This is a genomic window from Salinisphaera sp. Q1T1-3, from assembly GCF_003602005.1.
In the GTDB taxonomy this organism is placed as follows: Bacteria; Pseudomonadota; Gammaproteobacteria; order Nevskiales; family Salinisphaeraceae; genus Salinisphaera.
The window spans coordinates 1-57,671 of the sequence record NZ_QZWD01000013.1 but is presented as its reverse complement, the minus strand read 5'-3'; the positions used below and the strand labels follow the sequence as shown (position 1 = coordinate 57,671).

General features: G+C 65.6%; 48 protein-coding genes and 1 tRNA gene (1 of these 49 running past the window's edge). 38 read left to right on the top strand and 11 right to left on the bottom strand.

Annotated elements, in window-relative coordinates; all coding sequences use genetic code 11:
* The 7 genes from D3260_RS12545 to D3260_RS12515 all read left to right on the top strand — a co-directional run.
* Positions 1-413 carry the 3' portion of an SDR family oxidoreductase gene (locus D3260_RS12545; protein WP_120098945.1) on the top strand. The gene continues 346 nt to the left of window position 1, outside the view, so only the last 413 of its 759 coding nucleotides appear in the window; the start codon falls outside the window, past its left edge; its stop codon occupies positions 411-413.
* A 47-nt stretch (positions 414-460) separates the two neighbouring features.
* Entirely contained in the window at positions 461-1,222 is a 762-nt protein-coding gene (locus tag D3260_RS12540) for an aspartyl/asparaginyl beta-hydroxylase domain-containing protein (protein ID WP_120098944.1), read from the top strand.
* 97 nt (positions 1,223-1,319) lie between these two features.
* On the top strand, positions 1,320-2,258 hold the full coding sequence (locus D3260_RS12535; RefSeq protein ID WP_120098943.1) for a lysophospholipid acyltransferase family protein: 939 nt from the start codon (positions 1,320-1,322) through the stop codon (positions 2,256-2,258).
* A gap of 77 nt (positions 2,259-2,335) precedes the next feature.
* Complete coding sequence (locus D3260_RS12530) at positions 2,336-4,777, top strand: ELM1/GtrOC1 family putative glycosyltransferase (RefSeq protein ID WP_120098942.1); 2,442 nt, start codon at positions 2,336-2,338, stop codon at positions 4,775-4,777.
* Entirely contained in the window at positions 4,767-5,864 is a 1,098-nt protein-coding gene (locus D3260_RS12525) for a mitochondrial fission ELM1 family protein (RefSeq protein WP_233544062.1), read from the top strand. Before D3260_RS12530 ends, D3260_RS12525 begins: the two co-directional genes overlap by 11 nt.
* Positions 5,861-6,583: a hypothetical protein gene (locus D3260_RS12520; RefSeq protein WP_120098941.1), complete on the top strand. Its 723-nt coding sequence runs from the start codon at positions 5,861-5,863 to the stop codon at positions 6,581-6,583. The genes D3260_RS12525 and D3260_RS12520 overlap by 4 nt, the downstream gene beginning before the upstream one ends.
* On the top strand, positions 6,576-7,577 hold the full coding sequence (locus D3260_RS12515) for a sulfotransferase family protein (protein ID WP_120098940.1): 1,002 nt from the start codon (positions 6,576-6,578) through the stop codon (positions 7,575-7,577). Before D3260_RS12520 ends, D3260_RS12515 begins: the two co-directional genes overlap by 8 nt.
* 829 nt (positions 7,578-8,406) lie before the next feature.
* Here D3260_RS12515 and D3260_RS17990 read toward each other — a convergent pair.
* Positions 8,407-9,660, bottom strand: a complete 1,254-nt coding sequence (locus D3260_RS17990; RefSeq protein ID WP_305000222.1) for a glycosyltransferase — start codon at positions 9,658-9,660, stop codon at positions 8,407-8,409.
* A gap of 225 nt (positions 9,661-9,885) precedes the next feature.
* Between D3260_RS17990 and D3260_RS12505 the strand changes: the two genes are divergently transcribed.
* On the top strand, positions 9,886-11,598 hold the full coding sequence (locus tag D3260_RS12505) for an ABC transporter ATP-binding protein (protein WP_147418192.1): 1,713 nt from the start codon (positions 9,886-9,888) through the stop codon (positions 11,596-11,598).
* 319 nt (positions 11,599-11,917) lie between these two features.
* On the opposite strand, the gene D3260_RS12500 is transcribed toward D3260_RS12505, so the two are convergent.
* Positions 11,918-12,370 (bottom strand): DUF721 domain-containing protein, encoded by a 453-nt coding sequence (locus D3260_RS12500; protein WP_158583528.1) that lies wholly within the window; start codon positions 12,368-12,370, stop codon positions 11,918-11,920.
* A 160-nt stretch (positions 12,371-12,530) separates the two neighbouring features.
* Here D3260_RS12500 and secA point away from each other — a divergent pair, with 160 nt between their 5' ends.
* The 3 genes from secA to D3260_RS12485 are packed head-to-tail and all read left to right on the top strand — an operon-like array spanning position 12,531 to position 17,575.
* Positions 12,531-15,359 carry a preprotein translocase subunit SecA gene (gene secA / locus D3260_RS12495; protein ID WP_120098936.1) on the top strand — a complete coding sequence of 943 codons (2,829 nt, stop codon included), beginning with the start codon at positions 12,531-12,533 and terminating at the stop codon, positions 15,357-15,359.
* A gap of 33 nt (positions 15,360-15,392) precedes the next feature.
* Entirely contained in the window at positions 15,393-16,607 is a 1,215-nt protein-coding gene (gene argJ, locus D3260_RS12490; protein WP_120098935.1) for a bifunctional glutamate N-acetyltransferase/amino-acid acetyltransferase ArgJ, read from the top strand.
* A complete protein-coding gene (locus tag D3260_RS12485; RefSeq protein ID WP_120098934.1) occupies positions 16,607-17,575 on the top strand; it encodes a Nudix family hydrolase in 969 nt (322 codons plus the stop codon). Before argJ ends, D3260_RS12485 begins: the two co-directional genes overlap by 1 nt.
* A 16-nt stretch (positions 17,576-17,591) precedes the next feature.
* On the opposite strand, the gene D3260_RS12480 is transcribed toward D3260_RS12485, so the two are convergent.
* The 6 genes from D3260_RS12480 to D3260_RS12455 all read right to left on the bottom strand — a co-directional run bounded on the left by D3260_RS12480 (position 17,592) and on the right by D3260_RS12455 (position 21,819).
* A complete protein-coding gene (locus tag D3260_RS12480) occupies positions 17,592-17,798 on the bottom strand; it encodes a DNA gyrase inhibitor YacG (protein WP_120099005.1) in 207 nt (68 codons plus the stop codon).
* A 77-nt stretch (positions 17,799-17,875) separates the two neighbouring features.
* The gene (gene zapD / locus D3260_RS12475; RefSeq protein WP_158583527.1) at positions 17,876-18,646 is read right to left on the bottom strand and encodes a cell division protein ZapD; all 771 of its coding nucleotides are present in this window, start codon (positions 18,644-18,646) and stop codon (positions 17,876-17,878) included.
* Positions 18,647-18,723: 77 nt separating this feature from the next.
* On the bottom strand, positions 18,724-19,365 hold the full coding sequence (coaE, locus tag D3260_RS12470; protein WP_120099004.1) for a dephospho-CoA kinase: 642 nt from the start codon (positions 19,363-19,365) through the stop codon (positions 18,724-18,726).
* 58 nt (positions 19,366-19,423) lie between these two features.
* Complete coding sequence (locus tag D3260_RS12465) at positions 19,424-20,299, bottom strand: A24 family peptidase (RefSeq protein ID WP_120098932.1); 876 nt, start codon at positions 20,297-20,299, stop codon at positions 19,424-19,426.
* A complete protein-coding gene (locus tag D3260_RS12460; RefSeq protein WP_120098931.1) occupies positions 20,299-21,525 on the bottom strand; it encodes a type II secretion system F family protein in 1,227 nt (408 codons plus the stop codon). The genes D3260_RS12465 and D3260_RS12460 overlap by 1 nt, the downstream gene beginning before the upstream one ends.
* A gap of 75 nt (positions 21,526-21,600) precedes the next feature.
* Positions 21,601-21,819, bottom strand: coding sequence for a hypothetical protein (locus D3260_RS12455; RefSeq protein WP_147418190.1), 219 nt, complete (start codon positions 21,817-21,819; stop codon positions 21,601-21,603).
* A 123-nt stretch (positions 21,820-21,942) separates the two neighbouring features.
* Here D3260_RS12455 and sucC point away from each other — a divergent pair, with 123 nt between their 5' ends.
* The 5 genes from sucC to D3260_RS12430 all read left to right on the top strand — a co-directional run bounded on the left by sucC (position 21,943) and on the right by D3260_RS12430 (position 27,125).
* The gene (sucC, locus tag D3260_RS12450; protein ID WP_120098929.1) at positions 21,943-23,106 is read left to right on the top strand and encodes an ADP-forming succinate--CoA ligase subunit beta; all 1,164 of its coding nucleotides are present in this window, start codon (positions 21,943-21,945) and stop codon (positions 23,104-23,106) included.
* Between the two features lie 49 nt (positions 23,107-23,155).
* On the top strand, positions 23,156-24,025 hold the full coding sequence (gene sucD / locus D3260_RS12445) for a succinate--CoA ligase subunit alpha (RefSeq protein WP_120098928.1): 870 nt from the start codon (positions 23,156-23,158) through the stop codon (positions 24,023-24,025).
* 345 nt (positions 24,026-24,370) lie between these two features.
* Entirely contained in the window at positions 24,371-24,793 is a 423-nt protein-coding gene (locus tag D3260_RS12440) for a GFA family protein (RefSeq protein WP_158583526.1), read from the top strand.
* A 257-nt stretch (positions 24,794-25,050) separates the two neighbouring features.
* Entirely contained in the window at positions 25,051-25,497 is a 447-nt protein-coding gene (locus tag D3260_RS12435; protein ID WP_199671496.1) for a GFA family protein, read from the top strand.
* Positions 25,498-25,508: 11 nt separating this feature from the next.
* On the top strand, positions 25,509-27,125 hold the full coding sequence (locus D3260_RS12430) for an NAD+ synthase (RefSeq protein WP_120098926.1): 1,617 nt from the start codon (positions 25,509-25,511) through the stop codon (positions 27,123-27,125).
* 696 nt (positions 27,126-27,821) lie between these two features.
* Here the strand turns inward: D3260_RS12430 and D3260_RS12425 are convergent.
* Entirely contained in the window at positions 27,822-28,892 is a 1,071-nt protein-coding gene (locus tag D3260_RS12425) for an outer membrane protein assembly factor BamD (protein ID WP_158583525.1), read from the bottom strand.
* A gap of 125 nt (positions 28,893-29,017) precedes the next feature.
* On the opposite strand from D3260_RS12425, the gene rluD reads away from it, so the two are divergent.
* A complete protein-coding gene (gene rluD / locus D3260_RS12420) occupies positions 29,018-29,992 on the top strand; it encodes a 23S rRNA pseudouridine(1911/1915/1917) synthase RluD (RefSeq protein WP_120099002.1) in 975 nt (324 codons plus the stop codon).
* Complete coding sequence (gene pgeF, locus D3260_RS12415; RefSeq protein WP_120098924.1) at positions 29,989-30,738, top strand: peptidoglycan editing factor PgeF; 750 nt, start codon at positions 29,989-29,991, stop codon at positions 30,736-30,738. The genes rluD and pgeF overlap by 4 nt, the downstream gene beginning before the upstream one ends.
* 96 nt (positions 30,739-30,834) lie before the next feature.
* Here pgeF and uvrA read toward each other — a convergent pair whose 3' ends face one another.
* Entirely contained in the window at positions 30,835-33,789 is a 2,955-nt protein-coding gene (gene uvrA / locus D3260_RS12410; RefSeq protein ID WP_120098923.1) for an excinuclease ABC subunit UvrA, read from the bottom strand.
* Between the two features lie 197 nt (positions 33,790-33,986).
* Between uvrA and D3260_RS12405 the strand changes: the two genes are divergently transcribed.
* The 8 genes from D3260_RS12405 to cydC all read left to right on the top strand — a co-directional run bounded on the left by D3260_RS12405 (position 33,987) and on the right by cydC (position 44,364).
* On the top strand, positions 33,987-35,366 hold the full coding sequence (locus D3260_RS12405; protein WP_120098922.1) for an MFS transporter: 1,380 nt from the start codon (positions 33,987-33,989) through the stop codon (positions 35,364-35,366).
* Positions 35,367-35,398: 32 nt separating this feature from the next.
* Entirely contained in the window at positions 35,399-35,923 is a 525-nt protein-coding gene (gene ssb, locus D3260_RS12400; protein ID WP_120098921.1) for a single-stranded DNA-binding protein, read from the top strand.
* 199 nt (positions 35,924-36,122) lie between these two features.
* On the top strand, positions 36,123-36,989 hold the full coding sequence (locus D3260_RS12390) for an MBL fold metallo-hydrolase (protein ID WP_120098919.1): 867 nt from the start codon (positions 36,123-36,125) through the stop codon (positions 36,987-36,989).
* A gap of 970 nt (positions 36,990-37,959) precedes the next feature.
* A complete protein-coding gene (locus D3260_RS12385; protein ID WP_120098918.1) occupies positions 37,960-39,396 on the top strand; it encodes a cytochrome ubiquinol oxidase subunit I in 1,437 nt (478 codons plus the stop codon).
* Between the two features lie 11 nt (positions 39,397-39,407).
* The gene (locus D3260_RS12380; RefSeq protein WP_199671495.1) at positions 39,408-40,457 is read left to right on the top strand and encodes a cytochrome d ubiquinol oxidase subunit II; all 1,050 of its coding nucleotides are present in this window, start codon (positions 39,408-39,410) and stop codon (positions 40,455-40,457) included.
* A 149-nt stretch (positions 40,458-40,606) separates the two neighbouring features.
* Positions 40,607-40,855, top strand: coding sequence for a hypothetical protein (locus tag D3260_RS12375; protein ID WP_120098917.1), 249 nt, complete (start codon positions 40,607-40,609; stop codon positions 40,853-40,855).
* An 18-nt stretch (positions 40,856-40,873) separates the two neighbouring features.
* Positions 40,874-42,643: a thiol reductant ABC exporter subunit CydD gene (gene cydD, locus D3260_RS12370; RefSeq protein WP_120098916.1), complete on the top strand. Its 1,770-nt coding sequence runs from the start codon at positions 40,874-40,876 to the stop codon at positions 42,641-42,643.
* The gene (gene cydC, locus D3260_RS12365) at positions 42,640-44,364 is read left to right on the top strand and encodes a thiol reductant ABC exporter subunit CydC (RefSeq protein ID WP_120098915.1); all 1,725 of its coding nucleotides are present in this window, start codon (positions 42,640-42,642) and stop codon (positions 44,362-44,364) included. Before cydD ends, cydC begins: the two co-directional genes overlap by 4 nt.
* Positions 44,365-44,431: 67 nt before the next feature.
* On the opposite strand, the gene D3260_RS12360 is transcribed toward cydC, so the two are convergent.
* Positions 44,432-44,881, bottom strand: coding sequence for a beta-lactamase hydrolase domain-containing protein (locus tag D3260_RS12360; protein WP_158583524.1), 450 nt, complete (start codon positions 44,879-44,881; stop codon positions 44,432-44,434).
* A gap of 319 nt (positions 44,882-45,200) precedes the next feature.
* Here D3260_RS12360 and D3260_RS12355 point away from each other — a divergent pair, with 319 nt between their 5' ends.
* From D3260_RS12355 to D3260_RS12300, 12 genes are all read left to right on the top strand, one after another.
* Entirely contained in the window at positions 45,201-46,436 is a 1,236-nt protein-coding gene (locus D3260_RS12355) for an acyltransferase (protein ID WP_120098913.1), read from the top strand.
* Between the two features lie 43 nt (positions 46,437-46,479).
* Positions 46,480-47,871, top strand: a complete 1,392-nt coding sequence (miaB, locus tag D3260_RS12350; RefSeq protein ID WP_233544061.1) for a tRNA (N6-isopentenyl adenosine(37)-C2)-methylthiotransferase MiaB — start codon at positions 46,480-46,482, stop codon at positions 47,869-47,871.
* A gap of 85 nt (positions 47,872-47,956) precedes the next feature.
* The gene (locus D3260_RS12345) at positions 47,957-48,925 is read left to right on the top strand and encodes a PhoH family protein (RefSeq protein ID WP_120098999.1); all 969 of its coding nucleotides are present in this window, start codon (positions 47,957-47,959) and stop codon (positions 48,923-48,925) included.
* Complete coding sequence (ybeY, locus tag D3260_RS12340) at positions 48,922-49,410, top strand: rRNA maturation RNase YbeY (protein ID WP_120098912.1); 489 nt, start codon at positions 48,922-48,924, stop codon at positions 49,408-49,410. The genes D3260_RS12345 and ybeY overlap by 4 nt, the downstream gene beginning before the upstream one ends.
* A gap of 59 nt (positions 49,411-49,469) precedes the next feature.
* Entirely contained in the window at positions 49,470-50,321 is an 852-nt protein-coding gene (locus D3260_RS12335; protein WP_120098911.1) for an HlyC/CorC family transporter, read from the top strand.
* 14 nt (positions 50,322-50,335) lie between these two features.
* Positions 50,336-51,889, top strand: a complete 1,554-nt coding sequence (gene lnt / locus D3260_RS12330; RefSeq protein WP_120098910.1) for an apolipoprotein N-acyltransferase — start codon at positions 50,336-50,338, stop codon at positions 51,887-51,889.
* Between the two features lie 89 nt (positions 51,890-51,978).
* Positions 51,979-54,423: a leucine--tRNA ligase gene (gene leuS, locus D3260_RS12325; protein ID WP_120098909.1), complete on the top strand. Its 2,445-nt coding sequence runs from the start codon at positions 51,979-51,981 to the stop codon at positions 54,421-54,423.
* Between the two features lie 5 nt (positions 54,424-54,428).
* Positions 54,429-55,016, top strand: coding sequence for an LPS assembly lipoprotein LptE (gene lptE / locus D3260_RS12320; protein WP_147418188.1), 588 nt, complete (start codon positions 54,429-54,431; stop codon positions 55,014-55,016).
* Between the two features lie 333 nt (positions 55,017-55,349).
* Positions 55,350-55,922, top strand: a complete 573-nt coding sequence (locus D3260_RS12315; RefSeq protein WP_233544059.1) for a nitroreductase — start codon at positions 55,350-55,352, stop codon at positions 55,920-55,922.
* 121 nt (positions 55,923-56,043) lie between these two features.
* A complete protein-coding gene (rplM, locus tag D3260_RS12310) occupies positions 56,044-56,472 on the top strand; it encodes a 50S ribosomal protein L13 (protein ID WP_120098907.1) in 429 nt (142 codons plus the stop codon).
* A gap of 3 nt (positions 56,473-56,475) precedes the next feature.
* The gene (rpsI, locus tag D3260_RS12305) at positions 56,476-56,868 is read left to right on the top strand and encodes a 30S ribosomal protein S9 (RefSeq protein WP_120098906.1); all 393 of its coding nucleotides are present in this window, start codon (positions 56,476-56,478) and stop codon (positions 56,866-56,868) included.
* 56 nt (positions 56,869-56,924) lie between these two features.
* Positions 56,925-56,998: transfer RNA gene (locus D3260_RS12300), tRNA-Gln, on the top strand.
* Positions 56,999-57,671: the final 673 nt, after the last annotated feature.

Here is a 57,671-nt window from a genome sequence, read left to right as displayed (position 1 = left end):
TCGAAGGGGTCGTGAACAGCGTCGGCTGTGTGCTGGCCCCGATGCAGGCGGCCGGTCGCGGTCATATCGTGGTGATGGGCAGCCTGGCCGCCACGCGGGGGTTGCCGAACGCGGCGGCCTATTCGGCGGCCAAGGCCGGCGTCGCCCGTTTCACCGAGAGCCTGGCGATCGATCTGGCGGAGACCGGCATCGATGTCACGCTGCTCGAGCCGGGCTTCGTCACCAAGCCCGGCAAGCGCGTGAAATGGCCGCGCATGGCCATGACGCAGGCGGTCGAGCGGATGAGCCGCGCGATCGTCCGTCGAATCCCGTATTGGCGCGGGCCGTCAAGTCTGGTATTTGCCGCGGGTATCCTGCGGTTGCTACCGTCTCGCGCCTATATCCGCATCATGGCCGGTCGCGGGCGTCGCTGACCGGTCGCGCTCGTCCGTGCCTTCGGACGTCTTAATCGAGGTTGATCATGAGTGCAGACGGCAAGGGTTTTTCCGATCTCCGGCGCAAGAAGATCAAGAAGGTCGGCAAGCGACTGTTCCGCGGATCGTTGATGGACTTCCTGTCGTCGCAATCCAAGATTCCGGACACGCCGGTGCTCGATAACGCCCTGTTCCCGTGGGCCGAGAACCTGCGTGCCCAGTGGCCGGTCATGCGTGACGAACTCGATGCGCTGCTCGAGCGGCGGGCGGCCCTGCCGAGCTTTCAGGAGATCAGCCCGGACCAGGCGCGCATCTCGACCGACGATCAGTGGAAGACCTTCATGCTCTGGGGGTTCGGCACGCGCATGGACTTCGGCTGCGAGCTGTGCCCGCAGACCGCGGCCGCGCTCGAACAGGTGCCAGGGCTTTCCAATGCGTTCTTTTCCATCCTGGGCCCGGGCAAGCATATTCCGCGACACCGCGGCGTGACCAAGGGACTGGTGCGCTGTCATATCGGTCTGCGCGTGCCCGACTCGCCCGAGCGTTGCCTGATTCAGGTCGACGACGTGGACTGTGCCTGGGAGGAAGGCGGCATGTTCTTCTTCGACGACACGTATCCGCATGAAGTCTGGAACGAAACCGACGGCTATCGCGCCGTGCTGCTGTTCGATATCGAACGGCCGATGGGCATGCCCGGCAAGGCTGTTTCACGGGCGATGATCGCTGCGCTCCGCCGTACCGGCTACTTCCGTGACGCGCTGGCCAATCAGCGTGCCTGGGAGGAACGTTATCGGGCGGCGATGGCCTAAGTTCCACATTACGGCCTGCGGCTGACGTCGACTCGGGGGAGAGCGTCACGCCGCGGGCCATCCTGCAGCGCACGGAACTCGGAGGAGCACGAGGGCTATGCCGCGGTTCTATTTTTCCACGCGCCGGAGCCATCAGGTGCCGGCGTGGTTGCGCCAGCCGATCTGGCTGGCCGAGGCGGCCGGCGTGGCCGCGGTGGTCGGGCTTTTCCGTATCCTGCCGTTGCGGCTGGCGCTGGCGCTCGGCGCGCGTCTGGGCGAGGTGTTCGGCCGTTTTTCGCCGCGCCTCGACAAGGTCCGACGCAATCTCAACGTGGTTTTCGCCAACGCCGATGCCGGCTGGCTCACCCACCTGACGCGAGCCTCGTTCGCCAATGTCGGCGTGGCCATGGCCGAGCTGGCCAATCTCGGCCGTATCTGGCGGGCCCGGTCACGCCGGATCGAATTTCGCGAGCTGCCCGGCGCGGTCACGCCGAGCCCCGAGCGGCCAACCGTTTTCGTCACCGCCCATATCGGCCCCTGGCAGCTCGCGCCGCTGGTCGGGCGCCAGTACGGACTGGTCATCCCGGTGATCTATGCGCCCGAGCAGAATCCTTACGTCGATCGTCTGCTCAATCGATTGCGGGGTGTCTTCGCGGCACCGCTGGTCTCGCGCGACGGGGCGATGCGGGCCTTCATGCGCTCGCTGGGCAGGGGCCAGTCCATCGGGCTGACGGTGGATACGCGACTGGACAGCGGGGAATCCGTGCCGTTCTTCGGCGAGCCGGCCATGACCAACACCGCACCGGCCCGTCTGGCACTGCGCTTCGACTGTGATCTGGTGCCGGTGATCGCCGAGCGTCTCCCGGGCGCGCAGTTCCGCGTGAACATCCATCCGCCGATTGCCGCGGGCGCGACCTGCGCAAATCGCGATGAGGCCGTTCTAGACATGTCGCGTCAGATCAACGCGCTGTTCGAGGCCGAGATCACGCGGAATCCGGACCAGTGGCTCTGCCTGAAACGGCGCTGGCCCAAACAGGTGCATCGACGTTACGCATGATCGCGTGCATCAATGGGTGCATGCGGTCGTATAATGGCGCGGCATCAATCGCTGTGAGTGCAACGGGCAGGTAAGTCGTGGCCATTCGTATCAAACGTGTCGCTGAAACGCTGATCGAGGGCGATTTGCGCCATGCCGACTCCGGCCAGCGTGCGCCGTTGTGCATCACGCTGGCGCCGCACGCCGATGTGACGCCGTCGGAGGCGCCGCCGGTGCGTATCTTTCTCGGTACGGAGGCCGTGCAGTTCCGTGCGGAGCGGGCGTTCGTCTATTCGATCGAGCGTGTGCGCGATCCGGCCCGGACCTATGAAATCTACCTCATGAAGGATTTCGAGGGGTTCGAGCGACGGCTGTGGCTGACCGGTTTCACGAACTATCGCTTCATGATCCCCGAGCTGGCCGGCGGCACGGGCCGTGCGATCTACAACGACACCGATCAGATCTATCTGCGTGACCCGGCCGAGCTGTTCGATGCCGACATGGGGGAGGCCGGCGTGCTGTCGATCAACGATCACGACACGTCGGTCATGCTCATCGACTGTGCCCGGATGGTTCGTCTGTGGAACGGCCGCAGCGCACGGCGCATCGGCAACCGCGAGCTCGAGCGGCGCATGCGCGAGGCCGATCTCTGGGGTGATCTGGACAACGCCTGGAACGCGCGCGATGCCGAATATGTCGCGGACGCGTCGAAAGTGGTGCACTACACCACCATTCACACACAGCCCTGGCGGCCGACGCCGCAGGATTTCGTCTACGGTGCCAATCCCGCGGCCGATATCTGGCACCGGATCGAGGCCGAGGCCGATGCGGCTGGCTTTCAGGTATGGAACAGCGCGCAGCCATCGCCCCTGCTCAAGCGCCGTTTCGACATCGGCGATTTTGCGGCCCCCGCGCGGGCGCGGCTGGCGGATTTCGTGGCCGCGGCCACCGACGTTGGGGCGCGCCGCGCGGCCTACTACGGCTATGATCGCGGCGCGCGCCTGCGCCGGGCGATGGCGGACATCGAAATCACCATGTGCGATTTCGCCGATCTCGTTGCCCCGCGCGCCGAGCCGGCACCGGTCGACATGGTGTTCGCCGACGGTCTGGCCGAAATCCCCGACACCGATACGCCCTGGATTCTCGATGCGCTGTTCGCGCGCGCCCGGCGTGCGGTCGTGGTCGCGGTCACTCTGGATACCAGCGAGGAACGAGACACCCCGGCGGATGCGATCTGGTGGTACCAGCAGCTGGTCTCGGCGGGCTCGCGGGCCCCGGATCGTCACTGGCGTCTGGTCGTGCGCAAGCCGCGACGTATCCGCAAGCCGCGCGTCTGGTACTGGTCGGGGGGGGCACTAGCGCGGCGCGATCCCCAGGTCTGGGCGCTCACGCATTACAAGACCGGCCATCGCAGCCAGACACTCGGCGTGGCACAGGCGCTTGGCTGGCCCGTCAGCGAGCACGCGATCCGTCGGTCGCCGCTGACCTATGCCGGGGCGATCGTGCGCGATGCGCTGGGCATCGGCGCAGCCGAATGGCCGCACGGACTTGCCGCACCCTGGCCGGACGTGATCGTGGCCTCGGGCTGGCTGCCGGCCGTGGCCGCGCGGGCTGTGGCACGTCGCAGCCGGGCCCGGACCCGACTCGTGCTCATGGGGCGTCGTGGTGGGCGGATTGGCGAGACCCAGAACATCGCCATCGTCTGCAAGCACTTCGATCTGCCGCCGAATCCCCGTCAGATCGAGACATTGCTGCCGCCGAGCAAGGTAGCCACCGCGCAGCTGCGTGAGGCCGAGGCCGAATGGCCGGATCTGTTCGCCGGCGCAGAAGGCCCGCGGGTCGCCTGGTTGGTCGGCGGCGATACCGTCCAGCATGCCCTGGACGATGACACCGCGCTGGCGTTGACCCAGCGCATCCGCGATCAGGTCCATGCGGCCGCGGGGCAGCTTGCCGTGCTGACCAGTCGGCGGACCTCGCAGTCGGCCACGGATGCCATACGCGCCGGGTTGTACAAGCGCGATGCGCTGGTTGGCTGGGGCGAACACTCGGCCGACCGCAACCCGTATCTGGGCTATCTTGCACACGCCGACGTCCTGGTCGTGACCGGTGAAAGCGAGTCGATGCTGGCCGAGGCGGTGGCGACCGGAAAGCCGGTCTATATTGCCCCGCTGCCGACGGCCCGGCCCAATCTGCGACGTCGCCTGGCGGACCGGGTCATCGCGCAGGCCGGGCAGGACCGGTTCAACAAGCGCGGTTCGGCGCGCCCGCAGGAAGGGTTGCAATATATCTGCGCGCGCCTGGTCGAACGCCGGATCTTCGTGCCGCGTCGCAACATGCCGGAATTGCACGATGCCCTGGTGGACCAGGGCGTCGCCCGCATGCTCGGCGATTCGCTGACGGGCTGGCGGCCGCCGGCATGGCACGAAACGGAATGGCTGGCGCGCCGTATCCGGGCGCTGCTGCCGCTGCCCGGTGAGCGGGCGGCCGAGGCCGAGAGCGAGACGCCACGGACCGGGGACAGCCGCGTTCGTGTCGGCTGAGGCGAGCGAAGCCGGCGCGGAGACGCCGCACGTCTGGGTGCTGCTCGGCGAGGGCGCCGGGGGAAACGCGCAGATGATCGCGCTGGCCGAGGCACTCGGCTGGCCGTACGAGACACGCCAGTTGTCCTGGAATGTGTTGAATCATCTGCCGAATCCAGTGATCGGCGCGCATGCGTTCACGCTCGATCGTGACGCCGCGACGCTGCAACCGCCGTGGCCGGATCTGGTGATCGCGGCCTCGCGTCGCGCTGCGCCCGTGGCGCGCTGGATCAAGGCTCGCTCAGGCAACCGCACGCGACTGGTACATCTGCTCCATACGCAGATGAACCCGCGGTATTTCGATCTCGTGGTGACGAGTGCTCAGTTCCGGGTACCGACGGCGCCCAACGTGTTGCGAACCACGCTGCCACTCAACGTTGTCGAGCCGGCAACCCGCGAGGCCGCAGCTTGTGCCTGGCGGCCCCGGCTTTCGCATCTGCCCGGCCCCTGGATCGGCGTGCTGGTGGGTGGCACGAGTTCGAGCCATCGCTTCGATGCCACCACGGCCCGAGCCCTGGCCGAGCGCGCGAACGCCATGGCACAGGCGACCGGCGGTTCGCTGCTGGTCACCACGAGCCGACGCACGCCGTGCGAGGCGGCCGATGTGCTGGCCGCCGGTCTGACCGTGCCCCATTACTTTCATGCCTGGCGCGCCGACGATCCGGACAACCCGTATCCGGCATTTCTGGCCTTGTGCGCACGCTTCCTCGTGACCGGCGATTCGGCCTCTCTGCCGGCCGAAGCGGCGGCCACGGGCGCGCCTGTCACACTGTTCGAATGGCCGTCCATACGGCCGCCACGATCGTTACCGGCTATGGTCAAGCCGATTCATCGTGCTTTAGTCTATAACGGCTGGTACAAGCCGCGCCGCGATTTCGCAGCTTTCCACGCCGGGCTGCGCGATGCGGGGCTCGTCGACACCGAGTCGCCGGCAACGCCGCCCGACGATATGGCCCGGGTCGTGTCGGCCGTGCGCGCGCTCTTCGAACGCGATCGGCCGATGGACTCGGCTGCCGCGATCTGTCAATCGACTGGACACTCGTCATGACGTATCTGGACTTCGACAAGCTTGCCGCCATGGATGGCAAGGCCTTCCGCGCGACCGACCCGTATCCCTGGATCAATCCGGCCGGCCTGCTCACCGACGAAGGCTATGCGCGGCTGCTGGCCAGCATGCCGAGCACCGAGATCATGACGCCGCAATTCGGCCAGGCACGCTCGCACGGGCAGAAACCGCACGACCGCTACTCGCTGGAATATCGACCGCGGGTGGGCATTTCCGATGACTGGCAGGCCTTTATCGACGAACTGCAGTCGGATGCCTACTACGACTTCGTCAAGAAGATGTTCGGGCGCGGCCTGTTCAAGCTCAATTTCCACTGGCACTACGCGCCCCGAGGCGCTTCGGTCTCGCCGCATTGCGATGCCCAGCGCAAGCTCGGTTCGCATATCTTCTACTTCAGCTCGCCGGAGACCTGGTCGCCGGATTGGGGCGGCGATACCGTGATTCTGGACGACCACGGCGCCTTCGATCGCAAGTCGGCGCCGGAATTCGAGGATTTTCCGGACGCCTACGAAGGCGAGAGCGTGGGCAACTACAGCCTGCTGTTCCAGCGGCAGTCGAAATCCTGGCACGGCGTGCGCGAGATCACCTGTCCCGAGGGCATGCATCGCAAGGTCTTCATCGTGGTCATCAACGACCGGGTGCGTGCCGCGGTCCGGCGCGTCAAGGGCCGGCTCAAGGGCGAGGAGATCCGCGATGTCTGAAGCCGATGCCGCGGCCGTGGTGCCGCCGCCGGATCCCGAGCGCTCGACGGTGGTCGCCGTGCTTGGTGCCGGCCGCAGCGGGACAAGTGCGATCACGCGCGGTCTGTCGGCGCTCGGCGTTGATCTCGGCGCCAATCTGCGTCGTGCCGGCGGCAAGAATCCCACCGGGTTCTTCGAGGACAACGACGTGCTGGCGATCAGCAAGCGCCTGAAGTCGGCGCTGGGGATTCGTGGGCATAGCGTGCGCCTGCTCGATGATGCCGAGTTCGAGACGCCGCGCATGAAGGCCATCCAGGCGGATGCCGTGGCCACGCTGGGCGCACGGTTCGGCAACACACCGCTGTGGGGCTACAAGTATTCGCGGACCCTGCGCACGATGCCGTTCTGGGAAGGCATTCACGCCGCCCTGGGTCTGGATACGCGCTACTTGATCGCCTTGCGCAATCCCATGTCGGTCGCGCGCTCGCGCGGCAAGATCAACCCGCAGCGTGGCCGACAGGTCTGGTCCGACATGGAATGGCTGGTCAACGTGGTGCCTTATTTCGCGCGCACGGCAGGTCGGCCGCGTGCGGTGGTGGATTTCGATCGACTGATGGCCGATCCGCGTGGCCAATTGATGCGTGTCGCCCGGGACCTCGGGTTGCCCGTCGGCCCCGATCAGGCTGCGGGCATCGAGGAGTACGCGACGAAATTCCTGCAACAGGACAAACCGGCGTCGCGATTCTCGCGCGAGGATCTGCTGGCCGATCCGGCGGTCAATCGCTGGACCGCCGAGGGATATCAGTTGCTGGATGCCGTGGCGGCGGACGAGCTCTCGCAGGCCTCCGATGAGTTCGGGCGGCGCTGGCAGGCGTTGGCTCGTGACGTCGAGGCGTTGGGGCCGTTTCTGGCCGAGTTCGATCATCGCCGCGCCGAGACCGAGCGCGTCCGTTGGAATCCGGCCAGCCCGATCCAGGCGTTGCGTCAGGTGATTCGCGATCTCGAGGCCAAGTGAGGCGACGGCATTCGGCTCGGGCCTGTTCAACACGAATGAATCGGCGTACCGCAGGCCATTGGGTGCAAGACAAAACGCACGTGCCCGCGGTGTCGCCGGGCCAATGCGTGAACGGCAAGGCTGAATGGCGGGACCATGAGCAGCTCCCAACCGAGTCGTGACGAATCCGCTGTCCGGCGTTTTGCATCGCCCCATCGGCCCAGCCCGCCGTTGTGGCCCATGCCTGGCCGCTGATGCGACTGCCTGTGTCCTGACGACACTAAGGCCTGTTGAGGTTTCGTTCGAGCGCCTTTTCGTCGAGAGACCGTCGTGTGTCCGGCAAGGCGCGAGTCGCCGTATCGTGGCGTGCCGCGATCAAGGCTCGCAACGTCGCCGGACGCCCATCGTCGATTTTTCATGGGCGGCCCAACCCGAAGGGACAAGCGCCCCAAAATCAAAGACACGACGGCAATACAGGGTTCCAGCACGCTGGCGCAGAATGACACGCTATGCGTGCGACGCCTCGTCTTGCGCAGAACAGCGCTTGGCGCGGACTCGCACGAAACCTCAACAGGCCCTAAGGCAGAATGACGGCCGTACGCGCCCGATGCCTTGTCTTGCAATAAAAATGAGTGCCGGCGCGGCGCACGCGGGACGTGTTATGAATCCGGCACCAAAACAGCTGACGACGTCAGCTTTTTTCAACGCCATCGAAGAATAAACACCGGCACTTGTCCGTCTTTTTATCTTCAATGGCTTCACGGCCGTTGGCCGTGGCGCGCGTGCTTTCGCACACGCGTGTTATCAACCTGAGAAATCATCTATTTTTATGCCGGGCTAATAACAGGCTCTAGGCTGGAATCGAAGCCTCGGTCGGGGCTGAGGGCCTGGTGGCCGCCGGATCTAGCAACGCGGCGTAGCAGGCGGCGGCGTTGTTGGCCGAGTAGCGCTCCGCGTGCTCACGGCGCACGGCGACCTCTCCAGGCGTGTCGAGTGCGGCCTCGATGGCGCGCGCCATCGCGATCTCGTCGCCGACGGCCACCAGCGCGCCGTATCGGCCGTTGTCCAGAACCTCGGCACTGCCGCCGGGACAATCCGTGGCCACGACCGGGCAGCCGCAGGCCAGCGCCTGGATCAGCACGCCCGGCAGCCCCTCCCAGCGGGACGGCAGGACGAAAACCCCGGCTGCGGCCATCGCAGAGAAGGGTTGTTCATCCCAGCCGGGCAGGGCGACATCGTCGGCCACGCCAAGTCGGGTGGCATGGTCGGCCAGCGCAGCCCGTTCGTCGCCGTCGCCGATCAGCACCAGGCGCACCGGGCGATTTGCCCGCACGCGGGCGAACGCACGCAGGAGAGTGTGGGGATCCTTCTGGTCGACGAGCCGCCCGACGCCCAGCACGACCGGTGCCTGGCCGGGCGCGAACCAGCCGTCTCGTCGCGGCTGGCCGGCATGATGACGTAGCGTGGTATCGATCACCGGGTTCGGAGCGGTGTGCAGTCGGGCGCGGTCCAGGCCGGCGCAGTCGATCAGATCGTCGGCCACGGCCTGCGAGACGCCGATGATTGCATCAGCGCGAGCATAGGTACGGCGCACGAGCGGCGCGAGATGACGCCAGCGTGACTTGTCTTGATATCGGGTAATGAACGACGAGAGCATGTTGCGTTCGCTGACCACCACGCGGCCGGGACGACCGGCCAGTCGATGGGCCCACACGGCCACGAGATTGCACTGTGTCATGGCCGAGAGCAGGCCGATCGGCGGTCGCGCGCGCAGATGGTCGCGAAGCCCGGCCAGAAAATCGAGCTTGCGCCAGGTTTTGAGCGGCCACAGAACCGTCGGCCCCAGCTCGCGCCAACCGCCCGGATCAGCCGCCAGCGCCAGTAGACGCCCGAGGCCGGCGGTACTGGCCGACAGAACGGTCACGTGAACCCCGGCCCGTCGTAGTTCGCCAGCCAGGGTCGGGTCGTCGTGACACACGATCAGATCCACGGCGTAACCGCGGTCGACCAGCGCGACGGCTAGATTGCGCATCGAACGCTGGACACCACCGCCGCCGAGAGACGACGTGAAAATCGCCAGACGTGACCGGTCGACGCCGCTCATCACGGGGCCATCCTGGGGGGCGCTGGACGCCGGACACATGCCGCCAACGCCACTGCGGCGCCCGACGCCTGGAGACTGTACGATGCAAGCGACAGCAATGGTGAACAGACGAGCGTAAAATCGAGCGACGAAGGATACCGCGTCGTATCTGAACGCGTGCATCACGGCTGGTGACAGTCGTTGAACATTGTGCGCCCGGTATGGATCAACGATGAGTCCGAGCACGTGCAACTGATCAGAGATTTCTTTCGCAATTACCCGAAGCAGGTCATCGTCGTCTGGCTGGCGCTGTCGATCGCCAGCGTGGCCGAGGGGCTGAGCCTGTCGACACTGTTGCCGCTGCTGAGCATCGCCACCGGCGACAGCGCCAACATGGTCGGCCACAAGACCACCGACTTTCTGACCCAGACCCTGCACTGGGCCTCGATCAATCCGACGATCTCGACCATGGTCGTGCTGGTCGTCATCGGGTTGGTCGTCAAGGCCGGGTTGACGCTGCTGGCCTATCGCGAGGTCGGTTACACGGTCGCTGCGATCGCCACAGACACGCGTCTGGCTTTCCTGCGGGCCCTGTCGGCCTCGCGCTGGGAATATTTCCTCAGCCAGCGAACCGGTCGACTGGCCAATTCCATCTCGACCGAGGCCACGAACAGCGCCGGCGCGTTCCAGAGCCTGGCGAATCTGGCCTCGATCAGTTCACAGTCGGCGGTGTTTCTGGCCGTGGCGCTGCTCATCAACTGGAAGATCGCGGGGCTGGCGATTCTGATCGGCGCCGGCATCTTCATGCTGCTCAAGATCATGGTCTCGATCTCGCGCGAGGCTGGCAGCCAGCAGAAGGGCGCCTTTCAGCAGCTCATGGCCCTGTTGACCGATTCGCTGTCCTCGCTGAAGCCGCTCAAGGCAATGGCCCGCGAACAACACATGGATCAGATGCTCGAGCGGCAGACGCGCCATCTCAACGATGCGTTGCGGACCAGCGTGCTCGCTTCGGAGACTCTCAAGGCGGTTCAGGAGCTGCTGATCGGTCTGGTGCTGGTGGCCGGTGTCGCGGCGTCGCTGACGCTGCTCGACCTCGAACTGTCCGAGATCATGGTGCTGACCATCGTCCTGGCGCGTCTGCTGACCAAGTTGTCGAAACTGCAGCAGGAGTATCAGAAACTCGTGTCCAAGGAAGCCTTCTACTGGGCCATGGACGAGGCGATCGACGAAGCCCGCGATGCCCGCGAAGAGGGATTCGGCGAGCGCAGTCCGAGCCTGCATCGGGGGATCCGGCTCGAGCACGTCAGCTTTGCCTACGGTGGGCGTACCGTGCTGCACGACGTGGATATCGACATCCCGGCCGGTCAGTTCACCACGCTGGTCGGCTTCTCCGGAGCCGGCAAGACGACGCTCATCGATCTGATCATCGGGCTGCTGCGTGCCAGTTCGGGCCGGGTGCTCATCGACGACGCACCGATCGACGATCTGGATATCCGCGCCTGGCGGCACATGATCGGCTACGTGCCACAGGATACGGTGCTGCTGCACGAGACGGTCTACAACAACATCGCCATCGGCGACGACAGCCTGACCGAGGCCGACGTGGAGACGGCACTCAGAAAAGCCGGCGCCTGGGCATTCGTCAGCGCGCTCAGCGAGGGCATGCATACCAGTGTCGGCGAACACGGCGGCCGCTTGTCCGGCGGCCAGAGACAGCGCATCGTGATCGCGCGGGCGCTGGTGCACAAGCCGCGTCTGGTCATTCTCGACGAGGCCACGAGCGCGCTCGACCCGGACACCGAGCGCGAAGTCAGCGCCACGCTGGCCGCACTCGGCGAGGAACATACCGTGCTCGCGGTATCCCACCGCGCAGCGCTGACCGAGCGCTCGGATATCGTTTATCGCATCGAGAACGGGCACGCCACCCGCATGGCCGATGACGCGCGCGCGACGGCCTAGAATGTGTCGACCTAGGGCGTGTTGAGGTTTCGTGCGAGTCCGCGCCGAGTGCGCCCTGAAATTGACGATGGGCGGCAAGACGAGGCGTCGCACGCATAGCGTGTCATGCTGCGCCAGCGTGCTAGAACGCTGGATTGCCGTCGTGTTTTTGATGTTGGGGCACTTGTCCTGAAGGGTTGGGCCGCCCATGAAAAATCGACGATGGGCGCCCCGCGGCGTTGCGAGTCTGGATCTTGGCACGCCACGACCGGCGACTCGCGCCTTGCAGGACACTGCGGTCTCTCGACGAAAAGGCGCGCGAACGAAACCTCAACAGGCCCTAGTCCGGGTCCTGTCGCCCAGCCGCGGCCAGGCGTCGAAGCGCATCGGCCAGAGGCGCATCCTCGATGTAGTGGGCGGTCCGTTCGATATGCTGGCGCGAGCTCGGTGACAGATAGCGCGGGCGGTCCGTCGGCTGGAACGGGCCAAGCCCGACCGGGCGCACCTTGATGTCGATCCGGTCGATCTGCAGCCGCATGCGCTGGGCCAGCGCCTGTTTCAGCGCGGCGTCCATGTAGCGCAGGCGGGTCGCCCAGGCAGCATTGCTCACGTGGAGCCGCAGCACGTAATGATCGTAGGCAGCGACCTGGAATTCGGCGGCGATCGCAGCCGGGAGCACGTCGAGCAGCGCGCGTCGCATGCGCGCGAGGAAACGCGCGCGCCCGAGCACGTCCGCGAGGTCCGGAGCCGCGATATGCAACAGGGACTGGATTGACTGCGGGGTCGACCCCATAACGTACGATGTACGGCGCAGGTGTGAATTGGCATGGTAGCAGCCGCAGCGGCCGCGACCGTCGTCTGCACGCAGTTTTAAGAGTCTGCCGGAGCTTGCGTTATCATCGCGGTCTTTCCATTGAAGGGATTTCGCCGCTCGGGCAATACGACGAGGGTTCATGAGCAATTTTCTGACCAAACTCATCGGCAGTCGCAATCAGCGTGTGGTCAAACGCATGCACAAGATCGCCGACGCCGTGAATTCCCGCGAGGCGGATTACGAAGACCTGTCCGACGAACAGCTCGCGGCGAAGACGGTCGAGTTCCGCGAACGTCTGGCCGACGGTGCCGACCTGGACGATCTGCTCAGCGAGGGCTTCGCGGTGGTTCGCGAGGCCGCCAAGCGCGTGCTTGGCATGCGGCATTTCGATGTCCAGCTGGTCGGCGGGCAGGTGCTGCATCAGGGCAAGATCGCGGAGATGAAGACCGGCGAGGGCAAGACACTCGTCGCCACGCTCGCGACCTATCTCAACGCGCTCGAAGGCAAGGGCGTGCACATCGTCACGGTCAACGACTATCTGGCCGCGCGCGACGCCGAATGGATGGGACGGCTCTATCGATTCCTGGGGCTGACCGTCGGGGTGATCTTCTCGGGCCAGGACACGGATGCCAAGCGTGCGGCGTATGCCTGCGACATCACCTACGGCACGAACAACGAATACGGCTTCGACTACCTGCGCGACAACATGGCCTTCACGCCGGCCGATCGTGTCCAGCGGGCGTTGAACTACGCCATCATCGACGAAGTCGACTCGATCCTCATCGACGAAGCCCGGACGCCGCTGATCATCTCCGGGCCGACCGATGACGACCCGCAGACCTCGCTGTCGGTCGACACGCTCGTCGAGCATCTGAGCGAGCAGGCCGAGGAGGACGGCCCCGGTGACTATTTCACCGAGGAGAAGAACAAGCAGGCCTATCTGACCGAGGACGGTCATCAGAAGGTCGAGCAGCTGATGCGCGAATCCGGTCTGCTCGACCCGGAAGAGTCGCTCTACGACGCGAATAACGTGGCGCTCATGCACCACATGAACGCGGCCCTGCGCGCACACACGCTCTATACCAAGGACATTGAATACATCGTCGCCAACGGTGAGATCGTCATCGTCGACGAGTTCACCGGGCGCACCATGCCCGGTCGGCGCTGGTCGGACGGCCTGCATCAGGCCATCGAAGCCAAGGAAGGCGTGGCGATTCAGAAAGAGAATCAGACGCTGGCCTCGATCACCTTCCAGAATTTCTTCCGGCTCTACAACAAACTGTCGGGGATGACCGGCACGGCCGACACCGAGGCTTTCGAGTTCCAGTCCATCTATGGCCTGGAAGTGGTCGTGATCCCGACCAACCGCCCGCTCGCGCGTCGCGACCTGCCTGACCAGATCTATATGAGCGGGCGCGAGAAATTCGAGGCGATCGCCGAAGAGGCGGTTACGGCCAGCCAGGCCGGGCAGCCCGTGCTCATCGGCACGGCGTCGATCGATGCCTCGGAGCTGCTTTCGCAGCTTCTTTCCCGTCGCGGTATCCGCCACGAAGTGCTCAACGCCAAGCAGCACGAGCGCGAGGCCGATATCATTGCCCAGGCCGGGCGTCCGGGGGCGGTGACCATCGCCACCAACATGGCCGGCCGTGGTACTGATATCGTGCTCGGCGGCAACATCGAGGAGGCTTTGGCCGCCCTCGAGGAAGACGACGAGGCCGGCCGGCAGCGCCTGCGCGACGAGTGGTCCAAGACGCACGAGGCCGTGCTGGAGGCCGGTGGGCTGTACGTGATCGGCTCCGAGCGCCACGAATCGCGGCGTGTCGACAACCAGCTGCGCGGCCGTTCCGGGCGCCAGGGTGACCCCGGTGCCTCACGCTTCTATCTGTCGCTCGAAGACAGTCTCATGCGGATCTTCACGCCGCCGCGGCTGCGCTCGATGCTGCAGAACCTCGGTCTCGAGGAAGGCGAGGCGATCGAACACAAGTGGGTGACGCGGGCGATCGAGAACGCTCAGCAGAAGGTCGAGCGTCATCATTTCGATATCCGCAAGCAGCTGCTTGAATACGACAACGTGGCCAATGACCAGCGCCAGGTTGTCTACGAGCAGCGCAACGAGATCATGGATGCCGAGGAAGTCTCGGAACTGGTCGACAACATCTGGACGGATGTCGTCGAAGCCGCCATCTCCGAGCATGTCCCGCCGGCCAGCCTTGAGGAACAGTGGGATGTCGAAGGGCTGGAGCACGCCATCGAAAGGGATTTCGGTCAGGCCATGCCGATCCAGCAGTGGCTCGACGAGGAAGACCGGCTCGACGAGGAAGGGTTGCGCGAGCGGATCGCCACGCAGCTGAGAAACACCTACGAGGAAAAACGCGAATACGCCGGCGCGGCCAACATGGCCCAGATCGAGAAGTCGGTGGTCCTGCAGGTGCTGGACTCGCTCTGGCGCGAGCATCTGGCGGCCATGGACTATCTGCGCAAGGGCATCCATCTGCGCGGCTATGCCCAGAAGGATCCCAAGAACGAATACAAGCGCGAAGCCTTCGAGATGTTCAACAACATGCTCACGCGTTTGAAGCACGAGGCCGTGACCGTGCTTGCCCGCGGGCGCGTGGATGCCCAGATCACCGAAGAGGCACGCGAGGATCGGCGTCGCCAGATGGCGGCCATGGAATACCAGCACGAGGAGGCGTCCTCGGCTGCCGAACAGGCCATTGCCGCGGCCCAGGCGAATGCCGCCGAGCCCCAGGTCGAGGTCGCCGATGCCGCCCCGATCGCGCCGGAAACCGCCGCGCAGGCGAATCTGCCCGGCGCTGGCCAACCCGTCGATTCGGGTCCCACTGTCGGCGATGAAGGCGATCGGCCCGAGACCTTCGTGCGTGACGGACGCAAGATCGGGCGCAACGAGACCTGTCCCTGCGGGTCGGGCAAGAAATACAAGCACTGCCACGGGCGAGACGCCTCGTGAACCAGTGCGGGCATTCCCACCAATGAGTGGCTCATGGCAGTAAATCTCGAGGCTCCGGCGTCGCTGGCGCCGGTCGCCGGCACGCACTGGTCGACCATCGGTGCGGCGATCAAGGCCCCGGATCGTGACGATATCGCTGTACTCTGGCTCGATGCCGGCACGCGAACGACCGGCCTGTTCACGCGCAATGCGTTTGCCGCCGCGCCGGTCCAGATCGCACGCCGTCATCTGACGGCAACCGCACCGCGGGCCCTGTTGGTCAACAGCGGCAATGCCAATGCCGGGACCGGCCTGGCGGGTGAGCAGGACGGGCTCAAGCTGTGTGAACAGATCGCCGACGCCGCCGGGCTCGAGGCCGCCGAGGTGTTGCCGTTCTCCACCGGTGTCATCGGCCAACGCCTGCCGTTGTCGCGCATGATGCCGGCAGTGGGGCAGCTGAGTGCGGACCGTCCGGACAGCGGCTGGCTTGCTGCGGCACGAGCGATCATGACCACCGACACCGTGCCCAAGGGCGTCAGCCGAGAGATCGCGCTCGGCGCCGGGCAACGTGTCCGGTTGACCGGCATCGCCAAGGGCTCGGGCATGATTCGCCCGGACATGGCCACCATGCTGGCGTTTCTGGCCACCGACGCCGATATTCCGGAAGCCGATCTGCACGAGGCGCTGGTTGTCGCCAACCAGCGCTCGTTCAACAGCATCACGGTCGACGGGGATACCTCGACCAATGACGCGGTCACACTCAGCGCGACCGGCCAGAGTGCCTCGCTCGACGCCAGCCAGCCCGGCTGGCCGGCGTTCGTGGATGCGCTCGTCGAGGTGATGACCGAGCTGGCCACGGCGATCGTGCGTGATGCCGAAGGGGCCACGCGTTTCATCCGAATCGCGGTCGCCGGGGCAGGCGACGAGGCCGAGGCCCGAGCGGTCGGTTTCACGGTGGCGCAGTCGCCGTTGTTCAAGACAGCTGCCTTCGCCGGCGACCCCAACTGGGGCCGTATCCTGGCGGCCGTGGGGCGCGCGCCGATCGAGGCGCTGGCGATCGATCGGGTGGATATCGCGCTCGACGACGTCGCGATCGTGGCCGGCGGCCAGCCGCGGCCGGATTACATCGAATCCGAGGCCGCCGCCGTCATGGCGCGACCGGAGTTCACGGTGCACGTCGATCTGGGGCGCGGCCAGGCCGCGACGACGATCTATACCTCGGATCTGTCGTACGAGTACGTACGCATCAACGCCGAATATCGCAGCTGATGGTGCCGATCGATATTGCCGTCGGCGTGCTCGTCGATTCGCGCGGCCGCGTGCTCATCGCGCGTCGACGGCCGGATACGCCCGGTGCCGGCTTCTGGGAGTTTCCGGGCGGCAAGCGCGAGCCAGACGAGTCGATCGAGACCTGTCTGTCGCGCGAACTGGCCGAAGAGATCGGCGTCACCAATCTGCGCAGTCGACCCTTGATCCGCTTTACGCACGACCGCGGGCCGCGTCCGGTGCGGCTGCACGTGGCACGTATCGATCAGTGGACCGGTGAAGCTGCCGGTCGAGAAGGGCAAGCGGTCCGCTGGTGTGATCGCGATGCGCTTTCGGGCGTCGAGTTGCTGCCGGCCACCGACGTGATTCTGGCCGCGCTGTCGTTGCCGCCGGTCTATCTGATAACGCCGCCGGTCGGCCGTACGCGCGAGGCGCGCGAGAGCTGGTTCTCGGCGCTCGACCGGGCGCTGCGCCATCAAGGTACGCCGGATACGCCCCCGATGCTGCGCCTGCGCCAGCCCCAGCTGGAAGACGATGACTACGCGGCGCTCGCCCGAGATGTACTGGTCCGTGCACGACCGTTTTCGGCCCGTGTGCTGCTGGACCGCAGTGCGGCGCTGGTCGAGCGCCTGAACGCGCACGGCCTGCACTGGTCGGCGCGTCGTGCTCAGCGTGCCGACGACCGCCCGATCGGACGCGATCGCTGGTTCGCGGTATCCACGCACGACAGCGACGAACTCGCACACGCCGAAACGCTCGGCGCGGATTTCGCCACGCTTTCGCCGGTCGCGCGGACGGCGTCACACCCGGAAGCGCGACCGCTCGGGTGGCCGGCCTTCGAGGCGTATCGCGGCGAGCGCGCGTTATCGGTGTACGCGCTCGGCGGACTCGGGCCGACTGATCTCGCGCCGGCCCTCGACCATTACGCGCAGGGCGTGGCCGGCATTCGGGAGTTCTGGCCCGGCAGCTGACCAAGCACGGCTGCGTTCAGTGTGGCGTGCCGTCATCGTCCAGCCCCGACATGGGCGTCGGGGCCGTGCCGTCCGGGTCGGCGATCCGGTTCGACTCGTCCAGCCAGTCGCCCAGATCAATCAGCTTGCAGCGACGCGAGCAGAACGGGCGATAGACGTTGTCGCGACTCATGTCCGCGGGTTCGCCGCACTGTGGGCAATCGATGGTTTTTTGGGTGGTCATGCCGGCCCCCGCAATCGTGGGAGAATAAAGCTGCGCCGGGTCGGGTTCATCGATCGAGGCCCGCGCGCACGGCGGATTCAGAAACGGCAGCAAGCCATGCCGAACGAAATGTCCTGGTCGGTCTGGCGGACCCGGCCCCGTGTCGGGTCGACGCTCATGAAGCGTACCGTGGCTCGATGGCGTCCGGCGCTGATTTCGGGAAACACGCTCGGGGCATCGAGCATGACCCGAATGAGCTGGGTTCCCGGCGCGGTATTGTGCAGATAGACCCCACCGCCGGCTGTCTGACGGGACATCTCGCCGGCATCGCGCAACAGGCGCAGCAGGACCGTCACACCGTTTTCGATCGGGCTCACGCGCGACATCCACGCCGCGATGTCGGCGTCGAGTCGCGCCGCTGGCTGGGCCAGCCAGTGGCGATAGCCGGGCAGGTCGAAGCTGCAGGTACCGCCGGCGATCGCGCTGCGGTTGTTCACGCTGGCCAGCAATTCGTTGTCGCGCAGGAGATAGGACGAGAACTGCGGCGGGATGCGTGCCATGTCGTCGCTGACGGCGTCGAGTTCGGCGAGCACCCGTGCCAGTGCGCCGCCGTCCACGTCGTCGCGATCGGCGAGCTGTGCGAGCGTGCCGCGCCGGTGGACAAGCGCGCGGCTCACCTCGCCGCGGATATCGTGGCGCGACATGATGTTGAGCAGATCCAGAACGGCATCGACAGTCGCACGTCGACCCCAGAAGCTGTGATCGGCCGCATGGTAGTGGAAGCGCGCCGTCAGATGTTCCAGACGCAGGAACGTACGCACACGCTCGTTGAGCGGCTGTTCGTAACAGAGCAGGCCATCGTCGCCCATGCGGCTCTCCGGCGTCGGTGACGAGATACGATCAGCAAGCGGCGGATCGCCACTGTCGACCCATCCGGCCATTCGATTCAGCCCGGCAGGTGCAAGGGCGGCAGATCGGCGATCTCGCCACGGGCCAGGCGCTGGTAGCCGGCATGGAATGCCGCGGCCAGATCCGCGATGTCCTTGCGCGGTCCGGTGTTGATCAACACATCGTGCGCGACCGCCAGGCGTTCGGCACGATCCTCCTGCGCGGCGATCATCTTGCGTGCCAGTGCATCGTCGATGTCGTCGCGACCCATCAGACGTTCGAGCTGAACGGACTCCGGGGCATCGATGACGAGCACCCGGTCGACCAGATCGATCATGTTGGACTTGGCCAGCAGCGGCACGACCAGAATGCAGTACTCGGATTCGGCCGCGTCCCGCTGGATACGAAGCGCCTCGCGAATGCGCGGATGCGTGATCGCTTCAAGATCGCGCCGGGCCTCGGCGTCGTCGAAGACGATTTCACGCAGTGCGCGACGCTTGAGCGCGCCGTTGTCGTCGATCAGATGCGCGCCGAAGCGTGCCCGGATCTCGTCAAGCGCCGGTTCGCCGGGGGCGACGATCTCGCGGGCGACGGTGTCGGCATCGACAACGCTCACGCCCAGGCGCTCGAACGCTGCTGAGACCACCGACTTGCCGCTTGCAATACCGCCCGTCAGGCCGATCGTGAGTCGATCACTCATGATGTCGGGCAACGGAGATTGGCGAGGCGGCGAGCCGCAGAGAGGAACATGAACACGTCTAGCGCAATCCCGAAAGCGTCAAATAAGCGGCCATAATTGTATCGCCTGCGATGAGCGCCAGCCAGCCGGCGCCGGCAAGCCAGGGGCCGAAAGGCATGGGCGTGCCGCGGTCGAGCCGGCCGGTGGCCATCAGCGCGATGCCGATCAACGAGCCGCCGAGCGACGCCATGAGCAGGACCAGTGGGAGTTGTTGCCAGCCCAGCCAGGCGCCGAGTGCGGCCAACAGCTTGAAATCGCCGTGGCCCATGCCGTGCTTGCCGGTCAGGCACTTGAAGGCCGTGAAAACGAGCCAGAGCACGCCGTAGCCGGCCGCCGCCCCGATGATGGCATCGGCCGGCGAGACGGCGGTGGCCGGCCCGATGCCGATGACGCTGGCCAGCAGTCCGAGCCATAGCAGCGACAGCGTCAACACGTCGGGCAGCAGCTGGGTCCGGGCATCGATGACTGCCAGTGCCAGCAAGAGCCAGGAGGCGAGCAGGGCGGTCCCGCCGGCCGGCGTCAGCCCGAACCGATAGAGTACGAGACAGGCGATCGCGGCCGCTGCGGCCTCGACCAGAGGATATAGGGCGGAGATACGATGACCGCAGGCGGCACACCGACCGCGCAGCCCCAGATACCCGAGTAGTGGCACGTTGTGCCAGGCCTTGATCGGCGTCCGGCAATGCGGACAGTGCGAAGCCGGGGCAGCCAGGCTGACCGGCGTCGTATCGGCGAGGTCGGATGCGTCGGCCGCGGCGGCTTCGGCCGCCCAGCGTGCCTCGAGCATGCGTGGCAGTCGCAGGATCACCACATTCAGAAAACTGCCCACGATCAGACCGAGCACGATCGCGGACAGGACAACGAACCAGAGGGGCAGACCGGCGTAGGCCTGCATCAGACCACGGACCCGAGTTTGAAGATCGGCAGATACATGGCAATGACCAGGCCGCCGACCAGCACGCCGATCACGGCCATGATCAGCGGCTCGAGCAGCGACGAGAGCACATCGACGCGGGCATCCACCTCGGCCTCGTAGAAATCGGCCACGCGCGAGCACATCGCATCCAGCGCGCCGGCCTCCTCACCGATCTTGATCATCTGCTGTGCCATGCTCGGAAAACGTCCCGTGTTCTCGGTGGCAAGCGCCAGTGACTGACCGGACGAGACCTGATTGCGCATCTGGAAGATCGCATCCTCGAAGACCACGTTGCCAGCCGCGCGTGCGACCGAGTCCAGTGCTTCGACCAGCGGTACCCCGGCCGCGAACATGGTCGCCAGCGTCCGGGAAAAGCGGGCCACGGCCGCATCGTAGACGATGTTGCCGATCACCGGCAGGCGCAGTGCGGCACGATCGAGGCCACGGCGGAAACGGCGCGAGCGTCGACGGGCGGTGATGAAACCGTAGGCCGCGCCGCCGACAGCCAGCAGGATGAGCCACCACCACCGCTGCACGCCGTGCGACAGCCCGATCACCATCAGGGTGAAGGCGGGCAGGTCAGCGCCGAAGCCGGCGAACAGCGACTGGAACTGGGGCACCACGAAATACAGGAGAATGCCCATGACCACGATCGCCACGGCGATCACTGCCGACGGATAGAACAGGGCCTTGCGGACCTTGGCCTTGATCGCCTCGGTTTTCTCCTTGTACGTGGCGATCTTGTCCAGCAGGGACTCCAGCGCGCCCGACCGTTCGCCGGCCGCGACCAGGTTCACGTAGAGATCGTCGAAATGCCGGGGATGCCGGGCGAGTGCCTCGGCCAGCGGCATGCCGTTTTCGATGTCGTCCCGGATGGTGCGGACCAGCGCGCGCAACGCCGGATTCGTGGCGCCGCCGGCCACGATATCCAGCGACTGGACCAGCGGCACGCCGGCCGAAAGCATCGTGGCCAGTTGCCGGGAGAAGACTGCGATATCGCCGCTGGTGATCTTCTTGCGGCGTTTCTTGCCCAGGCCGAACAGCGTGGTCTTCTTGCGCACCCGGATCGGGTTGATCTGCTGACGACGCAGCAATGCCCGGACCATTGCCTCGTTGGGGCCCTCGGTCTGGCCCTTGATGCGCTCGCCGTTGCGATCGGTGCCGATCCAGAAAAACAGCTGATTGTCGGTCTCTGCCTGTGCCATGACGCGATTCGCTCCCCGGGCGCGTGAGCTCGACGATACCGCAGCCGAGGCCGACATGGGGGCGCTGCCCGGTTTTCAGCGTTCCGGATCCGTGGCGTGAATGCGACAGACCGGCCCATCGTCACACGTCTCGGCGTGTCGACGGGCGACATAGGCCCCGCAGCGCACGCAACGCACGGTCGACTCGAAACGGCGCGACTTGCGATCCAGTCCGTGCCCCTGCGGCCAGCGAATGCGTCGGAGCACGAGAAAGACCGCGAAGATCGCCAGGCCGATCAGGATCAGACGGCCCATGACGCGCTCCGTGGCCGGGCAACGGGCGAGCATGAGCCGTTTTTTAAGCAAGTTGTGATCATATGCGCAAGACGCGACAATGCGCGCCGATTTATGGGTTTTGACACATAGTGAGGCGATGCCATGAACGTTCACGAATATCAGGCCAAGGAAATCTTTGCACGCTACGGCGTGCCTGCGGGGATCGGGCGCGTCGCGCATTCGGCCGATGCAGCGGCAACCGTGGCCAACGAGCTCGGGGGCGAGCGCTGGGTCGTCAAGGCACAGGTCCATGCCGGCGGGCGCGGCAAGGCCGGCGGCGTGAAGATCTGCGATTCCGTGGACGAAGTGAAGAAGGTCGCCGGCGAGATGATCGGCGCCACGCTCGAGACCAAGCAGTCGGGCGGCGTCGCGCTGCCGATCAACTGTGTCTACGTGGAAAAGCCGGCCGACATCGATAACGAGTTGTATCTGTCGGTGCTGGTCGATCGCGCGACGCGTCGCGTGACCTTCATCGCCTCGCCGGAAGGCGGCATGGACATCGAGGAAGTGGCCGAGGCCACGCCCGAGAAGATCATGCAGATCGCCATGCATCCGGCGGCCGGATTCCAGGCCTATCAGGCCCGTGAAGTCGGCTTCTTCCTGGGCCTGGACAAGAAGCAGGTCGGTGAATTCGTCAAGGTCATGAAAGGCCTTTACGAAATGTTCACCGAGTGCGATGCCTCGCTGGTCGAGATCAACCCGCTGGTCACCACCAAGGATGGCGGCCTGATCGCGCTCGACGGCAAGCTCAACTTCGACGACAACGCGCTGTTCCGGCATGCCGAATTCGCCGAGATGCGCGACATCAGCCAGGAGAACGAGCGCGAGGCCAAGGCAGCCGAGCACGACCTGAACTACATCCAGCTCGATGGCAACATCGGCTGCATGGTCAATGGCGCGGGCCTGGCCATGGGCACCATGGATCTCGTCAAGCTGCACGGCGGTGAGCCGGCCAACTTCCTGGACGTCGGCGGCGGCGCGACCACCGAGCGCGTGACCGAGGCGTTCAAGCTGATCACCGCGGGCGAAGGCGTGAAAGCCATTCTGGTCAACATCTTCGGTGGCATCGTCCGATGTGACCTGATCGCCGAGGGCATCATCACCGCCGCCAAGGATGTCGGCATCAACGTGCCGGTGGTCGTCCGCCTGGAAGGCACCAACGCCGAAGAGGGGCGCAAGGTTCTGGACGAGTCCGAATACGATCTCATCGCCGCGCAGGACCTGACCGACGCCGCCAAGAAGGTCGTCGCCGAGGCCGCCAAGTAAGCGCTGCCCGATCGCCCATCCCGACAGCATTCAAGATCAGGATCGACTCATGAGCATTCTCGTCAACCAAGACACCAAACTCATCGTCCAGGGCTTCACCGGCAGCCAGGGCACGTTCCACTCCGAGCAGTGCATTGCCTACGGCACCAACATCGTCGGCGGTGTGACCCCGGGCCGCGGCGGCCAGACCCATCTGGACCGGCCGGTGTTCAACACCTGCGCGGACGCGGTCCGCGAGACCGGCGCCAACGCCACGATGATCTATGTGCCGGCGCCGTTCGCCGCCGATGCCATCCTCGAGGCCGAAGCCGCGGGTATTGCGACCATCATCTGCATCACCGAGCACATCCCGGTCATGGACATGCTCAAGGTACGCGCCGTGCTCGACGAATCCGATTCGGTGCTTATCGGCCCGAACTGCCCGGGCGTGATCACGCCGGGTGAGTGCAAGATCGGCATCATGCCGGCGCATATTCACCAGAAAGGCAAGATCGGCATCGTCTCCCGGTCCGGCACGCTGACCTATGAAGCCGTCTTCCAGACCACCCATAACGGTCTGGGCCAGTCGACCTGTGTCGGCATCGGCGGTGATCCGATCCACGGCCTGGACTTCACCGACGTGCTCGAAATGTTCGAGAACGACCCGCAGACCGAAGGCGTGGTCATGGTCGGCGAAATCGGCGGCACGGCCGAGGAAGAAGCGGCCGAATACATCAAGCACAACATGAGCAAGCCGGTCGTGGCCTACATCGCGGGTGTGACCGCGCCCCCGGGCAAGCGCATGGGCCATGCCGGTGCCATCATCTCGGGCGGCAAGGGCACCGCAGACGACAAGTTCGCGGCTCTGGAAGCCGCCGGTGTTGCCACCGTGCGCTCGACCGCCGAGATCGGTACCAAGATGGAAGAAGTGCTGGGCTGATTGCCACAATCGGCTTCGTCCGTCGAAACCGGCATCCTTCGGGGTGCCGGTTTTTTTTGTTCTCCCGCGGGTGAGGCCGTTGGCCGGCGGTCGGGCCAATCCAGGGCCTGTTGAGGTTTCGTTCGAGCGCCTTTTCGTCGAGAGACCGCCGTGTGTCCGGCAAGGCGCGAGTTGCCGATCGTGGCGTGCCACGATCCAGACTCGCAACGCCGCAGGGCGCCCATCGTCAGTTTCAGGGCGCGCTTGGCGCGGACTCGAACGAAACCTCAACAGGCCCTGGCGTGTTATAGGATCACATCGCCGGGTCGTGCTGTGATGCTTTCATCACTTGTAACCGTTCGATCCATGAGCGAGACATACGAACTGAGCTGTGACTGTGGCCATGTGACCATGACAGCGACCGGTACGCCCAAGGTGTCGCTGTACTGCCACTGCGGCAGTTGCCGGTCCCTCTATTCGGTGGATGTGCTGTCGGCGACGGGCTGGGACGACAACGACGTCCAGTTACCCGACGAAGCCCGGCTTTTCGTGCACACGATGACGGACAAGGATATGACGCGCTATGGCTGCCCACAGTGCGGCATGATCATGTACGGGCGTCATGCCCCGGGGATTCCGGTAATCCCGCACGGGGTGTTCCGAAAGGCCAACGGCGGCAAGCTGCCAGCTGCACTCGCGCCGTCGCTGCATCTGTTCTATCGCGAGCGCGTGCTCGATGTGGACGACGATCTCGAGAAATCCATGGGTGGTGAAGCACTCGGGATGTAGTCGAGGTGGCCTGGGGCCTGTTGATGTTTCGTTCGAGCGCCTTTTCGTCGAGACACGGCAGTGTGTCCTGCAAGGCGCGAGTCGCCGATCGTGGCGTGCCACGATCCAGACTCGCAACGCCGCAGGGCGCCCATCGTCAGTTTCAGGGCGCGCTTGGCGCGGACTCGCACGAAACCGCAACAGGCCTTGGGCGCCCGGATCGTTTTATCGGTCATCGCGCCGTGCGATCATAGGGCGCTTTCGAGCCGGAGCGGCAATTGGCCCAGACCTTTCATCTGACCTGCGATTGTGGCGCGATCCAGCTGGACGTGGACGGCACGCCAGTGCTGAGTGCCATCTGTCACTGCCAGAGTTGTCGCGAAATGTACGGCGTCGATCTGTTCAACGCCAGTGCCTGGCCCAGCGAGGCGATCAAGCGTCGGGTCGGTACCGGGGCGGATCTGATCGCGCATCGCCAGTTCGGGCGCCGCATGTGGCGCTATCATTGCTCCAACTGCGGCCGGCTTGTCCATGGCCGCAATCGCCGCGGTCATATCGTCATTCCCAACGAACGATTTCGGGCCGCCAACGAGGACAGCCTGCCGGAACGCGTCCAGCCGAGCGTGCATCTGTTCTATGCGCAACGGGTTGTCGATATCGCCGACGCGTTGCCCAAGCATCCCGATGATCTCGACGCCGTCGAGCTCGATTCCACCGACGTCTGAAGAAACATCGCATGGCTGACTCATCGTTACGGATCGCCATGGCCCAGCTCAATGTCTGGGTCGGCGACATCGAGGGCAACACACGACAGATCACTGAAGCCGCTGCGACGGCCCGTGATCGCGATGCCGCCGACGTGGTGGTGGTGCCGGAGCTGGCGCTCATCGGTTATCCGCCGGACGATCTGCTGCTGCGGCAGGGCCTGCCGGCGGCGATCGATGCCGCGCTGGCGACCCTGACCGAGCAGATTCACGGCATCACGGCCGTCATCGGCTATCCGGAATATGTCGGAGAGAGCATCTACAACGCCGCAGTCGTTCTGCGCGACGGCGAGCGCATCGCGCATTATCGCAAGCAGTGCCTGCCCAACTACGGCGTATTCGATGAGCGTCGCCACTATCGCCCGGGCGATGCGCCATGCGTGTTCGAGCACGCCGGTCGGCGTATCGGCGTGACGATCTGCGAAGACATCTGGGAAGAGGGGCCGGCCGCTCAGGCGGCTGCTGCCGGTGCCGAGATTCTGGTCAATCTCAATGCCTCGCCGTTCCATGCCGACAAGCAGGCCGAACGTGAGGCTCTGGTCGGCCAGCGGGCGCGCGACAATGGGCTGGCGGTCTGCTACATCAACTGCGTCGGTGGCCAGGACGAGCTGGTCTTCGACGGCCGCTCGTTTGCCGTCGGCATGGATGGAGCGCTCGGCGCCCGCGCGCCGGCCTTCGATGCCGGCGTCTACACGCTGGCCTGGCAGGACAGTGCCGTCGACGGCGACGTCTCGCCGATGCCCTCGGCCGAAGCGCTGATCTACGATGCCCTGGTCCGGGCCACGCGCGACTATGTCGATCGCAACGGGTTCCCCGGTGTGTTGATCGGTCTGTCCGGCGGGATCGACTCGGCGCTCGCCCTGGCTGTAGCGGCCGATGCGCTCGGCGGTGAGAGGGTCTGGGCAATCTCGCTGCCGTCGCGTTATACCGCCGATATCAGCAATACCGATGCGGCCGATCAGGCTGAACGCATGGGCGCACGCTACGAGGAGGTGCCGATCGAGGCGAGCTTCGAGGCGATGCTGTCGACCCTGTCGCCGCTGTTCGGCGACAGGGCGCCGGATACCGCCGAGGAGAATCTGCAGTCGCGAATTCGCGGCGCGCTGCTGATGTCGTTGTCCAACAAGTTCGGCCATGTCGTGCTGGCCACCGGCAACAAGTCGGAAATGGCGGTCGGCTATGCCACGTTGTATGGCGATATGTGTGGTGGCTTCGCTCCGCTCAAGGACGTCTACAAGACCTGGGTCTATCGGCTTGCCCGTTTTCGCAACACCCGCGGTGCAGTTATTCCCGAGCGTGTGATCACCCGGCCGCCGTCGGCCGAGCTGCGCGACGATCAGGCCGATACCGATACGCTGCCCGAGTACGACACGCTCGATCCGATTATCGAGGCCTATGTCGAAGACGATGCCTCGATCGAGGACATCATCGCCCGTGGTTACGCGGAAGCCGATGTCCGACAGGCCGCCGGCCTGATCCGACGCAACGAATACAAGCGCCGCCAGGCCGCGCCGGGGCCGAAGATCACGCATCGCGCGTTCGGGCGGGATCGGCGCTATCCGATCACGGCGGTCTACGGCGATCTCTGAGCCGGTCGGCCGCATGTGATCGCGGCGGGTTCCAATTCGCCGCGATCACAGCTGTTATTAACCCGGCATAAAAATAGATGATTCTTCGGGTTGATAACGCGCGTGTGCGACAGCACGCGCGCCACGGCCAACGGCCGTGAAGCCATTGAAAATAAAAAGACGGACAAGTGCCAGCGTTTCTTTCGATGGCGTTGAAAACAGCTGACGTCGTCAGCTGTTTGGGTGCCGGATTAATAACCCACCGGTCGCCGGCGGTCCGGGACGTGGCGCATCTGACTTTCGGTTGAAAGAAGAATCATGAGTTGGCGCGCGTGAACGCCCGGCGAGCCAATCGAATCACGCCACAAGCCGGGGCGATGTTGCGATAACGCGAACCGGTATCACGGGCCGCGCGGCGGCGATCACGCAAGGCCGCTCTTGTCTTGTGCGACCGCGCGCCCTGGGGCATGTCGTCACGGGATGGGCAACCCCAAGGGCCAGCGGCCAAGCGACGACAATCTAGCGTTATCGCGCGCTCACGTGGCTGGGCCTCGCCAAGCGCTCACGATGCCTTGTCTTGTCGCCGCCTGGCCGCCACTCGCGCCCTGCGGCGTTGCGAGTCGCCGATCGTGGCAGGCCACGATCGACAACTCGCGCCTTGCCGGACACACTGCGGTCTCTCGACGAAAAGGCGCTCGAACGAAACATCAACACGCCCTAAGGCGAGTCGGTGTCGTGCTCGGGCAGGCGGCGCGGATCATGCGTGCCGATGCGGCCGGAGCCGAGCGACCAGCCACTGTCCTCGCTCGAGCCCGAAGCCGGGCTCGTCTGATTGCCGGCGGGCTGGCTCGTGGACGACGTGGCCGCATCGGTCGTGCTGTTGGCGCCGGTGTCGTCGTCACTGTCGTCATCGGAGACTGGCTGTCCGGGTGCCGGCGGCGCGTCGATCGCGGGCAGCTTGTAATTCGGCTTGTCGCCGGCCTGCTGACGATAGAACTCGTCACGGTGCAACAGATAGTTCGGATACGAGGTCTGGAGCAGGGCGTGCGTATCCTCGGCCAGGTCCGGCTGATCGAGCTTCAGATACGCGCTTTCCATGACCTCAAGCGCGCGCGGGACGGCGGTCGAGCCCTGGTAATTGGTCACGATGTCCTCGGCCCGGCGTGCGGCAGCCACATAAGCCCGGCGCTTCTGGTAGTACTCTGCGATGCGCAGATCGAACTCGGCGACCCGGTTGCGGATGTCGATCATGTGCAGCTGGGCGTCCTTGGCGTAAACGCTGTCCGGATAATTCTTGACCAGCAGACTGAAGTCGTTGAACGCCTGCTTCAGATACACCACGTTGCGCTTGTCGGGGTTGGCCAGCAGCAGGCCCGGCTGGTTGCGCGCGTAGTTGGAAAGCCCACGCATGTAGTACGCGTAGTCGACATGCGGGTTACGCGGATGCTGTTTGATGAACCGGTCCGCGGCATCCACGGCCTGGTCGTAATCGGTCGTCTGGTAATGGGCCGCCACCGTTTCCAGCTCCGACTGCGGGGCGTATTTCGAAAACGGGAAACGTGCCGTCACCTCGGCGTACAATGGCAGTGCCTGACCGGGCTGGCCATGCATCAGATAGTCACGCGCCGAGTCGTAGATCCGCTTGGCATCCGCCGACTTGAGCTTTTTGCCCTGGCGGTCCACAAGCGGTTTCTTGCTGTAGCCGGATTCGTCGATGCCCTTGTCAGAAGCACAGCCGGTCAGAACCAGCGTGGCTACCACGCCGAGCGCGAGAACAATCTGTCGCATGCAAGCCCCGAGCGCGTTGATCCGCGCTTTTGATATGCAAAACAAGTCGAAAGTATACCTATGATGTTTCCAGCGAGTCATACGACCGTGGCGTGCAAGACGCTCTTCACGATGGCGAAACGATGATGTCGGATCACAACGCCGACGACGAGATCATCGTTCGGCTGCCCGAGAGCGCCGCCGGGCAGCGGCTGGATCGGGCCCTGGCCGACCTGTTGCCCGATTATTCCCGGTCGCGCCTCAAGCAATGGCTCACCGAGGGCACGCTGACCGTCGACGACGGTTCGCCCGCGCCCAAGACCGCGGTGGCCGGCGGCGAGCTCGTGCATCTGCGCGTGCCCGTGACATCACATGACGAGACGCTTGCCCCCGAGCCGATCGCGCTGAACATCATTTACGAGGACGCCGATATCATCGTGCTCGACAAGCCGGCCGGGCTGGTGATGCATCCGGGGGCGGGCAACCCCGACGGTACGCTCGCCAATGCGCTGCTTGCGCATGATCCGGCGCTGGCAGCACTGCCGCGCGCCGGCATCGTGCATCGGCTGGATAAGGACACCTCGGGCATCCTCGTCGTCGCGCGGACGTTTGCCGCGCACAAGCAGCTCGTCGCCGATCTGGCCGAACGGACCGTCAAGCGCGAATACGAGGCGGTCTCGGTCGGCGTGATGACGGCCGGCGGTCATGTCGATGCGCCCATCGACCGGCATCCGATGGATCGCAAGAAGATGGCCGTGCGCGAAGAAGGGCGGGATGCCGTCACCCACTATCGCGTGATCACCCGCTATCGGGCCCATACACACGTACGCTGCCAGCTCGAGACCGGTCGCACGCACCAGATCCGTGTGCATATGGCGCATATCCGCTATCCACTGCTGGGCGACCCGGTCTACGGCCGACGCCTGGCGCTGCCCAAGGATTCCGCGCCGGCGTTCGTGGATGTGCTGCGTGGTTTTCGGCGACAGGCCCTGCATGCGGCCCGCCTGGGATTGACGCATCCGACCACCGGGGACGACATGGCCTGGGAAGCCCCGCGCCCGGCGGATTTTCAGGCGCTGCTCGACGCCCTGGCGGCCGATGCCGCGGATCATGCGCCATGAACCCGGCCACTGACTTTGTCGCCGCAAACTGGTCGGCGCCGCCGCATATGCGGGCCGGCACGACCCGACGAACCGGTGGCGTCAGCGCGCCGCCGTTCGATACGCTCAATCTGGGGATGCACGTCGATGATGTGCCTGCTGCCGTCACGGCCAACCGGCGGGCATTGGTCGCCGCGCTCGATCTGCCCGCCGAGCCGGTCTGGCTGACCCAGGTTCACGGCACCACCGTTGTGGATCTGGATGCCCAGTGCCCGGGCGAGGCCGACGCCGCGATCGCCACCCGGCCCGATCGCGTGGTTGCCATTCTCACCGCGGACTGCCTGCCGGTCGTGTTCTGCGACCGCGCCGGACGATGCTTCGGGGCTGCGCATGCCGGCTGGCGCGGGTTGGCCGCCGGGGTGCTCGAAGCCACAATCGAGGCGTTGCCGGCCCACCCGCGCGATCTGCTGGCCTGGTTGGGCCCTGCGATCGGGCCGCGACGTTTCGAGGTCGGCGCCGAGGTCCGCGCGGCCTTCGTCGATGCCCACGGCGACGATCACGTCGCCTTTCGCGAGACCGGTCGGCCCGGGACGTTCCGAGCCGACATCCATGCCCTGGCACGTGCCCGATTGCGCCGGGCCGGTCTGCATGAAGTCAGTGGTGGGGATGTCTGCACCGTCGAGTCGTCGGACTTCTACTCGCATCGCCGCGACCAAGGGCTCACCGGGCGGATGGCCACGCTCGTCTGGTCGACCGCTCAGGTGTGAAGGGGGGGCGCGCCCGTGACGGCGCGACCATGGCACTCGGCCCCGCATGAAGAGGCCCGCCCGCCATCATCGACGAGCGCGCGGGCCGCTATCGCATCACGTCTTCGTGGTGTTCTTCTTGCGGGATGTTGTCGATGCGCTCTTCTTGGTCTTCTTTTCCTTTTTCGGCGGCAGGGCGAGATCGCGCTTGTCGCCGGCGGTGTTGTGCCCGGTGCCCGGGCGGCTCTCGCCCAGTAACGGCTTGAGGAAACGCCCCGTGTGCGAGGCCTCGATCGCCGCGACGTCCTCCGGCGTGCCGGTCGCGATGATGGTGCCGCCTCCGGCGCCGCCTTCCGGGCCCAGATCGATCAGCCAGTCCGCGGTCTTGATCACATCGAGATTGTGCTCGATGACGACCACGGCATTGCCGGCTTCGCGCAGACGCAGCAGCACGGCCAGCAGCTGTTTGATGTCGTGGAAATGCAGACCGGTGGTCGGCTCGTCCAGCAGATAGAGCGTGCGCCCGGTATCGCGCTTGGACAGTTCACGGGCCAGCTTGATGCGCTGGGCCTCGCCACCGGACAGGGTGGTCGCGTTCTGGCCGAGTTTGACGTAGGACAGGCCGACATCCATGAGCGTGTCGAGCTTGCGTTTGAGGCTCGGCACCGGGGAGAAGAACTCGCGCGCGGCCTCGACGCGCATGTCCAGCACGTCAGCGATCGTCTTGCCCTTGTAATGGACCTCCAGCGTCTCGCGGTTGTAGCGCGCCCCGTGACAGGTCTCGCAGGTGACGTAGATGTCCGGCAGGAAGTGCATCTCCACCTTGATCACGCCATCGCCCTGACAGGTTTCGCAGCGGCCGCCCTTGACGTTGAACGAGAACCGCCCCGGCTTGTAGCCGCGCTGCCGTGCTTCCGGGGTGTTGGCGAACAGTTCGCGAATGGTGCCGAACAACCCGGTGTAAGTGGCCGGATTGGATCGCGGCGTCCGCCCGATCGGGGCCTGGTTGATATCGATGACCTTGTCGAGATGCTCCAGGCCGTCGATGGCGGTGACCGGGGCGGCCCGGGCGACTGCGCGATTGACCTGGCGCGCGGCGGCCGGAAACAGCGTTTCGTTGATCAGCGTGGACTTGCCCGAGCCCGAGACCCCGGTGATGCAGGTCAACTGCCCCATGGAAAAGGCGGCATCGACGTTCTGCAGATTGTTGCCGCGGGCCCCGCGGATGGAGATCTGGCGCGCGGTGTCGTAGGCGATGCGCTCGGCCGGCACCGGGATCGTGGCCTTGCCGGACAGATACTGGCCGGTCAGCGACGCCTCGCAGGCCGCGACTTCGTCGGCCGTGCCCTGGGCGATGAGTTGGCCGCCGTGATCGCCGGCGCCGGGGCCCATGTCGACCAGATAATCGGCTTCGCGGATGGCATCCTCGTCGTGCTCGACCACGATCACGGTGTTGCCGAGATCGCGCAGGCGCTCGAGCGTGTTGAGCAGGCGGCGATTGTCGCGCTGGTGGAGCCCGATCGAGGGTTCGTCCAGGACATACATCACGCCCACCAGCCCGGCGCCGATCTGGCTGGCCAGGCGGATGCGCTGGGCTTCGCCGCCGGACAGGGTCTCGGCCGAGCGCGACAGGGTGAGGTAGTCGAGCCCCACATCCAGCAGGAATTTCAGCCGCTGGTTGATCTCCTTGAGAATCGGCGCGGCGATCTCGGCGCGGTGGCCGGGAATCGAGAGCGTGTCGGCGATCTCGTAGGCATCGGCGATGCTCGCGGCGTTGATGTCCGGCAGCGTCCGGTCGGCGACACGCACGTGCCGGGCCGCCACGTTCAGACGCGTGCCGTGACAGGCCGGGCAGGCCTTGTCGGACAGGTACTTGGACAGCTCCTCGCGGACCGCCATCGAGTCGGTCTCGGCATAGCGACGCTGCATGTTGTCGAGCACGCCCTCGAACGCGTGCTTGCGACGGCGAGTGTTGCCGCGGGCATTGGTATACCGGAATTCGATCTTCTTGCCACCGGAGCCGTGCAGGATGACCTGCCGGGCCTCGTCCGGCAGCTCGGCCCAGGGCGTGTCGACGTTGAAGTCATAGGTTTCGGCCAGCGATTCGATCAGGCCGAAGAAATAGGGGTTGCGGCGATCCCAGCCGCGTACCGCGCCGCCGGCCAGGCTCAATGTATCGTCGGTGATCACCCGATCGACGTCGAACACGCTCTGCGAGCCCAGGCCGTCGCAGGTGGTACAGGCACCGTGCGGCGAGTTGAACGAGAACAGGCGCGGTTCCATGTCGTTGATGGCGTAGCCACAGACCGGGCAGGCGAACTGCGAGGAAAACACTTCCGGCTCGGATGCGCCCCGCCAGGGCATGATCCAGGCGATGCCCTCCGACAGGCGCAGGGCGGTCTCGAAGGACTCGGCCAGACGCTGCTGGATGTCGTCGCGAATCTTGAAGCGATCGACCACGACTTCGAGATCGTGTTTCTTCTTCGGGTCCAGCTCGGGGACGCCGTCGTCGAGCTCGACGATCTCGCCGTCGACACGCATGCGCACGAAGCCCTGGCCGCGCATCTGTTCGAAGATCTCGCGATGTTCGCCCTTGCGCGAACGAATCACCGGGGCCAGCAGCATCCAGGCCGACTCGGCTTCCTTGGTCAACGTCTGGTCGACCATCTCCGAAACACTCTGTGCGGCCAGCGGTTCGTCGTGATGCGGGCAGTAGGGCGTGCCCGCACGGGCGAACAGCAGGCGCAGGTAATCGTGGATCTCGGTGACGGTGCCGACCGTGGAACGCGGGTTGTGCGAGGTCGATTTCTGTTCGATCGAAATCGCCGGCGACAGGCCCTCGATGGAATCCAGATCGGGTTTTTCCATCATCGACAGGAACTGCCGCGCATAGGCCGACAGGGACTCGACATAGCGTCGCTGGCCCTCGGCATAGATCGTGTCGAAGGCCAGGCTCGATTTCCCGGAGCCCGACAGCCCGGTGATCACGATCAGCTGATCGCGGGGCAGGTCGACATCGATATCGGCCAGGTTATGGGTCCGGGCGCCGCGGATGCGGATATGGCTTTCCATGCGATGGCTCGCGCAGGGATAAACCACACAGTATAGCGCTGGCTACAAGCCGCGCCGTGCCCGGGAATACACCGGGCCTGTGATAGGCTTGCGCGCCTGTCGCCGGACGCGCCGGCTGCCACGACGCGCCTCGGCCGATCCGCACACGCCGCAAGCCGTGCGGTGCGGCAAGATCACTGGGTCATCGAGGGGCGGCCATGAACCGAATCGAATCGCGTGCGGCATTCTCGCTCGCGGGTATTTTCTCGTTACGGATGCTGGGTCTGTTCATGATCTACCCGGTGTTCACCTTCTATGCACAGAATCTGACCGGCTCGACGCCGACCACGGTCGGGCTGGCGCTCGGCGCCTACGGCCTCACCCAGGCGATCCTGCAGATCCCGTTCGGCTTCGCCTCGGACCGGATCGGGCGCAAGCGCATGATCGCCCTGGGCCTGCTCATCTTCGCCGCGGGCAGCGTCGTGGCCGCGCTCTCGACCACGATTTACGGCGTCATCTTCGGGCGAATCCTGCAGGGCGCCGGAGCCGTCGGTTCGACCATTCTCGCGCTCAACGCGGATCTGACCCATGAGGAGTCGCGTACCAAGGCGATGGCCACCATCGGCCTGACGATCGGGCTGGCCTTCGCGCTGGCGCTGGTGGCGGGGCCGCTGCTCAATGCGTGGGTCGGGGTGCCTGGCATCTTCTGGTTCACCGCGCTGTTGGCGATCGCCGGGATCGCGGTGCTCTATCTGGTCACGCCGACGCCGCGCAATGTGCGTTCACATCGCGACACCCAGGCTGTGCCGGCGCTGTTCGGCCGGGTGTTGGCCGACGGCGAGCTGTTGCGCCTGGATTTCGCGATCTTCGCGTTGCACGCCATCCTCACCGCCAGCTTCATCGCGCTGCCCAACATGCTGCGCGGCGTGCTCGGCATTCATCAGGACTGGCAGTGGATCATCTATCTGCCGACGCTGGCGGTCTCTGTCGCGCTGATGATTCCGGCCGTGATCCTGGCCGAAGCCAAGCGCCGGATGAAGCCGGTCTTCGTGGCCTCGGTGGCGGTGCTCTGCCTGACGCCGGCCGTGTTCGCGGTCTATCGCGACAGTCTCGTCGAGATCCTGGTGCTGCTGACGTTGTTCTTCGCTGCCTTCAACATCATGGAGGCGAGTCTGCCGTCGCTGATCTCCAAGGTCGCGCCGGCCGATGCCAAGGGCACGGCAATGGGCATTTATTCCTCATCGCAGTTCCTGGGCATCTTCATCGGCGGCACGGTCGGCGGCTGGGCCTACGGATTTCTCGGCGAGCCGGGCGTGTTCGGCTTCTGTGCGCTGGTCGGTGCCGTCTGGCTGATCGTGGCGATCAGCATGCCGCAACCGCGCTTTGCCCGGACGCACATGGTCAACGTCGGCGTGATCGGCGATGATGAAGCCCGCCGGCTCGCGGCCGAGATCGAGACCGTCGACGGTGTGTTCGAGGCCGTCGTGGTCCCGGACGACGAGGTGGCATACATCAAATTCGATGGCAAAGTGGTGGCGCCGGACGCGCTCAACCGTTTCGCCCGACCCTCGCACGACGCCGCCGCGCAATCCGCGTAGGCGCCGGGCGCAACCGATCACGGAGTCTTTTCATGGCCAGCCGAGGCATCAACAAAGCGATCATCGTCGGGAATCTGGGCGCGGACCCGGAAACCCGCTATACCGCCGGCGGCACGGCGGTCACCAACGTCAATATCGCGACGTCCGAGACGTGGCGCGACAAGTCGTCGGGCGAAACACAGGAGCGCACCGAATGGCATCGCGTCGTGTTCTTCGCGCGGCTTGCCGAAGTGGCCGGCGAATATCTGCGCAAGGGCTCGAAGGTTTACGTCGAAGGTCGGATCCAGACCCGCAAGTGGCAGGGCCAGGACGGTCAGGATCGCTACACCACCGAAATCGTGGCCAACGAAATGCAGATGCTGGACTCGCGTGGCGGCGGCCAGGGCGGTGGCGGCAGTGCACCGTTCGGCGGCGGTGGCCAGCAGCGCAGTGGCGGCGGTCAGCAGGGCGGTGGCAACGGGAACAACCAGCGCGGCGGACAGCCGCAATATCAGTCGCCGCAGCCAGCCGGGGAGCCGAGCTTCGACGACGATCTGGACGACGATATTCCGTTCTGATCGGCGCGATGCGGCGTTGGACGCGCGAACGCATTCGGCCTGAGCCCGTTCAGGCGCGGGGTCTGTTCGGTATCCCGCGCCGAGCCGACCGCCGTATCGGGGTGGCTGTTCGTGTGCCGGCCGCGCTGTTGTCGATGCGGATCGGGCGATCGCACGATCGAGCCGCCCGCACGCGCGCCCGCCGACTCATGAACGCCTGATGCCATCCGAACGACCCGAAGTCGTGGGCTTCTACCACGAGCCCACTGGCAGCGTGCAGTACGTGGTGATCGACAATGCCAGCGCTCGATGCGCGATCGTCGATCCCGTCTGGGATTACGACCCGGCCAGCGGGCGCACCTCGACCCGGCACGCCGACGAGATCCTGGCGTTCATCGAACGGCGGGAGCTGGGGGTGGACTGGGTTCTGGATACGCATCCCCATGCCGATCATTTCTCCGCGGCCGGTTATCTCGGCCGTATGACCGGCGCGCCGCGGGCTATCGGCGCCGAGGTGATCGCGGTTCAGCAGCTCTGGCAGGCGATCTACAATCTCGGAGATGCGCTACCGGCCGACGGGCGTCAGTGGGACCGGCTCTTCGCGGACGGCGAGACCTTTCGGATCGGGCATCTGACGGCGCACGTCATGTTCTCGCCGGGCCATACGCTGGCGTCGATCACGTATCGCGTCGGCGACGCGGCCTTCGTTCATGACACGCTCTTCCAGCCTGATTTCGGCACTGCCCGCGCGGATTTCCCCGGGGCCGACGCTCGCGCGCTCTACGATACGATCCAGCGGATTCTCGCGTTGCCGGACGAGACCCGGCTGTTTACCGGCCACGATTATCGGCCCGGCGGCCGAGCACCGGCCTGGGAATCCAGCGTGGCCGCGCAGCGGGCGCACAATCCCCATCTGCAGGTGGCCGATGCCGCGGAATACGTTGCGTTGCGCCAGGCGCGGGATACCGAGCTGCCCATACCCGACCGCATGCTCGCGGCGTTGCAGATCAACCTGCGCGGCGGGCAGCGGCCGCCGGCCGAGGACAACGGCAGCACTTACCTGAAGATACCGCTCGATCGGTTCTAGGGCCCGCCTTTTCGTCGAGAGACCGCAGCGTGTCCGGCAAGGCGCGAGTTGTCGATCGTGGCGTGCCACGATCGGCGACTCGCAACGCCGCCGGGCGCCCATCGTCGATTTTTCATGGGCGGCCCAACCCGAAGGGACAAGCGCCCCAAAACCAAGAACACGACGGCAATCCAGCGTTGTCGCCCGCGGGTGCAGAATGACGGCACGGCGCGCACGACGCCTCGTCTTGCCGCCCATCGTCAATTTCAGGGCGCGCTTAGCGCGGATTCGCAAGAAACATCAACACGCCCTGGGGTGTAGGTCGTGTCGTCAGGCGATAGAACCTGGCGGATTGATCCGTGCGCCGCCCTGGCGCAGCCTCCCACAAGGCACCGACAGGCCTTCGAACGATCGCCGGGCTCGCTCGGGCCGGGCGATCGGTCGTCAGAAGGTGCGTTGGCCTGTTATGAATCCGGCACCAGAACAGCTGACGACGTCAGCTGTTTTCAACGCCATCGAAAGAAACGCCGGCACTTGTCCGTCTTTTTATTTTCAATGGCGTCACGGCTGTTGGCCGTGGCGCGCGTGCTGTCGCACACGCGCGTTGTCAACCCGAAAAATCATCTATTCTTATGCCGGGTTAATAACGATCGTCGGTCGCAGACATCACCGCACCGAGCCTTCATGACGGATTGCCACGCGGTCCGGTCGCCGCGCCGGGGCTCTGAGTCCACGCGACGTATCGCGAGGCGGCAACGGCGACATTGTGCGCGGATATCCAGCGCCTGACCGGTGCTGATGGCGCCGCGTCGCCTCAGGCGTGCGCATCCGGGCGCCCATCGTGTTGCGATGTGTGAGGCAGGCGGTGCGTTATGCCTTTTGACGGGCAGGGCCGATCACCGGCGGTGCGACAAATTGTCCCTGCCTAATCGTATAAGACTATAGTATTATTTACTCACGATACGGCATGGCTATCGCTGAGTAATTCGTCATGGAAAGCGCAACCGCCATCATGCTCACCCGCCTCGATTTTGCCTGGGTGGCCAGCATGCATTTCCTCTATCCGCCGCTGACCATCGGTCTGGCGCTGTTGCTGTTCTTCGCCGAGTGGCGCTGGATGCGCACCGAGGACGATGCCTGGTATCGGTTGACGCGCTTCTTCGAAAAACTGTTCATCATCAACTTCGGGGCCGGCGTGGCTACCGGTGTGACGATGGAGATGGCTTTCGGCATCCTCTACGGTCCGTTCTCTCAGGCCGCCGGGCCTTATTTCGGCAATGTGCTGGGTTACGAGACGATCACGGCTTTCATGTACGAGGCCGGGTTCATCGGCCTGATGATCTTCGGCTGGGGCAAGATCAGCCGGCGCATGCATCTGTTTGCCACGTTCAACGTGATGCTGTCGTCGACGCTGTCGGCGTTCTGGATCATGAATGCCAATTCGTGGATGCAGACGCCTGACGGCGTCGAGCTGCGTGACGGTATCTTCAACGTCACGGACTGGGGGGCGGCGATCTTCAATCCCAGTTTCCTGTCGTCGTTCTTCCACATGTGGATCGCAGCCACGGAAATGGCGTTGTTCTTCGTGATCGCCGTGGCAGCCTATTTCATCCTCAAGCAGCGCCACGTGGCTCTGTTCCAGCGCCCGCTGGCCTGGGCGCTGCTGGCGGCTGCCCTCGTGGCGCCGCTGCAGATCTACATGGGCGACGAGCTCGGTCAGGTCATCGGTGAAAATCAGCCGGCGGCGCTGGCGGCCATGGAAGGCCACTATCACACGTACAACGACGACGGCAGCGTCAATACCGGCTGGCATATCATCGCCTGGCCCAACGATGCGGCCGGCGACAACGACTGGGCGATCACGATTCCGCATGCCTTGAGTCTCATCGAGACCCACAGCTGGAACGGTGTCGTGCCTGGCCTGGACCAGTTTCCCGAGGCCGAGCGGCCGCCGGTCTGGGTGCCGTTCTACGGTTTCCGGGTGATGGTGGCTATCGGTGTGTTGCTGGCGCTGCTTGCCTTCTGGGGCGTGCGCCTGATCTACAAGGGCCGCCTGACGGCGCTCGGCGTGACCGAGACCCGTTGGTTTCTGCGCGCGGCGATCGTCGGCGGTTTTCTGCCGTTCCTGGCGATCTGGACCGGCTGGTGGACGCGTGAAGTCGCACGTCAGCCCTGGCTGGTCGACGGCATGATGCGCATCGAGGACGGCGTCAGCCGCATGACGGTGGCCGGTGCCACGACGTGGCTCGTCGGTTTCATCGTCTTCGAGCTCGTGGTCTGGGCTTTCACCTGGTACTTCATGGCCAAGGTGATCCGTCACGGGCCGGACATGGAAGCGCCGGTGCTGCGCGGCGGCGACGAATGGCTCGGCCATCTTGAATCCCAGCCCGACGACGATGATGCGGCGCCGGCCTACGAACGCCCCTGAGGACAGATGACGTGACGCCCGATATCACTGACCTGCGTTGGCTGATCATTCATGCGTGGTGGTTCGCGCTCGGATTCAGCTTTCTGCTCTATATCATGCTCGACGGTGCCGACCTGGGTGCCGGCGTGTTCTCGCTGTTCGTCCGGGACCCGGAGGCCCGGGGCGGGGTGACCGCGGCGATGGCCGGCACGTGGGATGCCAACGAGACGTGGCTGGTGGTGGCCGGCGGCATTCTGTTCGGCACCTTCCCGCTGGTCTACGGCTCGGCTTTCCATTATCTGCTGGTGCCGTTGGCGATCGTCTTGTGGAGCATCATGATGCGAGCGATCGCACTCGAGTTCCGTCACCATTCGGCGCGTAGTCGGCCGCTGTGGGACGGTCTTTTCGGCTTTGCCAGCCTCACCACGCTGTTCTTCGCCGGCATGGCGATGGGCGCCACGCTCGAGGGTTTCCCCTTGAGCGACGATCAGGTGCCCACCTATGCCGGCGGGCTGTGGCGTTTCGTTTCGCCGTTCAGTGTCTGGACCGGGCTCGGCGCAGTAATCGCGGCCTGTCTGGCGGGCAGTCTGTTCGTGCGGGCCCGCTTCGAGCGGGATGAAGAGATTCGCCAGCATGCCGCTCGCTGGGTCGATCGATCCTTCCATGCCTCGTTGATCGCGGTGGTGATCACCGTGGTCTGGAGCCTGCTCAAGTTCCCCTGGGCCAGTGACAAGTGGCTTGGGCCCTACGCCTGGGTCTGGGCGATCGTGGGCCTGGCCACGGTCTATACCGTGGTGCGCATGCGCCGCTCGGCGCGCGCTGAACGCGATGTGGCGGCGATCATGTGGCTCAACGCCGCCATTGCCATCATGTGGCTGGCGATGATGTTCACGATGCTGCCGTGGCTGGTGCCGAATACCTGGACGATCTACGACGCAGCCAGTCCCTCGGTCTCGCTGGTCACGTTCACGATGGCCATGGGGGGCTTTCTGCCGGTCATGCTGGTCTACAACTGGTACCAGATCTGGGTGTTCCGGGCGCGTGTGTCGAAACTCACCGGCTACGGGCCGAGCCATCACTAGGCTCGCAGGCGTGCGCTGTCATCAGAGGTCGGGCCGCTCATGAGGCATCGACGATGGGTGCCGTGCGGCGCTGCGATGTCGGATCGTGGCAGGCGGCGACCGGCGACGCGCGCCTTGCCTGAACCACGGCGGACGCTTGAGGCAAGCGCGTGAACGACACACCGACAGGCGCGAAGACGGGCGCGTATTCCCGGCGACGCCGGGGCCTGTTGGCGCTGGCCGCGGCGGGGTTCTTGCTGCCGCCCGTGCTGGGCCTGGTGCTGGTCGATCGGCTGTTCGGTGGGCTCGGCACCGGGCTGTGGTTCGCCGGCGGCGGAATGGCCGTGTTCGCGCTGTCGTTATCGTTGATCCTGTGGCGCGCGACCGGCCCGGCGCCGTCCCACCGGGGACAGTCGTAGGCCCGAGGTAGGGCGGCTATGAGCAACAACACGTCGAAGACGGTCACCCGGACACGAGAGCGCTGGCTCAAGGCGCGTCTCGACGGTCGACGCGGCGTGCTGCGAGCTGCCGTCGCGGCCGGCCTGCTCGATGCACCGCTGATCCTGTTGCAGGCGTGGTTGCTGGCCGATGTGATCTCCTCGGTGGTCATCGACGGGCAGGGGCTGGATGCGCTGGCATATCCGCTGGCCGGTCTGCTCGGCGTCTTCGGGGCGCGTGCGGTCGTCGGGGCGTTACGCTCGGTGTTGTCCTTCGAGCTGGCCGCTCGGGCGAAGCAGGAGCTGCGGCGCGATCTGTTCGCCCATCTCATCGCGCTCGGGCCGGCCTGGGCGCGCGCGGCGCGCAGCGGGCAGGCAGCCCATCTGGTCGCGGATGCGATCGAGTCGATGGATCGCTATTACCGGGATTATCTGCCCCAGGTCGCGCTGGCGGCGGCATTGCCGTTGATCATGCTCGTCGTGATCTTTCCAAGCGACTGGGTCTCGGGCGTGATCCTGTGCGTGACGGCGCCGATCGTGCCGTTTTTCATGGTGCTCATCGGCAAGGGCACGGAAGCGCTCAATCAGCGCCAGTGGCGTCGTCTGGCCCGCATGAGTGGGCACTTCTTCGATGCCATCGAAGGCCTGACCACGCTTCGACTGTTCGGCGCCGCGCAGCGGGAAATCGCGGTCGTGGCCGACATGTCCGCACGCTATCGCCGCGACACGCTGGCGATTCTGCGACTGGCGTTCGTTTCGTCCCTGATTCTGGAATTCGTCGTCACGCTGTCGATCGCCATGGTCGCGGTCTACATCGGTTTCCGGCTCTACTACGGCGAGATGTCTTTCCTACCGGGGTTGTTCGTGCTGCTCGTTGCGCCGGAGTTCTATCGGCCGCTGCGTGACATGGGCAGTCAGTATCACGCCCGCATGGAAGCGCTCGGTGCCGCCGAAGGGCTGGTCGCCATGCTGGATGAGACGACGCCGGCGGCGACCGCCATCGGTAGCGCCGCGCCATCCGGGCCGGCGGCCCATCTGCGATTCGACCGCGTCGGTTTCCAGCATGCCGATGCCCGGACACCGCTGTTCGAGGATGTCTCGTTCGAGCTGACGCCCGGGCGCACGCTGGCGGTCGTCGGGCCCAGCGGGGCGGGCAAGACGACACTGGCCTATCTACTGCTCGGGTTTCTGGCACCGAGTCGTGGTGGCATCACGGTCGACGGCCGGGATCTTGCGATGATCGCGGATGCCGGCTGGTTCGATCAGATCGCCTGGGTGCCGCAGACGCCCACGCTTTTTGACGGCACGATCGCCGACAATATACGGCTCGGCTGCCCGACGGCCGATGCCAGTGCGCTGCACGAGGCCGCACGGCGGGCCCGCGCGGATGGCTTCATCAAGGCGTTACCGCACGGCTACGACACGCCGGTGGCCGATCGCGGCGAGGGGCTGTCCGGGGGCCAGATCCAGCGTATCGCGCTTGCCCGGGCGTTTCTGTCCGATGCGCGCCTCGTGGTGCTGGACGAGCCCACGGCCAGTCTCGATCCGGACAGCGAAACCCGGCTTGGCGACGCGCTGGCCGATCTGGCCCGGGATCGCATGGTTCTGGTCATCGCACACCGGCTCGACACGGTCCGGCGCGCCGACGAGATTCTGGTGCTGGCCGAGGGCGGTATCGTCGAACGTGGCACGCACAAGGCGCTCATGCGCGCCGACGGCCGCTACGCGCGGCTGTGGTCGCTCTATCGTGCCGATGAGGCCGGCCCATGAGCGATTGGCGACGTCTGTTCGGATTGCTGACCGGGCAGCGGCGATTGCTGCTGGCCGGTATCGCGCTGGCCACGCTCGTCATTCTGGCCAACGTCGCCTTGATGGGGCTGTCCGGCTGGTTCATCACCTCGATGGCGCTGGCCGGCCTCGGCCGTGTGGCGATCGATTTCTTTGCGCCGGCGGCCGGTATTCGCGGGCTGGCCATCGTGCGCTCGGTCGGGCGTTATCTGGAACGGCTGGTCACGCACGATGCGACGTTGCGCGTGCTGGCCACCCTACGTGTCGATTTCTATACCCGGCTCATTCCGCTGGCCCCGGCGCGGCTGCAGCCGTTTCGAACGGCCGACCTGCTCAGCCGCATGCGCGCGGACATCGATACGCTGGACAATTTCTATCTGCGTGTCCTGGTGCCCGTGGCCGCGGCCGCGCTCAGCCTGGTGGCGATCGAGTGCTTCGTTGCCGGTTTCAGTCCGGTCGTCGCCCTGGTCAGCCTGCTCGGATTGCTCGGCGCCGGGGTGGTGCTGCCGCTGCTGGCGTTCTCGCTCGGACGCGCCACGGGCCATGCGCGGCTCGCGGCGCTGGCCACGCTGCGGACAACAGCGGCCGACAGCGTCCGCGGGCTAGGCGAACTGTGGGTCTACCGGGCGAGCGCTGCCGCGGCGAGTCGTATCGCGGCACAATCCGCGCGCCTGATCGGTGCGCAACGCGCCGATGCGATCCGCGATGCCGTGGCCGATGCGATCGCCGGACTGCTGACGCATCTGACCGTGTGGGCCACGCTCATCGTCGCGATTCCACTCGTCTCGGCACAGGCGATCAGCGGCCCGGTGCTCGCCATGCTGGTCTTTCTGGTCATTGCGAGCTTCGAGGCGGTGGCGCCATTGCCGGCGGCGTTTCGGGCGCTCGCCGAGACACGGGCGGCGGCCCGGCGCGTCTTCGAGATCATCGATGCCGAGCCCGCGGTCGCCGAACCGGTGACGCCGGTCGCTGTGCCCAGTCGCTTCGACGTAACCTGGCAAGGCGTGACGATGCACTACGACACATCGCCGGCACCGGCGCTCGACGGCCTCGATCTGAGTGTGCCAGCCGGCCAGGCGCTGGCGCTCGTTGGTCCGAGCGGTGCCGGTAAGACAAGCCTGATCAACACGTTGCTGCGTTTCTGGCCGATCGAGGCGGGCCGGGTCATGATCGGCGGCGTCGCGGTCGATGCAATGAGCGGTACGGCGCTGCGCGGGTTGACGATGGTCGTGGCCCAGCGCACCCATCTATTCAATGCGAGCGTGGCCGCGAATCTGCGGCTGGCGCATCCGACGGCCGACGAGGCGACCCTGTGGTCGGCGCTGAGCGGTGTCGGACTGGCCGAGCGGGTGGCGGCACTATCGCACGGACTGGCCACGCCGCTCGGTGAGAACGGGGCGCGATTGTCGGGGGGCGAGCGTCGACGGTTGGCCATCGCCCGCGCGATTCTGGCCGATGCGCCGATTCTGATCCTCGACGAGCCGACCGAGGGCCTGGATGCCGAGACCGAAGCCGACGTGCTGGCGTATCTGGCCACACTCATGGCCGGCCGCACGACGATCCTGGTCAGTCACCGGCCGGCGGCTCTGCGCCTGGTCGACGAGATCGCGCTCATCGAGGCCGGCCGCGTCGTCGAGCGCGTGCCGCGCGCCGCGGCGGCACGCGGTAACGCGCGTTTCTGGCGCTATCTGCGTCTGCTCTGAACGGACGCCGGGCGTCGCCGGCGCGCGAAAGCGATGCACGCGCGCCGCGCCATCGCCACAAGATGAATCAGCCGAGTTTGGCGCGGGTGGCCTCGAGCAGCGGCGACCGCGGGTTCAGACCGGCCGCCAGACCGAGCTGCATGGCCTCGTCGGCCGGCGTGCCCTGCAGATGACGGGCGCGATAAGCGATGAGCGCGCCAACGCGGTTGCTGCTGGCACAGTGCACCAGCGCCGGCGTGGCCTCGGGGCCGGACAGGGCGTCATCGAGCGCCTGCGCGTTGGCATCGTTGATGTCGTCCGGACCGGCGACGGGGATGAGCACATAACGCATGCCGGTCTCGGCCACGAGCGCGCTTTCGTCGTATTCGTCGAATTCGCCGGCCGGACGCAGATTGATGACCGTGTGCACGCCGGCCGCTGCGGCGGCCTGCAGCTGCGCTCGGCTGGGCTGACCGGCGGTGACGATATCGCCGCCGATATCACGGGCGTTGTTCAGATCGTTCGGGTAATCGGACATGGCTACGGCTTCCTCAGCGTGGGCGACCGGGTGTCTCTGGCGTCGGGGCGCGCGCTCGGCGATATCGGGCCGCCTGGCATCGCCTGTCGTTGCTGGCAGGCCCCGACGCGATTGATACGCCAGTGTAGCCATCGTATGCGGCCCGCGCAGCCGCTGACGCCGTGCCGCTCGAGTCAGCACCGGCTTGTCGCATCCGGGGAATCGGATATGGCTTGTCGTTGATTCAATTGACCTAGCGCGTGGAACCGATCGATACCGAGCGTCGTCGTAGGGGCAGATTCCCGCGACCGGCCGCCGGGCGGCCAAAGAGAGCACGACGATGCCCGTGGCGTCTTCTCGTATCCATGCCTTCGACTCGCTGCGCGGCCTGGCAGCGGTCAGTGTGCTCGTGAGTCATCTGTTTCTGGTGATGCAGGGCCAGGCGAATGCTGCCTATGCCCGTTTCTTCGACTGGACGCGGATGGCGGCCGCCACGCCGCTGCATGTCTTCTGGCAGGGGCATGCGGCGGTGGTGGTGTTCTATGTCCTGAGCGGATTCGTGCTCTATCTGTTGCTGGCGGGCGCACAGGTCTCGATGCCGGCTTATGTCGCCAAGCGCGTGGTACGACTGTATGTGCCGTATCTGGCGGCTATCGTGCTCGGCATCATCGGGGCGCACGCCGTGATCGGCGATACGCTGATCGGCTTCAACGGCTGGATCAACAAATTCTGGTCGTGGCCCGTCACCTGGCCGGCGATCGGCGCGCATCTGTGGTTTCTCGGCCAGTTCAACGCCGATCGTTACGACTTCACGATCTGGACGTTGGTACACGAGATGCGCATCTCGCTGGTGTTTCCGCTGATCTTTTTGATGGTCCGGCGTCTGCGCTGGTGGGCCGCACTCATGCCGTTTCTGGTGGCCAGTGTGACGATGGTCGCGCTGCGCCAACCGGCCGAGCGCGAGGCGATGCACATCGCCGGCTTCGCGGCCCACGGCGGGCTGACGGCCTATGTCTACACCGTGCACTATCTGCTGGCGTTCGCGCTCGGGGCGAGCCTGGCCGCACACCGTGAGCGGCTGTTCGCGGCCTATGCGAATCTGCCCGGGCGTACGCGTGTTCTGCTCGGCGTGCTGACGGCCACGCTCTACGTGTATGGCGGCCGGGCGATGCACGTCACCGGCCTGACGACGATGATGCCCTACGATTGGCCGTTGATGATCGCGGCTGCACTGTTGCTCGTCACCGCAGCGGCCGAGCCGGGGGTTCGGCGTCTGCTGGAAAGCGGGCCCGGTCTGTATCTGGGGCGGATCTCCTACAGCCTGTATCTGTTCCATCCGCTCGTGCTGCTTGCCATGCTGCACGTCTTTGCCGGCCATGTGCCGCTCGGCTGGCTGCTGGCCGCGATTCTGGTCATGAGTTTTGTCATCAGTGACCTGGCGCATCGCACGATCGAGCAACCGGCTGTGGCGCTGTCGCGCACCGCGGCCGCGCGCGTCGAGTGGCTGCGGGCGCGTTGGCCGGCCATGCGCGCCCGCGCAGCCCGGCATGCCGCGACGTTCGACCGAATGGGTTAGACTGTCCGGTCAATCTCGGATTTCAATCAACGGTTCGATCGCGATGTCCGAAACGGTGGATAGCAACAGCGCGCCGAAAGTGTTCGTGGCCACCTGGGGTTGCCAGATGAACGAATACGATTCGGCCAAGATGGTCGACGTGCTGGCCAAGGATCGCGGCGCGACACGGGTCGGCTCGCCGGAAGAGGCCGACATCATCCTGCTCAATACCTGCTCGATCCGCGAGAAGGCGCAGGAGAAGGTGTTCTCGCAGCTGGGCCGCTGGAAGCCGCTGAAAGACGCCAACCCGGATCTGGTGATCGGGGTCGGCGGCTGCGTGGCCTCGCAGGAAGGCCACGTCATTCGCGAGCGCGCACCGTTCGTGGACATGGTCTTCGGCCCGCAGACGCTGCATCGCCTGCCGCAGCTGCTCGACGACATAGCCGACAACGGTGCCGGCATCGTCGATATCGCGTTCCCGGAGATCGACAAGTTCGATCACATGCCGCCGGCCCGGGCCGAAGGCGCGACAGCGTTCGTCTCGATCATGGAAGGCTGCTCGAAATACTGCAGCTTCTGCGTGGTGCCCTATACCCGCGGCGAGGAGATCTCGCGGCCGTTCGACGACGTGATCCTGGAAGTCGCCGAGCTCGCCGAGCAGGGCGTCAAGGAGATCACGCTGCTCGGCCAGAACGTCAACGGTTATCGCGGGCCGATGGCCGACGGCTCGATCTGCGACCTGGCGATGCTCGTGGAGTTCGTGGCCGAAATCGAGGGCATCGAGCGGATTCGTTACACCACCAGCCATCCGCTGGAGTTCTCGGACGCGCTGATCGAAGCCTATGCCCGGGTGCCGAAGCTGGCCAATTATCTGCATCTGCCGGTGCAGTCGGGTTCGAATACGGTGCTCAACCTGATGAATCGTGGCTATAGCGTCGAGCACTTCATCGCACGCATCGAGAAACTGCGTGCCGTGCGGCCGGACATCAGTCTGTCCACCGATCTCATCGTCGGCCATCCGGGTGAGGGGGAAGCCGAATTTGCGGCCACCATGGCGCTGGTCGATCGGATCGGTTTCGATGCGGCGTTCTCGTTCATCTACAGCGCCCGCCCGGGCACGCCGGCCGCCGACATGCCGGACACCGAGTCGCGCGAGCTCAAGAAACAGCGCCTCAAACAGGTCCAGGACCGCATCGCTGATTTCAATCGGCAGTTCATGAATGATCTCGTGGGCACCACCCAGCGCGTGCTCGTCGAGCGGGAATCCAAGCGCGGGGGCGGCCAGATGGCCGGCCGCACGGATTCCAATCGCTGGGTGAATTTCGAAGGCCATCCGCGCATGGCCGGCCATTTCATCGAAGTCGAGATCACCGAGGCCTTGGATAATTCGCTGCGAGGCCGCATAAAAACGTCTGAGCCGGCAGACGAGACGCCGGCCCTGGCGACGGTCGACTGATCGATCGTCATTCGCCTTTCAACCCTGCTGGATCGTTTTGGCCGATAACACCGTACGCAAGACGCTCGAACTCGACCCGCCCGACATGACCCGGCTGGCCCATCTGTGTGGCCCGCAGGATGGGCATCTGCGGCTGATCGAGAACACGCTCGATGTGGCCGTGCACAACCGCGGACACCTGTTTCAGGTCGAAGGGGCCGAGCCCGCGGCCGAGGCGGCCATCGACACGCTCAACGAGTTGTATGCCGCCACCGCGTCCGGCGCGCTGGACACCGAGCGGGTCCATGTCGTGGCGCGTACGGCCGAACGCGAGCGGCACGAAGCCGCCGCTGCCGTTTCCGAAGACGAGCCGCGCCGCGATGTCGTGATCAAGACCCGTAACGGCCTGGTGCGCGGTCGAGGTCCGAACCAGCGGCGTTATCTCGCCAATCTGGCGAGTCACGACTTGAACTTCGGCATTGGCCCGGCCGGCACCGGCAAGACCTATCTCGCCGTGGCCGCGGCGGTCGACGCGCTCGAGTCCGAGCGCGTGCGACGCCTGCTACTGGTGCGGCCGGCGGTCGAGGCGGGTGAGAACCTCGGTTTCCTGCCCGGCGATCTGGCACAGAAGATCGATCCCTATCTGCGGCCGCTCTATGACGCGCTTTACGAAATGCTCGGTTTCGAGCGCGTCGGCCGGCTGATCGAGCAGCAGGTCATCGAGATCGCACCGTTGGCCTACATGCGCGGGCGCACGCTCAACGAGGCCTTCATCATTCTTGATGAGGCCCAGAACACGACCGTCGCCCAGATGAAGATGTTTCTGACGCGCATCGGGTTCGGCTCCACGGCCGTGGTCACGGGCGACATGACCCAGGTCGACCTGCCGTCGTCCAAGGCCAGCGGGCTGTCGCACGCGGTGCGTCTGCTCAAGCGCATCGACGGCATCAGTGTGACCCGTTTCGCGGCGGCCGATGTGGTACGCCATCCGCTCGTGCAGCGCATCGTGGCTGCCTACGACGAAGAGGCCGAGCGCGAGACGTCGGCGGGCGATGCGAACCGCCACGCCGGATGATCACGCTGGAGCTGGCCGTCGCCGATGGGCTTGATGCCGCGCCCGATCGCGCGGGTCTCGAGGCAGCCGTGGCCGCGGTGTTGGCCGAGGCCGGCATCGCCGACGATGACGAGACCGTCGTTGCCCTCGACGTCCGGCTCATCGAGCGCGCCGAATCGGCGGACCTGAACGGTCGTTTCCGCGACAAGCCCTACGCGACCAACGTGCTATCGTTTCCGGCGGATGCCGCGTTGCCCGGGCTGCACATGCTCGGCGATCTGGCGATCTGCATGCCGGTGGTGGCCGACGAGGCCGCCGCCCAGGGCAAGACCGAGACCGCGCACCTGCTGCACATGGTCGTGCACGGGACGTTTCACTTGCTGGGTTACGATCATATCGGCGACGATGAGGCCGAGATCATGGAAGCGGCCGAGCGCCGGGTCATGGCGCATCTCGGCTATGCCGATCCCTACGGTGCGACGGCGGCGGCCACGCCGCCCGGCTGATCGCCGGCAGGGATGGCGTCCGACAATCGATGGGAGGAGGCGGCACCGGCCGCGAGACCATGAGCGACGACGACAGCGACCAGTCTAGAGGCGGCTGGCTGCGCCAGATCGGCATGAGCCTGGCGGGCCCGCCGCGCGATCGAGAAGAGCTGGTCGAAGTGCTGGCCGAGGCACAGGAGAATCAGCTGCTGGATGTCGATGCCCTGTGGATGATGCAGGGCGTGCTGCGTGTTTCCGAACAGCACGTGCGGGACATCATGGTGCCGCGCTCCCAGATGGTGGTCATCGAGTCCGATGCGGCACTCGCCGAGGTGCTCTCGGCTGCCGTGGAGTCCGGGCATTCGCGGTTCCCGGTCATCGGCGAATCGCGCGATGAAGTCGTCGGTATCCTGCTGGCCAAGGATCTGCTGGGCGTGGCGGACGCCGCCGGCGACGACGCGGGTTTCTCGCTGGACCGGGTGCTGCGGCCGGCGGTTTATGTGCCGGAATCCAAGCGCGTCAACGTGCTGCTCAAGGAATTCAAGGCCTCGCGCAATCACATGGCGGTTGTGGTCGACGAATACGGCGGTGTCGCCGGGCTGGTGACCATCGAGGATGCCCTCGAACAGATCGTCGGCGAGATCGACGACGAATATGACGAGGCCGAGGGCGCGAACATCCTGCGACAGGACAAGAACCGCTATCAGTTGCATGCGCTGACGCCGATCGAGGAATTCAACCGTTATTTCGGCACCGCCTTTTCCGACGATGATTTCGACACGGTCGGCGGTCTGGTCATGCACGAGTTCGGGCACATGCCCGGTCGCGGCGAGACCACCATCATCGATCGCTTTCAGTTCAACGTGCAGCGTGCCGACTCGCGGCGCATTCATCTGTTTCAGATGACGGTTCTGCCCGAAGCCGCCGAATAGCGCGTCCGACGTCCATGACGCGCCTCAAGAAGCTGTTGGCCGACGGTCTGCTCCCGGCACTGTTCGGCGTGCTGGCCACGCTCGGGTTCGCGCCGTTCGCGGCCTGGCCGGCCACACTCGCCGCCGTGCTCGGCCTGGTCGCGCTATGGCGTGGCGTCGGTGCGCGACGCGCGGCCTGGCGAGGTTTCGTTTTCGGCGTTGCCCAGTTCGCCACCGGCATTCACTGGGTCTATGTCGCCATGCATGCCAACGCCGGCATGCCGGCGGTGCTGGCCGGTCTGGCCACGGCCGGACTCGCGCTCTATCTGGCGTTGTATCCGGCGCTGGCGGGGGCGCTCGTCGGGGCGATGCGCCGTTTGCCGCTCACGCCCTGGGCGCTGTGCGTCGTACCGGCGACCTGGACGCTGGCCGAATGGCTGCGCAGCTGGCTGTTCAGCGGTTTCGACTGGCTGGCCATCGGTTATGCCGCAACGGATATCCCGGTCAACGGGATCGCGCCGGTGGTGGGCGTGCACGGCTGGTCCTTCCTGCTCGTCAGCGCCGCCGGGGGCATCTATATGCTCTATGTCGGCGGGCTGGTGGCGCGTCTGATCGCTTGCGGGCTGGCGCTGGCGCTGCCGCTGCTCCTGTGGTGCCTGCCGCCGGCGGTGCACTGGACCCAGCGCGCCTCGGCGCCGCTCTCGGTGGCCGTGATGCAGGGCAATGTCGCCCAGCACGACAAGTGGCGCCCGGACAATCTGGCGCCGACGATCGATCGCTATGCCGCGATGACACGGCGAACCGACGCCGATCTCGTCGTCTGGCCGGAGGTGGCCGTACCCGCGCCGATGGCGTTGGTGATGCCGGCGCTGGACGCGGTCGGCAAGACGGCACGCGCCGAGGGCAAGACCGTGCTTGCCGGTGTCCTGCGTGGCGGGCGGGAACCCGGTTCCTATTACAACGCGCTCGTGGCGTTGGGGGCGGGCCAGGGGGAATACCACAAGCGCCATCTGGTGCCGTTTGGTGAATACGTGCCGGGCCCCGCCTGGCTGGACGCGCTGCTCGACGGGCTCGGCGCGCCGATCGGTCGCCTGGCCACGGGCGCCGCCGATCAGCGCCTGTTGCACGCCGGGTCGGTGCGTCTTGGCGCCACGATCTGTTTCGAGGATGTGTTCGGTCGCAACGTGATCCGCGATCTGCCGGCTGCCGGTGTGCTTGTCAATGTGACCAATGACGGCTGGTTTGCCGGCACCATCGGCCCGGCCCAGCATCTTCAGATCGCACGGATGCGGGCTGCCGAGGCCGGGCGGCCGATGGTCCGGGCGGCCAACACCGGGATCAGCGCCATCATCGACTTCACCGGACGGGTCTACGATCGGACCGCTGAAGACACCACCGCGCGGCTCGTCGGGCATGTGATTCCCCGGACCGGGGCCACGCCCTATGCACGGCACGGCGAGACACCGGTCGCGAGCGCCTCGGCAGCCATCGTGTTGCTCGGCGGTCTGGCGGCGGGGCTGCTGGGATGGCGGCGGCGACGTCGAGACGGCATCGCCGAGCGACGGCGCGAGCTTGCCCGGCGGGTATAGGCCGACCCGGTGAGTCATGGCGGGACACGGCCCGGGCTAGGTATTACACTCTCGCTCTTTCCTTGTCTTCTGCCGGGCTGTTTCGCGCCATGGAACCGAGCTATCGTTTCGACACCATCGAATCCGACGTCCAGCGACGCTGGGCCGACGCCGATGCGTTTCGCGTTGTCGCCGACGATCGCGAGAAGTTCTATTGCCTGTCGATGTTTCCGTACCCGAGCGGCAAGCTGCACATGGGCCATGTGCGCAATTACACCATCGGGGACGTGATCAGCCGCTATCACCGGATGTGCGGCCGCAACGTGCTGCAGCCGATGGGCTGGGATGCCTTCGGTCTGCCGGCCGAGAACGCGGCCATCAAGAACGGCGTGCCGCCGGCGCAGTGGACCCGCGAGAACATCGCGGCCATGCGCGGCCAGCTCAAACAATTGGGCTTTGCCTATGACTGGTCGCGTGAGATCGCGACCTGCGACCCGGATTACTATCGCTGGGAGCAGTGGCTGTTCACGAAGCTGTTCGAGCAGGGCCTGGTGTATCGCCGTGAATCGGTGGTCAACTGGGATCCGGTCGATCAGACCGTGCTGGCGAACGAGCAGGTGGTCGACGGGCGGGGCTGGCGGTCCGGGGCGATCGTCGAGCAGCGGGCGATCCCGCAATGGTTCGCCCGGATCACGGATTACGCCGACGAACTGCTGGATGATCTCGATGGCCTCGACGGCTGGCCGGATGCGGTCAAGACAATGCAGGCCAACTGGATCGGCCGCTCGACCGGTCTCGAGATCGATTTCGACGTCGCCGGCCAGGACACGCCGCTGACGGTCTACACCACGCGCCCGGATACGCTGCACGGCGTGACCTACATGGCACTGGCGGCCGACCATCCGCTGGTGGCCGCCGCAGCCGATACCGATGCCGAGCTGGCAGCCTTCTGCGAGGAATGCCGGCGCGCCGGCACCGCTGAGGCCGGCCTGGAAACGCGCGACAAGAAGGGCTATCGCCTGCCGATCGAGGCTGTGCATCCGCTGTCCGGCGCGCGCCTGCCGATCTTTGTCGCCAACTTCGTGCTCATGGGATATGGCACCGGTGCCGTGATGAGCGTACCCGGCCACGACCAGCGCGACTGGGAATTCGCCACGGCCTACGATTTGCCGATCGTGCCAGTGATCGCCGACGCCGAGGGCAACACGCCGGACATCAGCTCGGCTGCGGCGGTCGAGAAGGGCGTACTGATCAATTCCGGCGAGGACGACGGCAAGACGTTCGAGCAGGCCTTCGGTGACATCGCCGATCGGCTGGAGGCCCGCGGCACGGCGCGCCGCAAGACACAATATCGGCTGCGCGATTGGGGACTGTCACGCCAGCGCTACTGGGGTGCGCCGATCCCGATCATCCACTGCGACGATTGCGGGCCGGTCGCCGTCCCCGAGTCCGACCTGCCGGTCGTGCTGCCTGAAAACGTCACGCCCGAGGGCGCCGGCTCGCCGTTGCCGGACATGCCCGAATTCGTGAATTGCACGTGTCCGCAGTGCGGGCGCGACGCCCGGCGCGAGACCGATACCTTCGACACTTTCATGGAGTCGTCCTGGTATTTCGCGCGGTTCACGTGCCCCGATGCCGATTCGATGATCGACGACCGGGCGCATTACTGGATGCCGGTCGATCAGTACGTCGGCGGTATCGAGCACGCGATTCTGCACCTGCTCTATGCCCGTTTCTTCCAGAAGCTGATGCGAGATGTCGGCCTGGCGCGCGCGGACGAGCCGTTCAAGGCGCTGCTGACGCAGGGCATGGTGCTCAAGGACGGGGCCAAGATGTCCAAGTCCAAGGGCAACACGGTCGACCCTCAGGCGCTCATCGAAACCTACGGCGCCGATACGGTGCGCCTGTTCTCCATGTTCGCCGCCCCGCCGGACCAGTCGCTGGAATGGTCGGAATCCGGCGTGGAGGGGGCACATCGCTTCCTCAACCGGCTGTGGCGGCTGGTGGCCACGCACGTGGACAACGGGCTGGTCGCGCCGGCCACGGGGGCCGAGGGCGAAGCCGCGGCGGAACTGCGACGCAAGACCCACGAGACCATCGCCAAGGTCGGGGACGATGTCGGCCGGCGCCACACCTTCAACACGGCGATCGCCGCCGTCATGGAACTGGCCAACGCCATCGGCCGCGTCGAAGAGACGTGTGATGCCGAGACCCAGGCCGTGCGCCAGGAATCCCTCGAGGCGATCATCAAGATGCTCGCGCCGATCGCCCCGCATATCTGTGACGCGCTCTGGCGTGCGCTCGGCCACGATACGCTGGTCATGGCCGAAGCCTGGCCGGTCGCCGAGGCGGCCGCGCAGGTGCGCGAATCCATCACGCTGGTTGTCCAGGTCAATGGCAAGGTGCGGGCACGTATCGATGTGCCTGCGGATGCCGATCGCGATACAGTGGCCAGGACCGCCGTCGAAGATGTCAACGTGGCGCGTCATATCGACGGTCAGCCGATCAAGAAGACGATCGTGGTGCCCGGTAAACTCGTGAATCTGGTGGTGTGACGATCATGCATGTCCACGTCATTCGCACAGCGTCGAAACGATCGGCGACCGGCCTGGGGCGGCTGGCGGTCGGCAGCCTGCTCCTGCTCTGGCTCGCGGGATGCGGTTTCCACCTGCAGGGCGCGAACCCGTTGCCCAAGGGCATCGATCGCATGGACGTGACCTATCACGACGACTACAGCGTCGGTGACCCCGAGCTCGTCACCGCACTGCGCCAGCGTCTGCGCCGGCGGCATCTGCTGGGCGACGGCGGGGCGCCGGCCGAGCTGCGCATCGTCAGCGTGCAGAGCAATCAGCGGACCGTGGCGGTCAGCCCGGTGGACGGCGACTCGTCGGTCTACGAGGTGACGGTCCGAGCGATCTTCAATTACAGCGTGCGGGGTGCCGACCAGCTCACCGGCGAGACCGTCGTGGACAGTCGTGAATACACCAGCGATGCGACGCAGCAACTGTCCTCCGACGACGAGCGCCGCCATCTGCTGAATCAAATGCAGGAAGATCTGGCCAACCGGGTGCTCGAGCGGATCGCCCGACACAACCAGCGCGATGTCGGCGCCACGGGCGATCCGGCATCGGGTGCAAGCACGGACTAGGGCCTATTGATGTTTCGTGCGAATCCGCGCCAAGCGCGCCCTGAAATTGACGATGGGCGGCAAGACGAGGCGTCGTGCGCGCCGTGCCGTCATTCTGCACCCGCGGGCGACAACGCTGGATTGCCGTCGTATCCTTGATTTTGGGGTGCTTGTCCCTTCGGGTTGGGCCGCCCATGAAAAATCGACGATGGGCGCCCGGCGGCGTTGCGCGTCTGGATCGCGGCACGCCACGATCGGCGGCTCGCGCCTTGCCGGACACACAGCGGTCTCTCGACGAAAAGGCGCTCGAACGAAACCTCAACAGGCCCTATGGCGATGACCGATCGACAAGCGATGAGCGAAAGCCCCGTGAGCCCGGTCGATGTGGCGACCCTCATCAAGGGTCGACGAACCGTCGATCATTTCGTGGCCGGCGAAGTGCCGCCGCGCGAAACGATCATCGCGGCCATCGACGCAGCGCGCTGGGCGCCGAATCACCATCTGACCCAGCCATGGCGTTTCTCGCTCCTGGGGCCGAAAGCGCAACAGGCAGTCGTGGCCCTGAACACCGGACTCCTGCAGGCCTCACGCGGCGCGGAAGTCGCCGAGGCCAAGCGCGAGCGCTGGTCGCAGATGCCCGGCTGGCTGGTGGTCACGTGCGAAAAGACCAACGAGACACAACGAGCCGCAGAGGACTATGCGGCCTGCGCCTGCGCCATACAGAACCTGAGCCTGTATCTGCACGCTGCCGGCATCGGCACCAAATGGGCGAGTGGGGCAATCACGCGAGAGCCGGATTTTCTCGAAATCGCCGGTGCCGATCCCGCACGGGAATACGCCGTCGGCCTCATCTGGTACGGTTATCCGAAGCGCCGGCCCCGTAGCCAGCGTGTCGCCCTGGAGACCATCATCCGGAAGTGCGAGTAGCCTTGGACAGTCCTTGCCGTCGTTTGCGAAAAATAGCGTTGCAAAACGCGGGCGGCGGCTATAGAATTGCGCGCTTTCGCAGCGGCGCTGCTGTGTTTCGCTACGGCTGACGAGTATTGCAATGAAGACGTTTTCCGCGAAGAAAAACGAGGTTCCCGGCGACTGGTTTGTCGTCGATGCGACGGACAAGACGCTGGGCCGTCTGGCTACCGAAGTCGCGTTCCGCCTGCGCGGTAAGCACAAGCCGGAATACACGCCGCACATGGATGTCGGTGATCACATCGTGGTCGTCAACGCGGCGAACGTGAAGGTCACAGGCAAGAAGCCGCAGCAGAAATTCTATTACCGCTTTACCGGTTACGTCGGCAACATGAAGTCGATCTCGCTGGAAAAGCAGTTGGCCACGCATCCCGAGCGCGTCATCGAGCACGCCGTGAAGGGCATGCTGCCCAAGGGCCCGCTGGGCCGTCAGCTGGCGCGCAAGCTGCGTGTCTACCCGAACGCGGACCATCCGCACACCGCTCAGCAGCCGCAGACGCTGGAGATTTAAAGCATGGCAACCGAACAGTCCTACGGCACTGGCCGTCGCAAGACCGCCGCCGCCCGCGTCTTCATCAAGCCGGGATCCGGTCAGATCACGGTCAACAAGAAGACGCTGGACGAATATTTCGGTCGTCCGACCTCGCGCATGATCGTGCGCCAAGCACTTGAGGCCACGGACTCGGTCGATCGTTTCGATATCACGATCACCGTCAACGGCGGCGGCCCGAACGGTCAGGCCGGCGCCATTCGCCACGGTCTGGCCCGTGCGCTGGTCGACTACGACGAGGGCATGCGTCCGGCGCTGCGTGCGGCTGGCTACATGACCCGCGACGCCCGTAAGGTCGAGCGCAAGAAGATCGGTCTTCACAAGGCCCGCAAGTCGCCGCAGTACTCCAAGCGCTAAAGCGACTGCACGACGGGCGTATGGTCGAGTGCGATACGCCCGTCGAACCAGGTTACTGGGGATTCGTCTAATGGTAGGACTACGGACTCTGACTCCGTCAGTGGGGGTTCGAATCCCTCATCCCCAGCCATAACAAAGGCCCGCGCAAGCGGGCCTTTTTTATGGCTGGCGTTGCGGCCCAGACGAGAAGCCCGTGTTCGACGGGCGAGTAAGCTCGCCCGGACAGTCGCGTCACGCGACTGGGCCCGAAGGGCCGAGCAGTCGGCCTTTTGGCCGAATGCGAGCAATCCGTAGGCAAACGCTCTGCCGCGGTTGATAGCAACCACCATATACAGGTTGCTGGTATGAATGTCCGCGCAAGCGGGCCTTTCATGGCTGGCGTTGCGGCCCAGACGAGAAGCCCGTGTTCGACGGGCGAGCAAGCTCGCCCGGACAGTCGCGTCACGCGACTGGGCCCGAAGGGCCGAGCAGTCGGCCTTTTGGCCGAATGCGAGCAATCCGTAGGCAAACGCTCTGCCGCGGTTGATAGCAACCACCATATACAGGTCGCTGGTATGAATGTCCGCGCAAGCGGGCCTTTCATGGCTGGCGTTGCGGCCCAGACGAGAAGCCCGTGTTTGACGGGCGAGTAAGCTCGCCCGGACAGTCGCGTCACGCGACTGGGCCCGAAGGGCCGAGCAGTCGGCCTTTTGGCCGAATGCGAGCAATCCGTAGGCAAACGCTCTGCCGCGGTTGATAGCAACCACCATATACAGGTTGCTGGTATGAATGTCCGCGCAAGCGGGCCTTTCATGGCTGGCGTT

What these genes read in the sequence shown, in the direction of transcription:
- ssb (WP_120098921.1), top strand. Translation starts at nt 35,399, where the DNA reads ATGGCCAGCCGAGGCATCAACAAAGCGATCATCGTCGGGAATCTGGGC.
- D3260_RS12465 (WP_120098932.1), bottom strand. Translation starts at nt 20,299, where the DNA reads ATGCAGGCCTACGCCGGTCTGCCCCTCTGGTTCGTTGTCCTGTCCGCG.
- D3260_RS12455 (WP_147418190.1), bottom strand. Translation starts at nt 21,819, where the DNA reads ATGGGCCGTCTGATCCTGATCGGCCTGGCGATCTTCGCGGTCTTTCTC.
- argJ (WP_120098935.1), top strand. Translation starts at nt 15,393, where the DNA reads ATGGCAGTAAATCTCGAGGCTCCGGCGTCGCTGGCGCCGGTCGCCGGC.
- D3260_RS12485 (WP_120098934.1), top strand. Translation starts at nt 16,607, where the DNA reads ATGGTGCCGATCGATATTGCCGTCGGCGTGCTCGTCGATTCGCGCGGC.
- cydD (WP_120098916.1), top strand. Translation starts at nt 40,874, where the DNA reads ATGAGCAACAACACGTCGAAGACGGTCACCCGGACACGAGAGCGCTGG.
- zapD (WP_158583527.1), bottom strand. Translation starts at nt 18,646, where the DNA reads ATGGGCGACGATGGCCTGCTCTGTTACGAACAGCCGCTCAACGAGCGT.
- D3260_RS12405 (WP_120098922.1), top strand. Translation starts at nt 33,987, where the DNA reads ATGAACCGAATCGAATCGCGTGCGGCATTCTCGCTCGCGGGTATTTTC.
- lnt (WP_120098910.1), top strand. Translation starts at nt 50,336, where the DNA reads ATGACGCGCCTCAAGAAGCTGTTGGCCGACGGTCTGCTCCCGGCACTG.
- leuS (WP_120098909.1), top strand. Translation starts at nt 51,979, where the DNA reads ATGGAACCGAGCTATCGTTTCGACACCATCGAATCCGACGTCCAGCGA.
- D3260_RS12440 (WP_158583526.1), top strand. Translation starts at nt 24,371, where the DNA reads ATGAGCGAGACATACGAACTGAGCTGTGACTGTGGCCATGTGACCATG.
- cydC (WP_120098915.1), top strand. Translation starts at nt 42,640, where the DNA reads ATGAGCGATTGGCGACGTCTGTTCGGATTGCTGACCGGGCAGCGGCGA.
- D3260_RS12460 (WP_120098931.1), bottom strand. Translation starts at nt 21,525, where the DNA reads ATGGCACAGGCAGAGACCGACAATCAGCTGTTTTTCTGGATCGGCACC.
- pgeF (WP_120098924.1), top strand. Translation starts at nt 29,989, where the DNA reads ATGAACCCGGCCACTGACTTTGTCGCCGCAAACTGGTCGGCGCCGCCG.
- rluD (WP_120099002.1), top strand. Translation starts at nt 29,018, where the DNA reads ATGTCGGATCACAACGCCGACGACGAGATCATCGTTCGGCTGCCCGAG.
- rplM (WP_120098907.1), top strand. Translation starts at nt 56,044, where the DNA reads ATGAAGACGTTTTCCGCGAAGAAAAACGAGGTTCCCGGCGACTGGTTT.
- D3260_RS12430 (WP_120098926.1), top strand. Translation starts at nt 25,509, where the DNA reads ATGGCTGACTCATCGTTACGGATCGCCATGGCCCAGCTCAATGTCTGG.
- D3260_RS12345 (WP_120098999.1), top strand. Translation starts at nt 47,957, where the DNA reads ATGACCCGGCTGGCCCATCTGTGTGGCCCGCAGGATGGGCATCTGCGG.
- uvrA (WP_120098923.1), bottom strand. Translation starts at nt 33,789, where the DNA reads ATGGAAAGCCATATCCGCATCCGCGGCGCCCGGACCCATAACCTGGCC.
- coaE (WP_120099004.1), bottom strand. Translation starts at nt 19,365, where the DNA reads ATGAGTGATCGACTCACGATCGGCCTGACGGGCGGTATTGCAAGCGGC.
- D3260_RS12390 (WP_120098919.1), top strand. Translation starts at nt 36,123, where the DNA reads ATGCCATCCGAACGACCCGAAGTCGTGGGCTTCTACCACGAGCCCACT.
- D3260_RS12515 (WP_120098940.1), top strand. Translation starts at nt 6,576, where the DNA reads ATGTCTGAAGCCGATGCCGCGGCCGTGGTGCCGCCGCCGGATCCCGAG.
- sucD (WP_120098928.1), top strand. Translation starts at nt 23,156, where the DNA reads ATGAGCATTCTCGTCAACCAAGACACCAAACTCATCGTCCAGGGCTTC.
- D3260_RS12385 (WP_120098918.1), top strand. Translation starts at nt 37,960, where the DNA reads ATGGAAAGCGCAACCGCCATCATGCTCACCCGCCTCGATTTTGCCTGG.
- sucC (WP_120098929.1), top strand. Translation starts at nt 21,943, where the DNA reads ATGAACGTTCACGAATATCAGGCCAAGGAAATCTTTGCACGCTACGGC.
- secA (WP_120098936.1), top strand. Translation starts at nt 12,531, where the DNA reads ATGAGCAATTTTCTGACCAAACTCATCGGCAGTCGCAATCAGCGTGTG.
- rpsI (WP_120098906.1), top strand. Translation starts at nt 56,476, where the DNA reads ATGGCAACCGAACAGTCCTACGGCACTGGCCGTCGCAAGACCGCCGCC.
- D3260_RS12355 (WP_120098913.1), top strand. Translation starts at nt 45,201, where the DNA reads ATGCCCGTGGCGTCTTCTCGTATCCATGCCTTCGACTCGCTGCGCGGC.
- D3260_RS12520 (WP_120098941.1), top strand. Translation starts at nt 5,861, where the DNA reads ATGACGTATCTGGACTTCGACAAGCTTGCCGCCATGGATGGCAAGGCC.
- D3260_RS12360 (WP_158583524.1), bottom strand. Translation starts at nt 44,881, where the DNA reads ATGTCCGATTACCCGAACGATCTGAACAACGCCCGTGATATCGGCGGC.
- D3260_RS12535 (WP_120098943.1), top strand. Translation starts at nt 1,320, where the DNA reads ATGCCGCGGTTCTATTTTTCCACGCGCCGGAGCCATCAGGTGCCGGCG.
- D3260_RS12315 (WP_233544059.1), top strand. Translation starts at nt 55,350, where the DNA reads ATGAGCGAAAGCCCCGTGAGCCCGGTCGATGTGGCGACCCTCATCAAG.
- D3260_RS12500 (WP_158583528.1), bottom strand. Translation starts at nt 12,370, where the DNA reads ATGGGGTCGACCCCGCAGTCAATCCAGTCCCTGTTGCATATCGCGGCT.
- D3260_RS12335 (WP_120098911.1), top strand. Translation starts at nt 49,470, where the DNA reads ATGAGCGACGACGACAGCGACCAGTCTAGAGGCGGCTGGCTGCGCCAG.
- miaB (WP_233544061.1), top strand. Translation starts at nt 46,480, where the DNA reads ATGTCCGAAACGGTGGATAGCAACAGCGCGCCGAAAGTGTTCGTGGCC.
- D3260_RS12425 (WP_158583525.1), bottom strand. Translation starts at nt 28,892, where the DNA reads ATGCGACAGATTGTTCTCGCGCTCGGCGTGGTAGCCACGCTGGTTCTG.
- D3260_RS17990 (WP_305000222.1), bottom strand. Translation starts at nt 9,660, where the DNA reads ATGAGCGGCGTCGACCGGTCACGTCTGGCGATTTTCACGTCGTCTCTC.
- ybeY (WP_120098912.1), top strand. Translation starts at nt 48,922, where the DNA reads ATGATCACGCTGGAGCTGGCCGTCGCCGATGGGCTTGATGCCGCGCCC.
- lptE (WP_147418188.1), top strand. Translation starts at nt 54,429, where the DNA reads ATGCATGTCCACGTCATTCGCACAGCGTCGAAACGATCGGCGACCGGC.
- D3260_RS12480 (WP_120099005.1), bottom strand. Translation starts at nt 17,798, where the DNA reads ATGACCACCCAAAAAACCATCGATTGCCCACAGTGCGGCGAACCCGCG.
- D3260_RS12540 (WP_120098944.1), top strand. Translation starts at nt 461, where the DNA reads ATGAGTGCAGACGGCAAGGGTTTTTCCGATCTCCGGCGCAAGAAGATC.